Source organism: Vagococcus sp. WN80Y (assembly GCF_059621045.1).
In genome coordinates this window covers 1-57,671 of the sequence record NZ_JCAQHY010000157.1, presented here as the reverse complement: position 1 = coordinate 57,671, position 57,671 = coordinate 1, and the positions used below count along the sequence as shown (strand labels likewise).

Genomic DNA, 57,671 nt, shown 5'->3' with positions numbered 1-57,671 from the left:
TGCATGCATGTGGGCATGATGGTCATACTGCGTATATGTTAATTTTAGCAGAGACGTTAATTGAACTCAAAGAACAGTTACCTGGTCGGATTAGAATTATTCATCAACCCGCGGAGGAAACACCACCAGGAGGAGCTTTAGGAATGGTTAAGGCTGGTTGTTTAGATGGTTATGACCATGTTTTTGGTGCTCATGTAATGACTTCTATGGAGGTTGGAAAAATTGCTTATCGAGAAGGACCTGTTCAAACTGGTCGGACAACATTTAAAGTGAACCTTCAGGGAAAGGGGGGGCATGGCTCAACACCACAAGATGCCAATGATACGATTGTCGCAGCTGCTCAATTTGTGACTGCAGTTCAAACAATTGTTAGTCGGCGAGTTGATCCTTTTGATACGGTAACTGTTACAATTGGTTCGTTTGATGGAAAGGGTTCTGCTAATGTGATAAAAGATAAGGTGGAGCTTGTTGGAGATGTTCGTGTGATGAAAGAAAGTTCTCGTGGTTTAGTTGAGCAAGAATTTAGACGCCTATTGGAAGGCATATGTTTAGCGTTTAACATTAGTTATGAGTTAGACTACATCCACGATTATCCAGTTTTAGTGAATGATGTTGATTTAACGGAAATGTTCGCTCATGTAACCAAAGCGGCAAAAATCGACAAGGTGACAGAAGTTCTTCGATGTGAACAACAAACACCATCGGAAGATTTTGCCTATTATGCAGAAGAAAAGCCAAGTTGTTTTTTCTATGTAGGAGCGACAACATCAGGAGAGAGCTATTATCCTCATCATCATCCCAAATTTATGATTGATGAAGATTGTTTGTTGATTACAGCAGAGGCAATGGGAAATGTTGTTTTGGCTTATTTGGTTGATGGGATATAAGGGAGAGGATTGGTTAAAATGAGATGGAACGAAGTTATATTTGAAGAGGCAGAATTACTGCAAGAAGAACTTGTTAGTATTCGAAGAGAGCTGCATCAGAATCCTGAAACAGGTTTTGATTTGGAGCAGACGGTTTCACTAGTACTTTTAAAATTAAAGGAGATGGGGTATCAACCAAAACGTTGTGGCAAGGCAGGGATAATAGCAACTGTTGGAAATGGTGAAGGGAAAACCTTTTTATTAAGAGGAGACATGGACGCGTTACCTATTTTAGAAGACACTGAACTGGTATTTAAATCAGTAAATGGTAAAATGCACGCGTGTGGTCATGATGTTCATACAACCATGTTGCTTGGTGCGGCAAAGTTATTGAAGAAGCATGAACATGATATTGTAGGAACAGTAAAATTAATGTTTCAACCCGCCGAAGAAATCATGTTAGGAGCTAGTAACATGATAGAGGCGGGGGTTCTTGAAGCGCCAAAAGTTGATGCAGGTATGATGATTCATGTAATGCCAGGTTTACCTCTAGATGATGGGACATTGTGTGTGTCTAACAAGGGCAAGGCTTTATCCTCTTGTGATTGGTTTGAAATAGAAGTATTTGGTAAGAATGGTCATGGATCAATGCCACAAAATGCCATTGATCCAATAATACCAGCTTCTAATATTCATTTAGCATTGATGGAGATCCAAACTCGTGAGCTGCCAGCAGATGCCCTGGTTGCGTTGACAGTAGGAGAATTTCATGCTGGCAACACCTCTAATGTGATTCCAGAGACAGCCATTTTGAAAGGAACATTGAGAACCTATGACGACAACATGCGTATGGACATAAAGCAGAGAATGACAGAAATTGCGGAAGGAATTGCTAAAGCCTATCGTTGTGTAGCGGAGGTTCGATTTTTAGCAGGTGCTCCGACTCTTGTTAATTCTGAAGAATTAGTCGAACAGGCAGAAAAACTGTTACCAGAAGTTGTTGGTGAGGATAAGGTTATAGCTTTTAATGACATTCCTAAGATGGTGGTACAAATGGGATCAGAGGATTTTGCCTATATTAGTCATGAAATCCCCTCTCTTTTATTAGGGATAGCTGCTGCAGATAGTAGAATTTCTCCTCCTTATCCGGTCCATCATCCCAAGTTAATCCTGAATGAAGCTATTTTGCCATATGGTGTTACTGCTCATGTTAGTATGGCTTTGAGTTGGCTTACAGAAAATAATTAATTTCATTAAAATTAAATGAGCTTACGGTGAAAAAACACTTGATTTTCTAATCTTAATCAGTTATGCTGATAATAATCAAAAATAAAAGTAAACGTTGATGAGAATAGTAATTAGTGGATGAGTTTTAAGAGAGCCTCTGTTTTGGTGAAAAGAGGTAATTCAAATGCTAATGAAGATGGCCTCGGAGTATAGTGACTGACTTGATAGTAATATCAACAGGTCCTACAGGTTTCGCCTGTTATAGCGATAGAGTATACTGGTAAGAAAGCGTGCCAAAGTACTTGAAAAGGGGGAAGCTGTGAGGCTTTGCCAAAATAAGGTGGTAACATGACTTCGAATTCATTTTCGCGCTCGTCCTTTAATAAACTTGTAACTAAGTTTGTTAAAGGACGAGCGTTTTTTCTTTTTCATCGAGTACTTTAGGAGGAAATGATAATGACAGAAAAACAAGAAACGTATGGTAAAGGAACGATTGCAGTTCAAGGGACTTATCAACCAGAGCAGGGAGGCACACGGGTTTTACCGTTATACCAAAGTACTACTTATGCTTATGAATGCGCTGAGGATACAGCAGCACTTTTCAATTTGGAGGCTGCTGGACACCTGTATTCACGAATTAGCAACCCGACAGTGGCAAGCTTTGAAGAAAAGATTGCTTTATTAGAAGGCGGGGCTGCAGCTGTTGCCACTGCTTCGGGGATGGCCGCAATTCTAAGTAGTATCCTTAATCTTGCTCAGGCGGGAGATACTATTCTGAGTTCTAATCAGATATACGGTGGCACAACAAATTTATTCATCGCTAATTTACCTAAATTTGGGATAAAAACTATTTTCTTTGATCAAAATGCCACTGCTGAAGAGATCATTAATTTAGCAGAAAATACAACTAAATTGATATTCGCAGAAACTGTCTCGAATCCAAGTATTGAGGTATTAGATTTTGAAAAAATTAGTGGAGTAGCTAAGAAACTGGATTTACCATTAATTATTGATAGCTCTTTAACAGGGCCAGCTCTGATTAACCCGCTTGAATTAGGCGCGGATATTGTTGTTCATTCCACATCAAAATATATTGATGGGCATGCGAGTGCTGTTGGTGGGATTGTCGTAGATGGCGGCAAATTTGATTGGGATAACGGTAAGTATCCAGAATTAGTTGAACCAGATGCTAGCTATCATGGTGTTCGTTACTTAGCTGATTTTGGAAAGGCCGCCTATGCAACTAAATTAAGGGTTCAGTTAGTCCGAGACTTGGGAAATATTCAAACACCGTTTAATGCGTACTTAACTAATTTAGGCTCAGAAACGCTAGAATTACGTTGTCAAAAACACTCGAGTAATGCTTTAGCGGTGGCTGAATGGTTGAATCAACAGGAAAGTGTCACTTTTGTAAAATATCCGGGTTTAAAAAAGGACTCTCAATACACTCTGGCTCAAAAGTATTTACCAAAAGGGGCAAGTGGGATGATTTCTTTTGGTATCAGAGGTGGGGAGATTGCTGCTAAGGAATTTATCAATCAATTGGAGTTAATTAAGCTAGTGACTCATTGTGCGGACATTCGCAGTTCTGTTATCCATCCAGCTAGTACGACGCATCGTCAGTTATCTACTGAACAGCAAATAGCGAGCGGGGTTACCGAAGACTTAATTCGTTTATCAGTTGGAATAGAGGATGTAGTGGATATTATTAGAGATATTGAGCAAAGTCTAGCTAAATTGAGTTAATACTTGCTCAAGATGAGAGAGGAGTGTTAGAGATGAATGAAAAAATACTCAAGATTGCAATTTTGAATTTAATGCCGACTAAAGAGGCTACTGCTAATCAACTAACAGCTTTATTGACTAATAATCCGGAGTATCCAGTTGAAGTTGTCTTATTTTATCCAGAGAGTCATTATCTGACTAAACCAGTGCCTAACTTATTAGTTAATCACTATTTACCTTTTTCTCATCTCAGTAAGCAAGAGTTTGCTGGAGTCATTGTTACTGGGGCTCCTGTAGAGCAACTGGCTTTTGAGGATGTTGACTATTGGTCGGAATTATGCCAAACGTTAACCCAGATTAAACTTAGAGGCATCCCAATTTTATCTATTTGTTGGGGGGCACAGGCAGCTCTTTATCATTATTATCAAATTGAAAAAGTAAGGTTAGTTGATAAAATAGTCGGAGTGTTCGAGCATCAGCTAAGTGTCGAAAACCACCCCGTCTTTGGTCAATTGACAGAACGGTTTAAAGCGCCACATTCTCGTTATACAGCAGCTAAGACTTCTCAGGTATTTGCACATCCAGATTTGGTAGTAGTGGCTGATTCAAAAGAGGCCGGACTCTATTTGGTGACAAATAATAGAGGGAATGAAACATATATTTTTGGTCACGCAGAATATGGACAGGACACCTTAAATCAGGAATATCAACGAGATCAAGCGAGTAATTCTAATGCCCCGTTTCCCAAAAATTATTATCCAAATGATCAAGTTGATCAGCAACCTCAGAAAACATGGGAGAGGCATGCACAACTTTTATTTGGTCAATGGGTGAAGTCACTTGTTTCGTGTGAATTAACTCTGATAAAATGATTATATAGAGAATTCAAGATAATGTTTGAGTAGGGAAATAGTACCATTAATTGTTTGAATGATAAAAATATTAAAATAGTAATTAATAATTAAAAATTCTTTCATAATTGAGTTTACAAGCGGATAGATTTGAGGTATACTTTAAGAGTAATATGTTTGATAAAACTAATAAAGGGTATTTTACATTTCTTGTGTATTGAGACACCTCTTATGTAGCATCGACATTTATTGCAATTAATAAGCGCAATGCGCAAAAGGAGGAAAACAACATGGCTCAAGGAACAGTAAAATGGTTTAACGCAGACAAAGGTTTCGGTTTCATCACTCAAGAGGACGGCTCTGATGTGTTCGCACATTTCTCAGCAATCCAAGGTGAAGGATTCAAAACTTTAGAAGAAGGTCAAGCAGTGACTTTTGATGTTGAAGAAGGTCAACGTGGTCTTCAAGCGACTAACATCACTAAAGACTAATTCTTTTTAGTAAATAGACATATTGGCTTTTAAATCCAATTAACTATTCGAGACTGAGGTTTATCAGAAGTTTTCTTCTGTTAAACCTCAGTCTTTTTTTGTTTTAAATAAGTAAATTTGTTCCGAAAATGGGTATTTTTTTAATGTGGCTAGTGCATGCGCAAAGATTAGTTAGATGAGGGCTTAGAGTAAATCAGGTATGTTTTTTTAACTTTGCAACAGAGGGGCATTTATTGTATAATACTATAAGGTATAGGTTTGGGTGAAGAGTATTTTATTCAAACTTAATAAAAGGAACAGTGACAATAGTAAAATTTAATTGAATGAACGTTTTCTACAATTATTTTATATATTATACGTGACGGAACACAAATAAAAGTCTAACAGGTAGTTTAACTGGTGATAAAACAGACAATTACTTAATATGAAGGAGTTATTTAAGCGTGGCTGGAAAGGAAATTGAAACTAATATGGTTGGTATTAACGATCAACATGAGAAGCAGAATATGGAGTTACAAAAAAACTTCAATGTTTTATTTGAAGAATTCTCCAAAATTAAATTAGAAAATCATAAATTAGCATTGCAGCAGAAACGGTATATTGAAAATAATCAGCTGTTGATGACAGAAGTTAGTAAGTATTTGGACTATTCCAACCAGATTCAATCTGATAAATTAGGTCCAGCAGAAATAGTCGAGGCTCATCGTTATTTTAATGAAACAGGTGATATTTTAGAATTAGTAAAAGATGCCCTAGTTGAGGATAAGAGTATTGATGATGTGATGGCGGTTTATTTGTTGGCGGCTAAGAATAATGCTGAATCAATTATTGAAAATGCTCAAAAAAATGCTCTGCGTCAATCTGAATCAATTATTGCGGAAGTAAAGCGTGAGGCAATATCTGAGGCAATATCTGAGGCAGAAGTCTATGCTCAAAAAATTAAAAGTGAAGCTGATGACTATGCCTCAGAGAAAAAATTGAGCGTTGTTAAAAGTATTGATGAGGTCGATGCTGCGTTTAAAGAGAAATTGCAAGAGGCAGAGAATGAGGCAGAAAAAATTCGCCAGGAAGCTGAGACGTTTGCCAAAGAAATAAGGTTAGAGGCCTCTAGAGAGCAGGCTGGAATTACTGATTTAGTTCAATCGAAAATCAATGAGGCAAATGAGATCGCAGGCAAGATAACCCAAGAGGCTAAGGAATACGCTGAATCACTTACTGCGAAAGCTAATCAAAATAAAGATGAGTTAAAAGAAGCTGAGGCTCGTATTAGTTTTGTCAAAAATGAAGCAATTCAGATTAAATTAGAAGCAAAAAATTATGCTGAAAAAATCAAAAAAGCTGCTGAGCAAACTCAAGTAGAACGCGAAGAAGCTGAACACTCTCGTGAGATTCAAGCTAAACACGCAATAGCTAGTATGAAAACAGAAGCTCAAGAGTATATAGATAAGCAGAAAGCGGAAAGTGATAGTTACTTTAAAACTCATAAAGCAGAAGCGGATAGTTATGCTCTTAAGGTAAAAGAAGAAGCTGATCGCTATGTGTTGACTGTTACTAATAAAATAAAAGAGTCAGAAGCGTCATTTGAAGAAAAACAGAAGCAAAAAATTCTTGAAGCTGAGGCTAATATTGTGAAACTTAAAGCAGAAGCGGATCAATATGCTTCTGAAGTGAGAGAGACTGCTGAATCATTAAAGGCTAAATCTGAATCACAAGAAAGTGAACGCGAAGCCTCATTTAAAGAAAAAAGAACGGAAGTTGAAAAATACGCGAATCAGGTTAAAAGTGACGCCGATGAGTATGTAACTAAACAACAAAATGAAATAGATAAATTGAAATCGGAAGCCGAAAAAATCAGGAAAAAGGCTGATGATTTTGCAGTGGTCATGAAAGCTGAAATAGATGCTCGTCAAGAACAATTAGAAAAAGAGTATCAAGAGAAGCTGATGGCTGCGGAAGAAGAGATGATAGCAGCTAAAAAAGCTACTGATGATTACGTGAAAGAAAAGCAAGCAGAAATAGATGAAAAATTATCTAAAGCAGACACTATTATTGAAGAAAATTCAGTGCAGGCAGAGGCTGAAATTATTGAGAAATATGCAGAAGCTGCGACTACAATCGAAGCTCAACACAGGGCAGCCGAGGAGCAAATCACTCAATTAAGAGTAGAAACCGACGAGTTTGTAACTCGAAGTAACGAAGAGATTGAACACGCAAAAAAAGAGTTAGAAGAATGGTCAATTGCTGAAAAAAATGAGGCTAAGGAATATAGTCAAAAGATTAGGCTCGAGGCTGAAGCTTATGGAGTTGATTATAATCGTCGATTAGAAGAACAAGAAGCCGCACAAAATCAGCGTTTAGAAGAAGAGCGGAAAGTATTTGAAGCGCAATTAAATCTAATGAAAGAAGCAGCCGATAAGTATGTAGCTGAGAAAGATCAGCGAATTGCTAAAAAAGCTGCTGATTCAATTGCGGAGCTAACTGAGAAACAGGAAGCGATTGATACCTATGTAGAAAAAATCAGAAGTGATGCTGATTTATATGTTAATCGTAAGAAAAAAGAAGTTAATCAACATGAAAATGATGTAATCAGTAGTTTAAATGAGAAGCGTGCGAAAGCAAATGCCTACGCGGATAAAGTAAAAAAAGCTGCAAATCAATATGCCGAACGTAAGAATAAAGAAGTAGAGAAAAATGACAGTGAGGCAATGCAACGGATACTTGTTAAACAAGAGGAAGCAGATACTTATGCTGACCGTGTTAGATCTGAGGCTAATAAATACGCTCGAACTAAAAATGAAGAAATTGCTAAGAGCGAAACAGAGTTAAGCAATCAGTTGATTAATTTGATGGCTAAAAAGGAAGAGATTGAGACTCAGATTGAACACGAAAAAGCTCAGATTGTTGCTGAGAAAAAAGAATTAGATAACAGCCAGGTAGAGCTAGTGATTGCAGAACAAACTAGTAAGGCTGAAGTTGATTCATATGCGAGAAAAGTTAAAATTGCGGCTGATCGTTATGCCGAGCGGAAATCTAAAGAAGTAGAGCTCGCCGAACAAGATATCAAAGCGCAATTACAGACCCAAAAATCGGAAGCTGATTTATATGTTAGTCGAGTGAAAAGAGAAGCAGATAGCTATTTAGAAGCCAAACAACGACAGGCGGCCATGACCGAGACTGAATTAAGTGAAGATTTACAAAGAAAAGTAATTGAAGCAGAGGCTCAAATTTCTGAGTTGAAAGCGACTGGGGCTAGCTATGTAGCAGAGCAACGAAAAGAATTAGATATTCGTCTAAAAGAGGCCACCCAAGTATTGAAAAAAGCGCAGACAGATGCAGAAGATTATGCAGAAAAAATCATGCGTGAAGCTGATGACTATGCTGAAACTAAAACTAAAGAGCTCATTAATTTGGAAACACGAACTAATTCTCAAGTAGAGAGTTCGCGAACAGAGGCCGAAGAGTATGCTGAAAAGATTAAGGCAGAGGCTAATCGTTATGTTCAGAGAGTTCAACAAGAAATTGACTTGAGTAAAGAGAGGTTTGAGGAACAACAGGCAAGTCAATTGGATGAAATAGACCGTTATAGTCAAGAAGTGAAATTAGAGGCTGATAACTATGTAGTTTCTAGAAAGAAAGAATTGGATCAAACTGAAAAACAAGCGGATGTTTATTACCAAAGTAAGAAAACAGAAGCTGAGGTTTACGCTGACCAAGTTAAAACGGCAGCAGAAGATTATGCTCGAAATAAAAGATATGAAGTGGATCGTTATCACGCTCAAAAAGAACGTGAAGCAGATGAAGCATTTAGTGAAGCAAACATACAAGCTATCATTATGACAAAAGAGGAAGAAGCTAAGCGAATTGCAAAAGAAATTCGTGAGGAAGCAGAAATAGAAGCGGAAAACGTCAGACAAGACGCTCGTGAGAGTAAAGCTGAAGCTGAGTTATTTGTAAAAACTAAGAATCAGGAGCTCTTAGGCGAGGAACGAGACCTACATGCGCGTGTTGAGAAATTGAAAAGTCGTTTTGATTATCAAGTTAATACGTTACTTTCAACTGTTGAAGGTTACGTTGAGTCGAGAAGTGATAATCAAAAATAATTATTATGAGGCGAGGAGAAAGACATGATGTTTACATTATTTACAGTGGCTTTAATTGTCTTTATAATCGTTTTATCAATTTATCTGATACGTGAGTATCTTATATATATTAATTATTTTACGATTGAGCCTCCGAAAGATCGAAAAGAATTAAAAGCGATGAATCATCGGCGTCAAATTCAAAAACATAAAGTCTCAAATGTGGCGATTATTCTTTTCGTTGTAATTGTGGTAGTTATATCGTTTGTTTTAATTAATCTCTTAGCTATAAAAGATGATATAACAATAGTAACAGATCAGACAGTTCTTGAAAAAAAAAAAATAATGGCACCGATAGTTCAGTTCAACTAAAAAAATATAAAGGTGATTCTTGGGATATTAGTCAATTTTCTTGGGAAGATGTGTTAAAAAAAGAATCTGGATCACAAATTGACAATGAAATCTCACTTTCGAAAAAATTAATTCCATATATTGGTGAAAATAGTGTTACAATAATTAGGGGAACTACCTTGACTCTATCTGTTTTTGTTGTTGGGTTAACGAAAGAGCAGTTTCTACAAACTCAAAAGAATTTACCGGCTTTAGTGACAGATATTAATAAGGTTCCACAGGTTTCAATTGTTGATTTTACTTTTACTTATTATGATGATAAGTTACAGTATCAGAAAGTGAGTCAGTTGTATTATGAAGAAGATGGCATCTTAAAAGAAGCGGTCAAAAAATAAAAATGTTGAAATTTAGAGGAGTAGATTTATTATGGAAAATATTCAAGAGTTGCAATCGGAGTTAGAACAGGTCAAATTAGAGTTAGAGAGCGAAAAATTTAAAAATTCATATTCAGAAGAGTTGTTAAGTAAAACAATTAGTGAAAATGAAGATTGGGAACAAAAATTCTCTAAAAAAGAAAAAGAGTTGAATCAGCTAAAAGCTAGTCAGACAGCCGCCGCTGATAATTCTGAAATGGATCGTCTAGCTTCTCAATTATCAGAAAAAGAAGCAATTGTCTTAGCAAAAGAGGAAGCAATTGCTCAAAAAGAGCGAGAGCTAAGAGAGAAGTCTGCAAAAATTGCTGAATTAGAAGAGATTGTAAGCAACATTCCTGTAGCCGATAACAGTGTTAATTCTGATTTATCTGATGAGCTTACTTTGGCAAAAATGAAAATCAATAGTTTAGAAACTGAGTTGAGTCAATTATCAGTGTCATCTTCTCAAGAAGATTTAGTTCAAAGCAAGAAAAAAATTAATGAGTTAATGCTTGCTAACCAACAATTACGAGAAGAGTCTGCTAGATCTCAACAAGGGATTGGCGAAGTAATGTTAGTCGCTAAAGAACAAGCAGCTCGTATGATTACTGAAGCAGAAGAAAGTATTACGGTTAATATTGAGTCTGCAAGACAAGAATTGTTTGATATTGGTAACAAGGCTAATTCAATTTCTGATGAGATTAAAGCTTCTCAGGAAAGTGTAAATGGATTGTACAAAGAATTAATTGAACGGCTAGCTAAAATGTCTGAAATTGATTTTAAAATATAGACAAACACGTGAGGAGGTTCTACAGTGACTGTTAAACGATCGATCAACTATTGTTTTCTTTCTTTGTTAGTTATGTCCTGTTTTTTAGGCGTTACTGTAGAACCTGTAATTGCTGAGCAAGTTGACGATGACGAGGCTATTATCCTAATTAAAATGATTGGTGATAAGGCCTCTGAAGTTGCTGAGACTAATGATTTGTACGCTTCGGTGATGATTGCTCAAGCATTGTTAGCTTCGGATTTTGGGAGAGGTCAACTTTGTCAGCCTACTATTAACAATTTGTTTTCAATAAAGGGTAGATTTAAAGACGAATTTGTGAAGTGGACGGATGGCGAGATTAATGACAATGCTGATACCTACATTGAGTATCGCAAGTATGCCTCCTATGAAGAATCTCTAAATGATTATGTTGAACTAATTAGAGAAGGGATATCCTCAAATCCTGATTTTTATGGGGGCTCTTGGCGCAGTCAAAATATTAATTATCGTGGAGCAACTTCTTTTTTGACATCACGTTATGCTGAAGATCCTAATTACGCTCAAAATTTGAATATAATTATTGAATTGTATAATTTGACCGATTTTGATAATGGAAAAAGAACTATGGATTCTAATTTCGTTCGAAAGAATATGATATTTGAAGAGTTGATGCTGAGAAAAACGCACATTGTAAAGGAGAATGAAACACTATCTGATATTGCTAAGGAATATAAAGTTAGCGTGAGCCATTTGATTGAAGCAAATAAGCTTTCTCAAAGTGCGCTAATTGTTGGTCAAGCTTTGGTGGTAGATTAAATGATAAAAGTGGGTGATGAGATTGTTTGAATTATTAAAAAAATTGAAAAATAGTAATTATTATTACTACTCAGATACTGATGACGGGTCAATTGATGAAGAGGCAGCTGCTAAAGTTAAAGATGATAAAAAATTAACAAGATCTAATGAGAGTCGCACAGTAAAGCCAAATGCTAGTACTGTGAAAAAAGAGATGCCCTCACCAGTTATCGGCAAGTCTACGGCTACTTCAGTTGGCAAAAAGAAATTGACTGAAGACGAGTTGCTTCAGCGAATAGAAGCCTTAAAAACGCAAGTTGAATTATTAAAAAAGAGTAAAAATAAAGAAAAAGAATTACTTAAATCAGAGTTTTATGAATTGAGACGTGAAAAAGAAGCTATTGAACTGCAACGTGAAATTGATTTAAAGCAGATTCAATACTATAAAAACATTGAATCTGAAAATCAACTGTTACAAAAACAACTTACAGCTGAGGTGGAAAAAGCAAATCAACTTCAAAATCAACTGCAAGATAGTAGTGAAGAAGAGTCAAAAAAAGTAACTGAACTAGAAGCTGAGTTGGAGAGGACAAAGGGGCAGTTACTGAAACGTATTAAAAATAGTCGATCAGAGATAGTAGACCTCCCTATAGAAGATGAGACGAAATCAATTATTAGTCGTTTGGAAGAAGAGCTGGCATTATCAAAAGTGGAGTTAAGTAGGTACATAGAACATAATGAAGAGTTGAAAGAGCAACTTGATGATCAGATGGCACAGAATCAAAATGTTCAATATAAGCCTGATTATTATTCGGCGCAAGATAATTTAGATTTTAGTAGCAATTTAAAAGTGCTTTATCAGGAATTATTAGATACAAAGAAAGAGACTCAATTATTATTTGACGACATTATGATGGTAATTAATCGTCAAGCTGAGTAATTAATTTTAATCTCTTAATTAAATGAGGCAAGGACTTAATACAAGTCTTTGCCTCATTTTGTGTAGTGATATTATAAATCAATTGTCAAAATTTTATCAAAATGGTGACGAAATATTTCGCTTAAATCATCAATATTATTCGCGTATTGGTGGCTTAATTTAATTGCAGTTAAGTCATCTGCTTCTTCAATAGATTTAAAAAAATCGCGTTCTGCTGTTAGGAACCAACGAACTTTAGACCTTAATAATTCATGCTCCGGATTAGCTCCAAAATATAAATTTATTCGTGTTGCTAATTCAATTATTTCAGATTGCTGGTGATCGTAGGCTTCTTTATTCGCTGCATAATTATGACGATCATTTTGATAACGTTGTAAGATCACAGGAGCGTAATCATCAATCAAAACAGTTTCTAGATCATAGCCTCGAGAGATTGCTCGATCTTCTGAATCACTTAAGATTCTATGGGTTGCGTAGAGGCTCGAGAGGGTTTGGGAAAGTTTGGTTGTTGCAGTGATATAAAGAGCTACTAGTTGGCGAACATCTTTCACCCATTCCAATTGAGCATTAGCATTTAATGAGGCAGCTAATTGTTGGTTTGTTACTTCTTTATTTTGTTTTAGTAAGTCCGCTTGTAAATGAGTTTGATTTTCATTTAGAGCTTCTTGATTTGCTAGCTGTGCTTTGTTGAGCTCTGTTTGCGTCTCAATTGCTTTGTCAACTAGCTCATTTAATTGCTCATTATTTTTTGTTGTGATTTTTTTTACAGCAAGATAGCTTACTAGTATTGAAATTACCACTCCGATTAAAGCAATAATAGTTGTAAAAATAATTGAATTCCAAAATGCTGTTTCAGTCATATTAAAATCACCTATGACGTATTTCATTCTTACTCCTCCTAATTGAATAGCAAATGAGTGTAAGTAGGCTAATGTTATAATTAACTACTATCTCGGAAAGCTATATTTTTTTTGAATTGTCAGTTGATGTGACTAAGTTTATTATACCGTTACTAGTGATAAAATGAAACAAGAGTTGCTAGCGGAACAGCGATTATTTTTTGTTTATGAAACTTTAGATAAAAAAATAGAACTCCTGATTGATGTTTAGGTGAGATATCTATAGAATAGAACGTAAGGATGTTTAAATAATTAGCCAAATAAAGAAAGATTAGCGAATAGGTTGCTCAATCTTTTTTTATTGAAAGCTAATATAAATAATTAAATGCAAGACAGGGAGGATAATTGATGGAAACAATCAGTGTAGCCGAGGCTAAAATGAAAATAGATCGTTTGGTGACAGAGATAGAAAAAATTATTGTAGGAAAGCGTGATGTCATTCAGTTGGCAATTACGGCACTTTTGGCAGAAGGGCATGTGTTGTTTGAAGATATTCCTGGTGTAGGTAAAACAATGTTCGCCAAAACTTTAGGAAAAACGATTCAATGCAAGGTAAATAGGGTCCAATTTACGCCAGACTTACTGCCAGCAGATATTGTAGGAGTCTCAATATTTAATAAAGGATCTCAGGAGTTTGAGTTTAGACCAGGTCCAATTTTTACTGATATTTTACTTGCAGATGAAATTAACCGGACCACTCCAAGAAGTCAGGCTGCTTTGCTTGAAGCAATGTCTGAGAAGCAAGTAACGATTGACAATCAAACATATCCATTAAATCCTTTATTTTTCGTCCTAGCAACACAAAATCCAGCTGACTATGAAGGGACCTATCCTTTGCCAGAGGCTCAATTAGATCGATTTTTATTTAGATTAAGTATTGGTTACCCCAGTCATCAGCAAGAGTTAGCACTCGTATCTGGACAAGATCGACAAGTAAAATTAAAACAAACTAAAGGGGTCTTGAGTATTCGGGAAGTTAGTTTATTTCGAGAATTAGTGAAAGAAATTTATGTTGATCCCCGATTATATGACTATGCGGTATCACTTGTTAGACAAAGTCGGACACATGGGAAAGTTAGAGTAGGCGTTAGTCCTCGTGGTTCACTAGCTTTTGTACAAGCGGCTAAAGCTTTCGCTTTAACGGAAGGGCGAGATTACTGCGTGCCAGATGATTTTAAAACGGTTCTTGAGCCTGTCTTTGGTCATCGATTATTATTGAAGCATGGGAGTAACCGTGAGACTAATGCACTTCAGCAAGTACTGACTGACATTCAAGATGCAGTTGCCGTACCCGTAGGTAATTAGTGATGAAAAAAAAGTGGTCAATTATTTCAATTGCCAATAATTTATTTTGGTTAGCTATTATGGTAGTCATTAGCTTATTTGCCATTACCTTTAATATACGAGTTGGTTGGTTTCTTGTTTATTTTTTTATATTTATTTTGATAAGCTCCCTATTGTCCATGAGAGGCCGGATAAGCCACTATCGTGTTGTGATGCCTCCCGTAATTAGTGTTACTCAAGGTAGTCGTGAAAAGTTACCTATTAAGTTGTTAGTGAATGAGAAAAGGCCAGTTGGGATGCCCTCTAATTTGAGTGGCGTACTTGAGTTGCCTGAGGATCAATTTGAGCTAATCGAGAAAGAAAGAGACAGCAAGTATTCACTTAATTTTAAGGCTGAACTTGATGATGTGCTCGGACGTGGTGTCTATCAATCTATTCAGGTTGCATTTGTTAGCAAGGATATGTTCAATGTGTTACGGAAAACAGCTCGTTTTCCAGTTGATACGATACTAATGGTCATGCCCTCCTTGGCGTTTGCTGATAGTCAGGAGATTCTTATTCTCTTGAAAACACTAAAAATGTTAGCATCAACGTCTAATTTTACCAAAAGTCAAGACATCAAGGCATTTCGTGATTACCGTGAAGAGGATCAATTAAATCAAATTGATTGGAAATTATCTGCTAAACGCAATCATTTAATCATAAAAGAAATGGAAGATGAGCGTAAGGAAGAAGTGTCAGTTCTTTTTTATGGCAATGAGGGTCAGTTTTATGAAGAGATGTTGGCCTCTTTTTATTCACTATTTTTAAATAATAGTCAACTAGGGGCGTCAGAATGGTTGATGTATCAGGATGAAAAGCAAGAAATGGCTCATGTGTTGCCTGAGATGATTGCTGGTGGGCAACCTGTGCATAATGAAAAAACATTGGTTCAAGCAGTTAGACGCATCGGGTTAACGAATAGAAAAGTAGTTATTCTTGCTGTGCGCTACTCTAAAGAGCTAATTAAAGCGAGCGAAGAATTACGCCAACAAAATCAAGTGGTTGTCATTTTTTATGGACATCAAGGTAAATTAGATTATCAAACGTTTTAGTTTAATAGAAAGGAGGGGACGATGATTAAATATGAACGTCGGGACATTATAACTGCTATCTGGACCATTAGCTTGATTGGAAGTGGAATTGGATCATTTGTAGAAGCCAACGGTTTAGGAACAATTAGTTGGCTGTATCTTTACTTATTTTTAATCATTGTTATGGCCGTACTTAAAGTTAAGTGGGTGATTGAGTTACCTATCCAGATAATAGCGTTACTTTTTATTTGTCATCGGTATTTTCCTTCGAATCGTGCCTTTACGGTTGGTTGGATTCGTTCTTTCTTTAGTTATATTTTACAATACGCAGATCCAGCTCAGAGAGCTGAGTTCCAATTTTTGCCCTCTCCGATTGCGTTACTCTTTATTGGGGTGTTTATGATTATGTTAGTTAAACTAATCATTACTTATGAACTTTGGATGATGCCGTTTTTAGCGGTTCTAAGTTACCTACTGATATTAACAGTCTTTAATCAAACGGATCATTTTTTTGAGATTATCCAATTGTTGCTGTCTGGCTTTGTTTTAAGTATTTGGTTAGGTCGCAATGAAAGACCAGCGATAGAATTTTGGAAAGATCAGAGGGCTGCTGTGATATCATTAGTATGTTGCTTACTATTGGCGTGGCAACTGCCTAAATGGCTGCCTCGTATACAGGAAGCGATTGAACTACAAACTCAGCCATTAAGGTCTAATTTAAGAACCAGCGCGTTTTACCAGATGATAGAATTTGCTCAAGGAAATGGTGAATCAGCTACTACTGGTTTCAGTGAAAATGATAGTGAACTGGGTGGTCCAGTGCTACCTAATAATGAAGTCGTTTTTTTAGCAAGACAAGCTCAAGCCCATTATTGGAAGGTCGAAAATAAGGAAATATATAATGGGCGTGGATGGGGAAGTAGTCAAACTGACAAGGTAATTCTGGATCAAGAGACGATAACTATTGATGAGAAGCACAGTCGCTACGAAGAAAGTAGCCTCCCAATTGAATTAATTTTACCAAATCCTATTAGGTATCTTCCTAAGCCACAAGGTAAGATTACCTGGCGTCTCCCTTCAACCTATCGCTATAATCGAGCGATTGAATATAGCTCTCAAAACAATCGAGTTTATGTTAAATTGAGTGCGGATTATGCATCGGAAAGTAGCATCAGCTATGATTATTATCCACCCAAGTATACACTAGCTGATTTGCAGGGGAGTCAAGCGCGAGGACCGTCGGGTAGCGAGGAGATATATCGCCAATTACCGAGCGGTTTACCAGAGCGAGTAGGAGAGCTAGCTAGAAAGATAACAGCAGGCAGTACGAGTGATTACGAAAAGATGAAAGCATTGGAGAACTATTTAAAAAATGATGATCAATTTCGTTATTCACTGGAAGAAGCAAAAAGTGTCCCAGCTAAACGGGACTATGTGGATTTTTTTCTATTTGATTCCCCCACCGGCTACTGCGAACACTTTTCGAGCTCGATGGTGATAATGGCACGTACGTTAGGGATTCCAGCACGTTGGGCAAAGGGATTTAGTGAAGGGCGAGTCACTACTATTAATGATGATGGGACAAAGACCTATAGTATATCAAACAAAGATGCCCATGCCTGGCCTGAAATATATTTTGAGGGGATTGGTTGGGTTCCTTTTGAACCAACTAAGAGTTTTAATAGTTCCGAACAAGCCGCTTTAACTGAACAAGATCAGCAAGAAGCAGAGGATGTTCCTGCAAGCTCTCAAGAACTAACTGATTCGACTGAATCTTCTACAAACAGTGTAGTATCACCTACAACATCCAGTAGTGAACAAAAAGAGCTGAAACAAGAAGACGCAAAAGGAACAACGGTTTCTAGTCTATTGAAGAAAATTGGTGGAGTATTAGCAATAGTTTGTTTAATTATCGTGATTGTTGGGAGTATTATTTTTAGAAAAAAACTTAAGTGGATATGGTGGTCGTTTAAGGTGACCTGTTTACCTAATTATTCATTTGTTAAGTCATATGAAGGTTTATTACATTTGATGGAACGAGACATCATACGAACGCCTTCTGAAACCTTAAGACAATATCAGGAACGTTTGATTACTGAGTACCCTAAAATTAAAGGAAAGATTAAGCCACTGACAATAAAGTATGAAACAATAGTTTATGGTAATCAAGATTCTTTTGTATTAGGTGTAACTAAAAAAGAACAGCGAATACTTATGGCAATCAAGAAACTTGTGGTTTGATGAATAAGTAAAGAGAGGCGAGGATGATAAAAATCCTCGCCTCTCATTTTAATTATTAGTTAGAGCTACATTCTTTTTTGCAGAAAATAATGAGTTAACTCAGATACTCCCATGAATATGAGAATACCGCCGAAAATTCTAAAGACAATGAGAACTGTTTTAAATGGATTGAAGATTAGTAGAATCCCAGCCGCTACTAGTAAGCCACAATAAATGTAGATACTGATACGATACCGCGGATTAACTTCCTTAATGCCACTGCTATTAGAGCTTAATTGCATCAAACCATTTAAAACAATTAAAATACCCAGTAGAATAGGTAAGAAGCTAACGATGGCTTTCGCAAAAATAAGAACAATTGCAGCGAAAAGTAGTAACATGACTCCAGTAATGAACTCATAACCAAATAAAGAATTATTATTACTTTCACGAATAGCTTGAAATAGATTGATTAAGCCAAGAATAGCCAGATAACCTGCAATAATATAAATCACACTTTTAAATACGAGCTGCGGATTAAACAGAATTAAAGCTCCGAATGCCAAATAAAAGATAGTGCGTAGAACAGTAAATTTTTCGAGTTGATTCACAACATTTCTCATAAGTAACCCTCCAATATAAATTGATTTCTTCTTAATTTTATAGTAAAAATGGTGGGATAGCCAATAATAAGACTAATAGTAGTGAATTTAGTAGCAATAATGAGTAAACTATCACAATTTTTAGAGACTTCGTTAAGCTTTAGCAAAAGACTTGAAAACTTCACTGAAAAAAGGGAAAATAGAGAAGTAGTGTAAAATAAAGAATTGAGGTTCGTGGAATGAGTAACAGACAAGCGATTGGCTTTATTGATTCAGGCGTGGGTGGATTGACGGTAGTTAAGGAAGCCCTCAAGCAACTGCCTAATGAACAAGTTATCTACCTTGGTGACACAGCCCGCTGTCCCTATGGACCGAGACCAGTGGAGCAGGTTATTGAATTCACTTGGCAGATGACATCTTTTTTATTAAAGAAAAATATAAAAATGTTAGTTATTGCATGTAATACTGCTACTGCAGTAGCTTTAGATGAGATTAAGCAAGCACTAGATATACCAGTAGTTGGGGTTATTTTACCAGGGAGTCGTGCTGCTTTAAAGAAAACGAATGGCAACGATATTGGTGTGATTGGAACGCAAGTGACTGTATCTAGTCAGGCTTATTCCAACGCAATATTAACCAAGTCCCCTCACAGTCACGTGGTGGAGCTAGCTTGTCCAAAATTTGTGCCGATTGTGGAGAGTAAGGAGTACCATTCGCCATTGGCAAAGATGGTAGTGGCTGAAACATTACGGCCTCTTAGACAAAGTGGGATTGATACATTGATTTTGGGGTGCACCCACTATCCATTGTTAAAACCATTAATTCATAATTATTTAGGTAAGCAGGTAAAGCTAATTGATTCTGGCGCAGAAACGGTTGGAGAGGTCAGTATGTTGCTTGATTATTTTGAAATTGCAGCTTTACCAAGTACAGCACCTTTAAAGCATGAGTTTTATGCGACTGGTTCAGTTAGCATGTTCCGTGATATTAGCGAAGATTGGTTGGGGCTTGAAGAATTGCTGATTGAAAAAGTCAGTTTAGAGTAGATTATGGGGTATGAATTAAGGAAATCAAACCAGATAAAGTGAGGGAACTAATAAGTGAGACATGACAAGAGAGAACGCGATGAATTGCGAACTATTCAGATTGAAACCGGAGTGTTAAAACATCCAGAGGGATCAGTATTAGTGAGTTTTGGTGATACGAAAGTAATTTGTGCGGCGACATTTGAAGATAAGGTCCCCCCTTTTTTACGTGGACAGGGAACTGGATGGGTAACGGCGGAATATAGTATGTTGCCCAGAGCGACAAATACTCGTAATATCCGTGAAAGTGCTAAGGGAAAAATATCTGGTCGAACGATGGAAATTCAGCGATTGATCGGTCGTTCATTGCGAGCAGTAGTTGATTTAGAAAAGCTTGGGGAACGCTCACTGATCGTTGATTGTGATGTGATTCAAGCCGATGGAGGGACGCGGACTGCTAGTATAACGGGGGCCTTTGTGGCGTTAAAATTAGCAGTGGCTAAATTACTTGCGGAAAATATCTTAACGGAAGATCCTTTAAAAGAACATTTAGCTGCAGTTAGTGTGGGCATTTTACCAGAAGGCTCAGCTGTTTTAGATTTAGATTATGTTGAAGATTTTGCTGCATTGGTAGATATGAATGTAGTGATGACTGAGTCTGGACGTTTTGTAGAAATTCAAGGAACAGGGGAAGAAGCTACTTTTTCAGCTGACGAATTGACAGAGATGTTACGTTTAGGTGAAAAGGGGATTAAGCAATTGATTAAGCAACAAAAGTTAGCATTGTCAGTTGAAAGCAAGTCGATTCCTGAAATAGAGGCAAGTAAAACTATTTTGATAGCAACTCGCAATGTAGGAAAAGCAAGAGAATTTGAGGCTTTATTTGCTGAAAAAGGCTATCAAATTAAGACCTTATTGGATTTTCCTGAAATTCCTGATGTCGAAGAGACAGGTGCTACTTTTGAAGAGAATGCTCGCCTAAAAGCGGAGACAATCGCTCAGCAGTTTAATTGCTTGGTACTAGCAGATGATTCTGGCTTGCTTGTAGATGCGTTAAACGGTGAACCAGGCGTTTATTCGGCAAGGTATGCAGGTCTAGACAAGAGTGATGGGGCAAATAATGCTAAATTACTTCATGAACTAACAGATGTCCCTACTGAAAAAAGAACGGCTCGTTTTCATTGTACCCTTGTTTTAGCTGGGCCTAATAAAAAAAGTTTAGTCGTGACAGGTGAAGTTGAGGGGCGTATCTTATCCATCCCTCGCGGTAATAATGGATTTGGTTATGATCCATTGTTTTACGTGCCAAGTAAGGAATGTAGTATGGCCGAATTGAGTGATCAAGAAAAAAATAAAATTAGTCATCGAGCTCTTGCTAGTCAAGCCTTAAACCAAGAGTGGGAAAGATGGTTAGAGAGCGAGGGATAGACATGAAATATTTAGTTGTCAGTGACAATCATGGCGATCGTGATAGCTTAGTTGATTTGGTCACGACTTATCAAGGAAAAGTTGATGGGATGTTCCATTGTGGTGATTCAGAGTTAGAACCGACAGATGAGCTGTGGCAAAGTTTTTTAGTTGTAACAGGGAACTGTGATTATTATCCTGAATATAAAAAGGAACAGGTTGTGTCTATTGGGTCAGATACAATTTTGATGATCCATGGTCATTTGGCTAACGTTCGTTATAGTCTCGATCAATTACTATATCGCGGACAGGAAGTTGGGGCCAATATTGCCCTCTTTGGCCATACCCATGAACTTGGAGTGGAATTAATTGAGGGGATATTGGCTTTAAATCCTGGAAGTATTCGTTTACCTCGAGGTCGTTACCAAATTAAGACTTATGCGATTATTGAAAGTAATGACGAGACTTACGTTGTTCAATACTATGATGATCAACATCAGCCTATCACTGACCTGAAGTTTACGTTTAATAAATAGATACGTATACGTGGTGTGGCTTAAATGGGAACGATTTATTAAGTATTGCTAAATTGTCTGAAGAAAGTGTGAATTTGCTGATTTTTAGCAGAAATTTAGGTAAACTAGTGATAGTGTTAAAATGAAGATAGGAGGCACTCCAGATGATTGGGAATGCTGTAAAAACATTACTATTGAAAAATGAAGATAGTTTTTTGATACCAGATGAAAAAGTTGCTCATGTGATGGATACAAATCCGTTAAACCATGCGTTGTTAGTTTTGACTAAAGTAAAGTACACTAGGATTCCAGTATTGAATCGAGAAGGTGAAATAGTTGGCTTGATTGGTTTATCAGATATTGTTAATGCCATGTTCGATTTAACTGAAATAGATCCTGATAATTTGACGGATTTATGTGTGAAGGATGTCATGGATGCTGAAATAGATACTATTACCCAACCCTATGATATTGAATATATTTTACATCTATCCGTAGACAGTCCGTTTATACCTGTAGTTGACAGTGATAATCGTTTTGCAGGTATTGTTACTCGTAAAGAAATTTTAAAGTCAGTCAATCACTTGGCTCATACATTAGAGAATGAGTACACTCTGACTGAGAAGGAACAGTCAGAACGAAAAATAGGGTAATAATCGGAGATTGGGACAAGATGTCTCAGTCTCTTTTTATTAGGAAAATTGGAGGCGTGAGATGGTATATACAACTACTGAGCTGATACAAATCAGACGAGAGCTACATCAATTACCAGAAATTGGATTAGAAGAAATTAAAACTCAAGCTTATTTGCTAGCTAAAATTGCAGAAATGCCCCAAGCTAAAATAACCGTTTCAACATGGCAAACAAGTATTTTGGTAAAAGTCAAAGGGCGAGAGGGGAAACGAACCATCGGCTGGCGAACAGACATTGATGGTTTGCCAATTACTGAAGAAACAGGCCTAGACTTTCAATCGCTTCACAAGGGGCGCATGCATGCCTGTGGCCACGATTTTCATATGACGATTGCTTTAGGTCTATTGGCAAAGGTGATTGAAGCAGATTTTGCAGATGATTACTGTTTCATTTTTCAACCTGCCGAAGAAAATGAAGCAGGTGGGAGGTTGATGGACTTAGCAGGTTGCTTTGCTGAAATTAAATTTGATCAACTTTATGCGTTACATATTCAGCCAAGTTTACCAGTAGGTACCGTTTCAACCAAAGTTGGAACACTGTGCGCAGGAGATTGTGAGTTTCGCGTGCGCTTTAAAGGTAAAGGAGGACATGGCGCTTACCCGCATTTAGCGAATGATATGATTATTGCAGCCACACAATTTATTCAACAGTTGCAAACTATTGTCAGTCGAAATGTTGATCCGACAGCTGGCGCAGTAGTAACCGTCGCTAGTTTCCACGCAGGAGAAGCCACAAATGTGATACCAGAAGTAGCTGAGGTAGCTGGTTCTATTCGATCATTGGACCAATCAGTTAATCAATTGACTCAACAGCGATTGCGAGAAATGGCTAGAGGTATTGGTCAGTCCTTTAACTGTGAGGTGGAGGTTAGCTTGGAACAAAAAGGGTATTTACCAGTCGTTAATGATCGTCAACTTACGAAGCAGTTAATGAGCTTTGCTGAAAATCACTCAGAAGTTTCGTTCAAAGAAGCTCAGACAGTCATGACTGCGGAGGACTTTGGCTATTTATTAAATAAATTCCCTGGTACTCTTTTTTGGTTGGGAGTAGATTCACCGTATGAGCTACACCATAATAAGATGATGCCAAAGGAAGAGGCTATTGCCATTGGTGTAGGGTTTGCCTTTGATTATTTTAAACAATTATAACAATAAAAAAATGAAACTCGACTCTATAACTCAGAGCCGAATTTCATTTTTTATTTTGTTGCTATGGTTAATGGTGATTCTGGTAGGCTAATACCTTCAGCAGTAATGGCTTTAATATAGGCAGCCAAGAAGAGGGATTGCATCCGAGTTTGATCGCCATTTTTTACATACATCACAATTTTAATCGCCAAGTTACCTTGACCCAAATCAGCTACGCCAAGATTGGTTGGGCCGCTTTTGATTTCTGGATGATTAGGGACAAGTTCTTGATTCACTTGATCGATAATTGCATTAATCTGTTCTAAATCGTGATCTGGTTTCACTCGTAACTCAATTAAGGCTCGCATGTTTTCTCTGGATAAGTTACTGACAATTGAGATGTTACGATTAGGGATAAAGTGAAGAGTGCCGTTGAAACTTTTGATCTGGGTGGTGCGTAAGCCTATTACAACAACAGTTCCCTCTATATCATCAATCATGACATGATCACCAACATCTATTTGCCGTTCAAGAATGATAAAGAAACCTGTCAAAAGATCGTTAATAAAGCCCTGAGCACCAAGTCCAATCGCAATTCCGGCAATTCCAGCTCCAGCGATCAATGAGCCAACAGGGACGCCAAGAATTGTTAACAAAGTGTACAGTAAGATGAAATATAACAGATACTGAAATCCGTTACTAGTCAGCTTGTAAAGTGTTTCGACCCGATTTTCACTATAAACATCCTTAATTTTGTAGTTATTAAAGCCTTGGCGAATTAGGGTCATACCAATTTTTTTTATGATCATAATGACAACAAATGTTATGAGTAAGAGGGCTCCCTTTGAAATGAAGTCGGTTAATAAGGCATCCCAATTGATGCTATTCCAATATTTAGTAAAGGCATTAACTTTTTTAGTGGCCTCTTCTATAATTGGACTTTCAGAAGACTCCACAGTGGCAGTCAAATAAAAAAATGTCATGGTACCAGCTACTTTCTTTTTTTCTTTTCCATTCTCATTGTAGCAGAGTTCCTGCAATGAATGAACTATTTTTAGTGTAGCTTAGTTTTTATTTGAGAATTTAAGTATTAGGTGTTATGCTAAACACAGAGGATTTAAGTACATGAAAGAAAGGGTAATGTATATGACAGGTGGAGAAGTTGCAGCAATTATTGCCGCTATTACTTTTGTTATTTTTGTAGTAGTCATTATCATTAGTTGTATGATGATTATTCCGAAAGTGACCAAGACAATCGACAAAACAAATAAAGCAATTGATCAAGCAACAGGAATTTTAGACGAAACGAATATAACCATTCAAGCTGTGACAAAAGATGTTAATGTACTGACTTATCAAGTAGAGGAATTATTGGTTAAAAGTAATGAATTGTTAGCTGATGTCACTCAAAAAGTGGAAACAATTGACCCACTATTTACAGCAGTAGCTGATTTAAGTGAGAGTGTCTCAGATTTGAATACATCAAGTCGTAATGTTGCAAGCAAGGTCGGCGTGATTAGCAGTAATGCAGCCAAAGCAACCGTTGCAACAAAATTAGGAAAATCTGCCTTTAAATTATTTAAAAAATAGAAATATGTAGGAGGATTTATTTATGGGAAAAAAATCAAGTGGTTTCTTGTTAGGTGCTATTATTGGTGGAACAGCTGCAGCTGTGGCTGCACTATTACTGGCGCCGAAATCTGGTAAAGCGTTACGTGAAGAATTGGCAGAGCAAGCAGAAGATCTTAAGAATAAAGCCTTTGATTATGGGGAAATCGTTCAAGAGAAAAGCTATGAGTATGCAGATATAGCTAAAGAAAAAGCAGTTGATTTTGCCGGAACAGTAAAATCTAAGGCAGTCAGAGGATCAGAAGATGCTCTATCTTCTTTAAGACGTCAAACAGATGATTTATCCGATAAATTTAAAAAAACAGCAGACGATTTGGAAGATAAGGCAGCGGATTTAGCTGATGAATCAGCAGATATTATTTTAGATGTAGCAGATGTCACAGAAGAAGCAATTGCAGCGGCTGATGACTACACAGAAGATATTATCGATAAAATGGAAGAGACTGTCGATGAAGTAAAAGAAGACACAATTGATAAATAATTTTATGAAAGAATGATCTGTGACAATCACAGATTCTTCTTTTTTAGCTCGGTTTTGAAAGTTTCTTTATATTTTCATGAAAAAAATAATAAAAACGCTTGCAAATTTTAATTAAATTTGGTAATCTTAAGGTTGAGAAATGTAAACTGGTTTTTCAGAAAATGAGAATTAAGCACATTCATCCAATTTGCTTAGCAAATAAAAAATTCATATAGGTGAGGACTGATCTTTTATTCGATAGCATGGCTGAGGATAAAGAATAAGCTCATACAAAAGGAGAAATTAGTATGGAAAAACAAACAATTACGATTTATGATGTTGCTCGTGAAGCGAATGTATCAATGGCAACTGTTTCACGTGTTGTCAATGGCAACCCAAACGTGAAGCCAGCTACCCGCAAAAAAGTTTTGGAAGTAATCGATCGTTTAGACTATCGTCCAAATGCTGTCGCACGTGGTCTTGCAAGTAAGAAAACAACAACGGTTGGTGTTATTATTCCTGACGTTAGTAATATTTTCTTTGCATCACTAGCTCGTGGAATTGACGATGTTGCGACAATGTACAAATATAACATCATCTTAGCCAATTCAGATGGTAATGATGAAAAAGAAGTCAACGTATTAAATAACTTGTTGGCAAAACAAGTAGATGGTGTTATTTTTATGGGACATCATATTACAGAAGCGATTCGTGGTGAATTTTCTCGCTCAAAAACACCTGTAGTTTTGGCTGGTTCAATTGATCCAGATAACCAAGTTGGTTCTGTTAATATTGATTACCAAGAAGCAACAAAAGAAGCGACTGATTTATTAGCAAAAAATGGCAATAAAAAAATTGCATTTGTTAGTGGTGCTTTAGTTGATCCAATCAATGGCAAAGAACGTTTAAATGGTTATAAAGAGGCTCTTAAAGACAATAGCTTGAAGTATAGTGAAGGCTTAGTGTTTGAGGCTGACTATCAATATAAAGCAGGCGAAGAGTTATATGATCGTTTGATTAATAGTGGGGCAACCGCAGCATATGTGGTTGACGATGAGTTAGCTGCTGGGATTGCTAATGGACTTTTAGATCATGGCGTAAAAATACCTGAGGAATTCGAAATCATCACAAGTAACAATTCGTTATTAACAGATGTTGTTCGTCCTCGCTTAACAAGTGTAACACAACCATTATATGATATTGGTGCTGTTTCAATGCGTTTGTTGACTAAATTAATGAATAAAGAAGAGATTGATGAGAAAACAGTTGTTTTACCTCATTCTATCGCTAAAAAAGGTTCAACTAAATAAGCAACTCTCAAAATTGACCTACTAGCCCTTTTAGCTAGTAGGTTTTTTTTGAAGATTATCCAGATAAATAGAAAAAGAGGATAGGATAAAAGTAGCCACTTTTATCTTATCCTCTAAAATTATTTAGTTATTCTCTCTTTTTTCGCCAACTCTTTCAGCATTAGTCGAACCTGAGTTGCTTCGACCAGCATTAGGAGTGGTTCTGGCAGAAGTTCTTGATTTACTATATGAGCCGTTCCACGTTTGTTGATACTGCTCATCGGTAGCTCCTATACCAAAGCGGAATTGTGTCGGCTTTGGTCCATCTTTGGCCCATAATGAGTCAACCTTATTACCAGGTACTGTCCAGCTGCTACCATTGATAGTAGCTGTCCCCATCTTCTGACCACTAAAGTCAGAAACGTCTGCGTGGATGACACTAGGATCTAACGTAAATCGTTCAGTGATTCCAAAGAGACCTGGATTAGCTTCATAGGCTGCATTAGCGATATAAGCCCAAAGTTGCATATTATTTCTACCATAACCAGCATCCATTGGAATAACCCCTTCAGAATACCCAATCCAATTTGATAAACTGACCTTAGGTGTCGAAGCAATGAACCAATAATCTGCATTGGTTTCTGACGTTCCGGTTTTTCCAACCCAGTCAGCGTTTGTTAGGCCACTGCCCATCTCACTTAACGTTCCTTTAGCTGCTGTACCAGTTCCACTATTAATGACATCACGCATCATATCATTCATGATAGAGGCTGTTGCTGGTGAAAAAGTAGCAACGGGGTTGACTTCATGTTGGTATATAATATTACCACTATTATCAGTAATTTTTTCAATCGCATAGCCTTGTGTGAAGTTCCCTTTATTTGCTAATGTAGCAAAGGCATTAGTTTGTTCAAGGTTGGTTGGACCTGTATTTGTCCCGCCTACTGGAATGGATTCGTGGCTAAATTCTTCAGCAGCCATCTTCATATTCATTTTATCGTAATAGTCTTTAGGGTTTGCTACTTTTAACAATTCTTGATAGAGTTCTACGACAGGGACGTTATCAGAGACTTTTAGCGCTTCTCTGACTGTTTTGAAGCCACTTGAAGGGTTACCACCATAGTTTCTTAAAGGCGTATCTTTTGAATTTCCAGTATAGTTACGAGAAAAGTTGGATAATTTTGATTCACTTCCTACAAGGCCGACATCGATAGCGGGTGCGTAAGCCAAAATTGGTTTAATAGTCGAACCAGGTGAACGTCTGGTATCGAAAGCGTGATTGTTTTTGTTTGAATTGAAATCACGGCCAGCAATAAAAGCAATGATGCGTCCTGTTTGGTTATCTAGTAACACACTACTTGTTTCAATGCCATAATCACCGATAAATATACTTGCGTAATTAGCAGTTGCATTTTGCATGGCATCGTAGACATTTCTATCAATCGTTGATTCAACTGTATAGCCATTACGACGCAACTCACGCGCAGCAATATCATAATACTTTTTCTCTAATTTTTTATTCTCGTCAATGTCAGATTTCTTTAGACCATCAGCTTCATAGTAGATAGGCATAAGAATTTCTACAGCATGGGAATAGACAAAATCGTATAAATAGCCGTTTACATTATCAGCCACATTTTCACTAGGCTTAAAATCCTTAACTAAATCATAATTAATTGCATCGTCGTATTCTTGTTTGTTAATGTATTGTTCTTTGTACATGTTGTATAAAACTTGGTTCTTACGTTCTAATCCCTGTGATTGATCTTCTCTCAATTCACCAGTATTAAGATAAGGACTGTAGCTGATTGGGCTTTGCGGTAAGCCAGCAATAAAAGCGGCTTGTGGCAAGTTTAACTGATCTGCTGTGGTATTAAAAATCCCTTTGGCAGCTTCCTGAACCCCTGCAATGTTTTGCCCTTTATTGTTTCTACCAAATGGTGAGACGTTTAAATAAGAGGTAATAATTTCATCTTTAGAAAAAAATTTCTCAACCCGTAAGGCCATGACAATTTCATTGGCTTTTCGTTTATAAGAGGTTTCACTCGTTAAAACTTGCTGTTTCACTAGTTGTTGAGTAATTGTTGAACCCCCTGAAGAGCCACCAAAGCCAGTCGCATCTGATACAAGAGCACGGATAACTGCTTTTGGAACAACCCCTTTATGAATATCAAAGTACTCGTCCTCAGTTGAAATCAAGGCTTTCTTAACAAGTGGAGAAATTTGATCTGATGCAACATTAGTTCGTATTAAATCAGACCGAATATCTGCAATCTTTTCGCCGCCAGCATACGTAATAGTGGAAAGCTGCTCCACATCGTTGATTTTATTTTGTAGCTCTTGTTTATCAGGAACAGGTGTGTCTGATACTAGATAGGCAAAATAGCCAATCCCAATACCACCACCTAAAGCACCTAAAAATAAAACAAGGACTAAAATAAAATAGACTAAAGATTTCATGACTTCAAAGGTCACATTAAAAGCAAAAAGGAGTTTATCTTTTGTCGTTTTATCACTCTTTGAAAAAGTGTCCTTTGCAGTTCCGACTGATTGTTTTATTTGATTATTAGTATTTCGATTGAACAACAAAAAATTCACCTCAAACTATGGATTATATCGCTTTATTATAACAAATAAATAAGTTCGTGCCTAGCTTTCAAGAAAGTTAATGGAGAAACCTTAAGAATTTGTCATAAAGTAGAGCGGAGTTGTTTAAAAAAAGGGGGGAAAGTTAATTATTTAGATTAAAGATTTTTTTTAGTGAAATTTAGGCAATAATATTGAGACTTATGTTAAAGAGATATACAATTTAGAAGTTGAGGTTTATCAGAAAATAGCTAAACCTATAAGAAAGAGGAGGCATATTTATGTTAATTGGGTCACATGTGAGTATGAGTGGGAAAAAAATGTTATTAGGAGCAGCAGAGGAGGCGGCTAGCTATGAAGCGAGTACCTTTATGATATATACAGGCGCGCCACAGAATACGCGTCGTAAAGCTGTTGAAGAGATGAATATTGACGCCGGTAAAGCGTTCATGGTTGAAAAAGGGTTGAGTGATATGGTTGTACATGCCCCGTATATCATTAATCTAGGAAATACGATTAAGTTGGAAAATTTTGGGTTTGCCACTCAATTTTTACGGGATGAAATTATGCGGTCAGAGGCTCTTGGAGGGACACAAATCACGATGCATCCCGGTGCCCATGTTGGTGCAGGTCCTGAAGCGGCTATTCAACAAATTATTAAAGGGCTGAACGAAGTGTTGACAAGAGAACAAATTCCTCAGATTGCTTTAGAAACTATGGCGGGAAAAGGCACTGAAATTGGTCGGACATTTGAAGAAATCGCGGCGATTATTGAGGGAGTAACCTTTAATGAAAAATTATCTGTTACATTAGATACTTGTCATATTAATGATGCGGGATATGATGTGACGGATTTTGATGCGGTTTTGGCAGAGTTTGATAGAATAATTGGGCTGGATCGTTTAAAAGTAGTTCATATCAATGATTCTAAAAATCCACGAGGCTCTCATAAAGATCGTCATGCTAATATTGGGTTTGGGACAATTGGATTCAATGCATTGAATCGTATTGCTCATCACCCACAATTAGAGAACCTACCTAAAATTTTAGAGACACCGTATGTAGGAGAAGATAAAAAGACGGCGAAAGCGCCATATAAACATGAAATTGCCATGTTCCGTGCAGGTGTTTTTAACGAGAATCTATTGGCCGATATTACAGCTGGATAAATAAGGTTAGTGTAATTTAAAAACTAAATAAAAAAAGATTTGGTTATTTTCAAGTTTTAACTTTTCATTTGTTCTTTTTTTTAGTACAATTGGTTATTGAGAGTACAAGTTGAAAGGAAGGAGAGGAATATAATGAGTACAGGATATGTAATTTTAATTGCAGTTATAGCTTTAGCATTAGGCGCAGTAGGTGGATTTTTTCTTGCGCGTAAATACATGGAAGATTACTTGAAAAAAAATCCTCCCGTTAATGAGGATATGTTACGTATGATGATGATGCAGATGGGGCAAAAGCCATCTGAGAAAAAAATTCGTCAAATGATGCAAAATATGAAAAATCAGGCAGGCAAGCCAGAGAAAAAATAATATTTTATGTCGAATCATATACAAACAAAAAAGACGGGCAGATTTTTTAATCTGCCTGTCTTTTTGCGCTCTATATTTATATTAATGAGCAACTAGTAAAATAACTATCAATTAGATATTTGTGCTCACAAATTAACCCAACAGTTTATTATGGAAGTTGTTTTACAACCATTTAGTCATACATTCTTTATTTGTATAAAAAGGAACATCGCATCATCTCAGAAGATAAAAGACTATCTTCAAGAAAAGGAGAGACATAGCTCTAAGCGCTTAAGCGCTTAGAAGCAAAGGAGTGTGAAAAACGAATGTCTATTTTTAGAAAGTTAGGATGGTTTTTTAAGGAGCAGCGAAAATCTTATGTGATTGGCGTGACGTCTTTAGTAATCGTCTCAATGCTACAAATTGTTTCCCCGCGAATTATCGGTGTGGTCATAGATGAAATTGCTAACAAGACCTTAACAGCTAATCGTTTAATTATGTGGGTGAGTATTATTGTTGGAGTCGCTATTTTACAGTATATATTGCGATATGTTTGGCGGACAAATATTTGGGGAAGTGCGGCTAGATTAGAAAAGTCGCTGAGAAAGCAATTATTTCATCAGTTTACTGCGATGGATAGTATCTTTTTTCAAAAGTATCGTACAGGTGATTTGATGGCTCATGCGACCAATGATTTGTCGGCCATTCAAAATGTGGCTGGGGCGGGAATTTTAACCTTTGCGGATTCCTTAGTCAATGGCGGTGTCACCATTATAGCGATGATTGTTTTTGTAGAGTGGCGTTTGACATTGATTGCTCTATTACCTCTGCCTTTATTAGCTTTTACATCGCGAAAATTGGGTTCTGAGTTACACGGAGCATTTCGTAAATCTCAAGAAGCATTTTCTACAATCAATGATAAAACTCAAGAGAGTATAACCGGGATTAAGGTCATTAAAACCTTTGGACAAGAGAAAGAGGATATGGTTGATTTTCAAGAAAAAGTAGATGATGCCATTATTAAAAATAATCGAGTGAATGTTTTGGACGCCTTGTTTGATCCTATCATTACCTTGATTATTGGACTGTCTTATATTTTAACGATTATTGTTGGTGGAACATTTATTATGAATAGGGTTATTACAATTGGTCAGTTAATCACGTTTATTGATTATATTTCCATGTTGATTTGGCCGATGTTTGCAATTGGCCGTCTATTCAATGTTCTTGAAAGAGGAAGCGCTAGTTACGATCGGGTGCAGGAGCTTTTACGTGAGAAGTCTCATATTATTGAAAAAGATGGGGCTATTCAAGAAGAGGCGAAGGGGAAAGTGTCATTTGAGATGACCAATTTCCGCTATCATGATGCAGAAACTGCTACGCTGACTAATATTTATTTTACCATTGCTCAAGGAAGCACCTTAGGAATAGTAGGGAAAACGGGTGCGGGTAAAACCACTATTATGAAGCTATTGCTACGTGAGTATGATGATTATGAAGGCCAAATTAGATTTGGTCATCATGATAGTCGTGATTATAGTTTAGATGCGTTATTGAAATCGATTGGGTATGTTCCCCAGGATCATTTCTTGTTTTCAATGACAATCCGTGACAATATTCGATTTGCTAATCCTGATGCAAGTCAGAAAGAGGTAGAACGTGCCGCCGAGCTAACAGCTATTCACGCAGATATTATGGAGATGCTTCATGGGTACGATACAATGGTTGGCGAACGTGGTGTGTCTTTATCTGGTGGTCAAAAGCAACGTTTATCAATCGCGAGAGCCTTACTGATTAATCCAGAATTATTAATATTAGATGATGCATTATCAGCGGTGGATGCTAAGACAGAAGAGCGAATCTTGTCGAACTTGAAAGCTATCCGTGGCGATAAAACCACGATCATTGCGGCTCATCGAATTAGTAGCGTGATGCATGCTCAGGAAATAATTGTCGTGGATGAAGGCCGAATTATTGAACGAGGCACTCACGATGAGTTAATTGCTTTAAACGGTTGGTATGCGCGTATGTATGACCAGCAACAATTAGAGGCTAAAATCGAAGGAGGTGGCGAATAATGTCGGAACAAGTTGAATCTGCTTGGGCGAAGTCAATACCTGTCAAAGAGCAGGTCACTATCGTCAAGCGTTTATTGACCTATACTAAGCCTTTTAAAACACAATTTTCTGTCGCCATTCTTTTGGCAGTCGTTTTATCAGTTATTAATATTTTTATGCCAAAAATTATCCAAGTGCTAATTGATAATCATTTGAGACCTGAAACAGCTACTCAGCAAACTATTTTTTTCTTTGCATTGTTATATTTAGTTGGAACATTAATCAAAGCCCTTGTCTGGTTTTTACAATTTTATTTGTATTCTAAAGCCTCTTTAAATACCTATCAACATATAAGAAGTAAGCTATTCGAGAAACTTCACACTATGGGGATGCGTTACTTTGATAAAACACCAGCAGGCTCAATCGTTTCACGAGTTACTAATGATACAGAGTCATTATTTGAGTTCTGGTATGTGTTTCTATATGTTTTAACAGGTGTTTTTGGCATCATTTCATCATTTGCAGCAATGTTTACGATCAATGTTAAATTAACACTAATCTGTATGCTTTTTCTACCGATACTACTGGTGATCATTTGGTATTATCAGCAATTTAGTTCGCGCGTTTATCGCAATATGCGGGAGCGTTTGAGTCAATTGAATACTAAATTGAATGAATCTATTTCTGGGATGAGCATTATTCAACAATTTCGTCAGGAAAAACGCTTGGAACAGGAATTTGAGAAAACTAATGAAGAGTATTTGCAAACTCGTTTTCAAATGATTCGGACTAATTCACTTTTATTAGCTCCAGTTATTAATTTACTAGTAGCGTTGTCAATTGGCTTAGTTCTTGGTTATTTTGGGGTGATTTCTCTTGCTAGTCCACTAGAAGTGGGAATTATCTTCGTTTTTATTTCTTATGTCAGAACTTTTTTCCAACCAATGATTAATATGATGGACTTTTTGAGTGTCTTCCAAGATGGGATGGTTGCTGGAAGCCGTATATTGAAAATCATGGATGATGAAGAAGTGGCTCCGCAACAAAATAGTGGGGCAAAAGAAGAAATAACAATTGGTAAAGTTGAATTTCGAAACGTCAGTTTTTCTTATGACGGCGAACACAATGTGCTTAACAACATTAGTTTTGTGGCGAATGAAGGTGAAACAGTGGCTCTTGTTGGGCATACTGGGAGTGGTAAAAGTTCAATTATAAATGTCATGATGCGCTTTTATGAGTTTTATGAAGGGGAGATCTTGATAGATGATAAAGACATTCGCGACTATCCGATAGAAGAACTGCGTAAAAAAATGGGACTTGTCTTACAAGATGCGTTTATGTTCTATGGTGATATTGCCGGAAATATTAGATTGTTGAATAAAGAGATTACGGATAACCAAATTCGTGATGCGGCAGAGTTTGTGCAGGCGGATAAGTTTATTAATACGCTACCTGACAAGTATCATGCCAAAGTTATCGAACGAGGAGCTAGTTATTCGAGTGGTCAGCGACAATTGATTTCCTTTGCTCGAACCATAGTGACTGATCCAAAAATTCTGGTATTAGATGAGGCAACTGCTAATATAGACACAGAGACAGAGGGATTGATTCAAGAGGGATTGGCTAAAATGCGTCAAGGTCGAACAACGCTAGCGATTGCTCATAGATTGTCGACTATTCGTGATGCTGACTTAATTCTAGTTCTAGATAAAGGACATATTGTTGAACGAGGAACTCACGATCAATTAATCGCTCATGGTGGTTTATATGATGATATGTATCGTCTTCAAAAAAGTAAACAAGCTGATGCTTGAGGTTATCTTTTTTGAAAGGAGTTAATTCTTGACTAATAATTAAAGCGAGGGTGAGACTTTTGTCCCACTCTCGCTTTTGGTATAGTTAAGCTTTTTTAGTAATCAAGGTCTGTTTAGTTAAGCCACCGCGTTCTCTACGGATGATAAAACCAATTAACGCAAAGGCTAGGACAAAGAGTAACAAAATTCCTAAGTTAAAGTAAAACTCTTCTAGAGTTTTAGATGAGTAGGTTTCAAGGTTAGCTACTAGATTGTTATTAGTGATAAACCAATAGGTCGGGAAGAACGAAGAGAGTTTCAAAACGGGCTCACTCATCATCTCTTGGGGAACAAAGGCGCCACTTATAAAGCAAGTACCTAACACAAGGACATTATTTAGACCTGAAATCATTTCAGTTGTGGTGACAAAATAGGAGATTGTCACGGCAAGACTAATCATAGCTAACAAGAAAACAAACGCATTAAGGATTATTAATTGAGTAAACTGACTGCTTAAATCTGATTTAGACAGAACAAGACTCATGCTGACAAATACAAGCCAACTAGCTAAGGAAAAGATAGAAACAGCTGAGTAGAAATAAGTACTGCGTTTACGTTCTGATAATGGTGAACAGTTATTACGGTCTTTTAAGTCCTTTCGATTCAAGGAAATACTGACAAGACCAATTGAAGAGAGAATGGTCATAAAGAGTCCATAGGCCAGTAAATCAAAGATATGTGCGGCATTTTTTTTGCTGCTAGAATTTGTGGCTGCTGATTCAAACGTCACCGTTGTTTCTGTGGCAAGGTTATTAGCGACCATTTTTAAGATATCCTGATCACTTTTCTCAGGAAAGCTTTTATAATAGAAGACGACTTTATTAACAAATTGATTAATCAACGGAGCTGTCTGATAAGCAGCTTCAGAATTAGGTATTGATTTAGTTGGTAGCGTCGGTGCATTACCAGCAGCTAAATCAGCAGAAAAGCCCTTTGGTATTGTCAGGATATAGAGAACATCCTTAAAGAAAAGAGCATCCTGCTGTCCTTTTTCTGAAGTGTCTATTTCTTTCACTTCAGTGCTCTTTTTGAGGTACGTTTCTAATTCTTTTGCAGCAGGGCCGTCGTCCTTATTGATAATAGCAATACTGCTTTTCACAGCTTCAAATTCTGAGTCGGCTTTTGTTTGACTCGTTTGAGAATAAGTAAAGGTGATCGCTAGGTTAATGGCGATTGCCAAAAAAAAGGTCATTTTATTTTTTTTAATGATACTGAAAAATGCTTTAAATACTGGCATAAGCTTGTCTCCTCATAATTAGGTAATTGGCAATATTAATAATGACTGTCATAGCAGCAATCGTGATGAGAGTCATGAAGTAACTCGATAAATCGGTATAGTAAAACAATTTGTATAAGGCATCAGTTACAAGACTAGTAGGATTAATCCAGCCAATGATTGGCGCATGTTGATCGATCCAATATTTAACTTGGGGGAACATCATGCCTGATAAAAATCCGCCAAAGACGGAAACGGCCGTGACTATAGTTGTTTTCAATTGATGATTTCCTTTGATGGCACTGCCAACTAAAGCGCCTAGTGAGAGACTTAATAAGCTTGAAAGTAGACAGGTTAACAAAATGAAGCCCCATCGGTTACCAAAATCAATTCTTAAAACAAGATGGATAAATCCAAGAATAATCATGATTTCCGTAAAAAATATCAGAAAACCTGCAAGTAGATTGACAAGAATCAAGCTTAGTTTGTTGACTGGATTCAGACTCATTCGTAAGCCAGTAGGACTTTGATTGGCTTGAATTTCCTCACTATTTTTAACTCCCCAATTCATGCCGAACATACAAGCCATAGCAATCACGGTAAAGAAATAAAGGGTAGTTTCCTTAGGCTCATTTTCACCATATTTAACTGGTTCAGTGTAGGTTTGATTATTAACTAGATCATCTATCATATTTTCAGAAAAAAGTTCTGGTTTTTCTGTGATAATATCAGCCATTGAGGCACTGATGTAGGTGAATTGTTGTAAAAAATCCTTTAAAAAAGTTTGATTAAAGCCATTATTGTTGATGACTAGTTCAGGCTGTGCTTCACTTAATAGATAATAGCCACTGATCGTATTTTCTTTCATGGCCTTTTCAGCTTCTTTTTCAGTCAATGTAGTAACCTTAAAAATATCTTTGTCATTATTTTCGGCGGTTTTAAGACTTTGAACAAAGCGGTCATTTTCAGGTGACTCAGCCATTTCTACCACAGCGACAGGAATTGTTTTGAATTCAAATGATTCATCTAAGTTACTGAAGGCCATTTTAAAGAAACAAGCCAAGATGATTGGGAAGAATAGACTCCAAAAGAGAATACTTTTATTTTTTATTAATTGTTTTAAACGGTAGCGTAGTAAGTGACTAAACATGTTTTTCCTCCATAGTGATTAGTTTTAATCTCGTAGTTGCTTGCCAGTAATTTCTAGAAAGACATCATTAAGTGTCGGTTGTAAGCTGTAGAAATCACCGAAAAGTAGGTTGTTTGTTTCTAGATAATGCAATAATTTTAATAGAACTTTTTCTTCCTTCAACGTATCCAGACGTAAGAGGCTACCTTCATAGGTGGCGTGAAGAACCCCAGGCCAACTTCTAATTTCTGACAAGGTCTCATCTGAACAAACAGGAAGTTCAATTTGTAGTTTTTCACTTGTTTGAATCATTCGTTTTAACTCATCTTTATTGCCATGAGCTAAGATGGTTCCTTTGTCCATAATGACAATTTCTGTACAAATTTGTTCAATCTCTTCCATATAGTGAGAGGTATAAACAATCGTTGCGCCTTTTTGATTTAGTTCTTGGATACTTTCTAAAATTTTGTTACGGCTTTGGGGATCAACAGCAACGGTTGGCTCATCGAAGAAAATTAATTCTGGATTATGTGCGATACCGCAGGCAATATTGAGACGACGCTTTAACCCACCACTTAATTTATTAGGATAAAATTTACAGAAATCTTCAAGCTGAACAATGCGAATGGCTTCTTTAACGCCAGCTTTTCGTTTGTCTTTATCGCTAATGTAAAGTCCGCAGAAGTAGTCGATGTTTTCATAGACTGTTAATTCATCAAAAACGGCAACATCCTGTGGAACAACTCCAATCTTGCGTTTTAGATCAGATTTGTTAGGGGACATTTTTTCACCAAATAATTGAATATCACCTTGATCATAGGTTAAAAGTGATAGGATACAATTGATTGAAGTTGATTTACCACTTCCGTTTGGTCCGAGTAGACCAAGAACCTCTCCTTTTTTTACCGTTAGATTGAAGTGATCTAACGCTGTTAATTTGTCATATTTTTTTACCAAATCTGTTACGTGAATAATTGCTGAATTGTTTGTCATAAGTAAGCTCCTTTATTTAAAAAAATAACTGTGATTTTGTTGCTCATCAGGTATACTTATACTATAAAGAAAAGTGAGTCATTGTAACAGTGACTATCAGCTAATAAAAAGGTGACAAATGTCACATTAGTTAGTAGAGAGTGAGGCTATCGTGTCAAATGAGGTAAAGTACGGCATCCAAACAAAAAGTCTTCTATTGATTGGATGCTTATTTAACATGTATCAACAAGAGTTTATTGTGAAGGACATCGGCTTTGTTCTATTAATTATTATCAGTAGTTTGTTAATTACCTATCAGCCAACGGTCATACTCAAAATGCTTCTATTAATTGGAACAATTATATTGGCGGTTTTTTTTGCTAAGTACGCGCTCTTTTTTCCCGTCTTGCTTTACGATTTATTAGAAGAAAAAAGATTATATACTTATATCCTCTTTCCTTTTATAGGGGTCGTACTGATTGTAATTAGTTTCTATAACGAGTTGTCAATGATGCTCCTGTATGTCGTTTTAGGAGCGATGGCGATTTTTATGAAACAAAAGGTTGACCGATTGTTAATATTGGAAGCTAACTACAACCGTTTAGAGCAATCGAGTCATGAGCAACAATTTTTATTGGAGAAACAGAATTTTAATTTAATAGAAGAACAAAATTTAAATCTAACCTTGGGAATCTCTGAAGAACGTAACCGGATTGCTCGGGATATTCATGATAACGTCGGTCACTTACTATCTAGTTCTCTCATTCAAATAGGGGCTTTGAGAGTGTTGAATCATGAGCAATTATTAGAGGAGCCCATGAAATTATTGGAAGAGACTGTCCAAGAAGGGATGGAGAATATTCGTCAGAGCGTGCATAATCTTCATGATGATTCTCTTAATCTTAAGCAATCCTTGACTTATATTGTTGATAGTTTTCATGAGTGTCCGATTGAGCTTCATTATGCCATTAAAGGGGAGCTTAGTACGACCTTGAAGATGGATTTTTTGATGATTGTGCGGGAAGCCTTGGCCAACATCATGAAGCATTCCAATTGTACCAAGGTAAGTTTGGAAGTTGTCGAGCAGCCAGTTTTTTATCGTGTATTGGTCAAGGATAATGGGACGAAGCAAGAAACAAAAAGCCCAACCGAGATCGGGATGGGGTTAAATAGTATGAGTGAACGAATTGTAAAGCAGGGAGGACGCTTGACAGCTGAGCAACAGCTTGATGGCTTCCAAGTGTTGGCAATCGTTCCTAAAAATAGAGAGGAAGAGTTTTAGATGCGCGTCTTAATTATTGATGACGATCAGTTGGTTAGTTTATCATTGAAAACGATACTAGGAGCTCAGGAAGATATAGAAGTGGTTGATACAGGTAATTCAGGGAAAGATGCAATTGAGTTGTTTGCTAAAACGGAGCCAGACATTCTGCTAATGGATATCAGAATGGGGGATATGACAGGATTAGAAGCGGCTGTCGAGATTTTGAAGGAGTACCCTCATGCTCTCATCATTTTTCTAACAACTTTTTTAGATAATGAGTACGTGATTCAGTCCTTAAAAATCGGTGCTAAAGGCTATATTCTTAAACAAAATTTTGAGTCGATTGTCCCAGCTCTTAAGGCGGTCAATGCTGGTCAATCTGTCTTTGGTGATCAAATTGTAAGCCTAATGCCTGAGCTGTTGTCAACAAATGGAACTTCAGGTGTGCTGGATGAAAGTTTGAGTGAAAGAGAAGGCATGATTTTAATGGAGATTGCAGAAGGTCTGAACAATAAAGAAATTGCTGAAAAGCTGTTTCTTAGCGAAGGGACAGTTAGAAATTATGTGAGTACCATGTTAGAAAAGTTGAATTTGCGAGATCGGACTCAACTTGCGATTTATTATTATAAAAATAGCTAAATAATAGGCACCCCAAGTCATGATGCGTATGGCTTGGGGTGCTTATTTTAGGTGTAATTAGATTTGTTGCGCCAGATGCCTGAGCGCCATCGATAAATCATCAAAATACTTCGTAGAACTTCGTCAATAGCATAAGCAATCCAAACGCCGACAAGTCCCATTTTTAACCAGATGGCTAAGCCAAAGGAGAAAGGAAGACTAATCACCCAAAGAACGATTAAGCTACAAATAAGAGGGTATTTGACATCGCCAGTTGCATTTAGTCCGCTGACCATGACCATATTGATTGAACGAGCGGCTTCTAAAACAATGTCAACTACAAAGACAATTCTCGCAATGTCGATTACCTCTTGATTGGAAGTGAAGATCCCCATAATTGGTTCAATGAAGATCAAAGTCAAAGTGCTGATAATAAGAGAGCTGAGGGTTGCAATCACGATCGTTCTCATGCCACGAGTGTAGGCTCGATCGTATTCTTTTGCGCCAACATTACGCCCGATCATAATTTGATTTCCTTGGGCGAGAGAAGCAGCTACAAGGTAAACAAATTGTGTTATCGCGGTGACATAAGATTTAGCAATTAATACGCTTTGTCCGAGAGAGGCAACAATCATGGTGACAACTACCTGAGCGGCCTGATAGGACAAAGATTCTCCAGAAGAGGGTAAGCCTAAGGTCAAAATATTTCTTAAATCAGGCAGGGAAAACTGTTGTTTCTTAAGTTTTAGAGGATTAAAGGCTAGATGTTTAGTTAACAGTGTTGCGGCGATGATTAAACCGGCAGTATTTCCGACGACACTGGCCATTGCCAAGCCTTCGACACCAAAACTAGGTAAACCAAATGGGCCGTATAGAGCAATGTAATTGCCAATAACTGCAATTAGACTTGCTGCCATCGGAATCAGTAAGGCTGGCCGAGTTAAACCATGGCTTCTTAAAATTGCCACAATGGTCGCTGAGATAGCAGAGACAACTAGGCTGCCACCAAATAAACGTAAATAATTTTTCCCGATAGTCACTAACATTGTATCAAGTCCTACAAAATGTAGAAGTTGAGACGGGAAAATCAAAAAGATCAAACTAATGAGACTGCCAAGAATAATAGAGCCAATCAGAGCAGTAGTGATAATTGTTGGGATGCGTTCTTTTTTTTGAGCGCCAATTAATTGGGCGATAATGATTTGTGTGCCGACCGTTACAAAGCCATAAATAAAAACAGATAAATTCAATAGTTGATTGGCGGCACCAATTGCAGCAACAGCAGGTTCAGAATAATTGGAAATCATAAAGACATTAATATTTCCGATAATTACTCGGAGAAATAATTCCACAAAAATAGGCCAGCTGAGAAAGAATAATTCTCGGTCAGAAATGGTGACTTTTTTTGATAAGTTCATGATGTGCTCCTTTCTTTAGTTTGTAGGCTAACAGCTAATATTATTTAGTTGTTCATGGTTATTCTAAAGAAGTGTTGACTAAAGTCAAGAGACTATCTGGTTTAATTGATTATTTGGGCTAATTTTGGGCATTCTGCCAAGAATGTTTGACAGACTTATCCTTGGATCAGCTTAGCTAAAATAGTAGAAAACTCATAGGCAAAAGGGTAGACAAAAAGGGACGTTAACGGTAAAGTAAGGATAGAATTTAATGGAAAGAGGATGTACTTATATGCGTGATGTAATAGTTATTGGAGCGGGGCCTGGTGGTATGACAGCAGCTCTTTATGCTTCTAGAGCGGATCTATCAGTCTTGGTTTTAGAAGGTGGTTTACCAGGTGGTCAGTTAAATAATACGGCCGATGTCGAAAATTATCCTGGGGTTGGGTTATTACCTGGTCCAGATTTAGCGATGAAGATGCTAGAGGATTCGAGTAACTTTGGTGCCGAACATGCTTATGGTTTTGTAACAGGAATTGAGGATCATGGCAGCTATAAAACAGTTTTGACTGAGGATGGCAATTATGATGCTAAAGTGGTTATTATTGCTGTCGGGTCTGAGCACCGCAAACTAGGTGTTGTAGGTGAAGAAGAGTTTGGCGGTCGTGGTGTCTCTTATTGTGCGGTTTGTGATGGGCCATTCTTCCGTAACAAGCACTTAGTTGTGATTGGTGGTGGTGATTCTGCTGTTGAAGAGGGCAGTTATTTAACACAGGTTGCAGAGAAGGTTACAATTATTCATCGCCGAGATGAACTGCGTGCACAAAAAATCTTGCAAGATCGTGCTTTTAAAAATGATAAAATTGAGTTTATTTGGGATACAACTGTGAATGAAATTCTTGGAAGCGACATGAAAGTGACTGGCTTAGAGTTACGTAATGTTAAAACCGATGAGGTATCAGAAATCAGCGCTGATGGGGTATTCATTTATGTTGGGCTTGACCCATTGACTAAGCCTTTCGAAAATTTAGGTATTACAAATGCCGAAGGCTGGATTCCTACAAATGAAAAGATGGAAACAAGTATTCCCGGCGTGTATGCTATCGGAGATGTTCGCGAGACGGTCTTGCGTCAAATTGCTACAGCGGTTGGCGATGGAAGTATTGCTGGACAGGAAGCTTATAAATACATTGAGGCAATGACGGACTAAACGTGGTAAACTAATAAAAGACAAGATGGAGCTATCTAACATCAGTGAGGGTGGGACAAATGTCCTACCCTTTACTAATTTCATTGACAGGATAGGACAAGACTAATTAGTTGGAGAGGAGGGAGATTGGATGAAGAGCTGTGGCGTTATAACAGAATATAATCCGTTTCATAATGGACATGCTTATCATTTAGCGAAGGCTCGTCAGGTTAGTAAGGCCGACGTGGTTGTGGCAGTAATGAGTGGGAATTTTTTACAGCGAGGAGAACCAGCTATCTTAGATAAATGGCGTCGCGCGGAAGTTGCGTTGAATTATGGGGCGGATTTGGTAATAGAATTACCGGTTGCTTATGCTGTTCAGTCGGCTGATTATTTTGCTGAGGGAGGAGTAAAGCTGTTGCAGGCTCTTGGGGTTGATAGCCTATGCTTTGGAACGGATTCTGATGAAACCTTGAACTATCAGGCTTTTGCTGAGTTTAATGAGGAACACCAAGAGGCGATATCCCAAGCTTTTCAGCAGATTCGCAATAATGGAATGAGCTATCCTCAACAAATGACAGAGGTCTATCGTGAGCTTTATCCTGAGTGGCAGTTGGATTTTAATTCACCTAATCATATTTTAGGTATGAGTTATGCTAAAGCAAATCAGAGCTATGAGCGACCGATGACGTTACTACCAATTAAACGAGAGGTGACGAGTCACCACCAGACAGACATTAATTCTCAAGAATTTGCTAGTGGCTCTGCAATTCGTAAAGCGACCTTATTAGGAGAGGATCACGGGCTTCAACACGTGATGCCAGAGGAAACTTACGACTTATTAAAAAAGGAAAAGTTGGCATCATGGGAAGTGGCGTGGCCGTTACTCAAATACCAACTTGCGGTCAGCTCTGTTGAGCAACTGAAAGAAGGGTATCAAGTGGTAGAAGGAATTGAATATCGGTTAAAAGAGATGGCATTAAAAGCTAACTCTTTTAAAGAATTTGTTTCTCTGGTCAAGACGAAACGTTTTACTTGGACACGTATTCAACGGCTGTGCACGTATATTTTAATTCAAGTGAATCAAGAAGAGGTTGAATCAGTCAGGTCAGATAGTTATCTTAGAGTGCTGGGATTTAATAATCTAGGTCGCCAATTTTTAAGTGAAAAGCGTAAGGCATTGACTCTGCCACTGATTACAAACTTGTCGAAAAAAAATGAATCACTTCTGAAATTGGACATTAAAGCCGGACAAGTACACCAGTTGCTGATCGAGAGCCCTCCTCAGGATTATTACCGAAAACCATTCTATTTGAGATAATTAAGAAAAACGCTTTCAATTAGATGTTGAGCGTGATATAATGAGTAAATTGCTTAAAATAGTTGGCTAAAGTGTTATTAAATAACAGATCGACTTTCTAATTTTTACCGATGCGTGATGAAATTATGCAATAGATGATTTGTGATTAAAAGTTAATCTGAAGTCAGTGGTAATAGTGAATTTAGATTAATTTTTTGTTATTTTATGCATGATACTATCACGCATGATTTTGGGTTTCTATTTTTGAAGGATAACGCTAGTGGTCAATTTTTCTATAAATTTGAGAGGCTCAAATTGAAATCGTGTTGTGAGTTAACTGGGTATAAATTAATTAAAAAAATGGAGTAGTGTCACGCGGCATGTGACAAAAAAGTGGCTGTATAATTGAGCTATGTGAGTGAGATGTAGGAATTTAATTCGTATAACCGAGTAATAGCGCCTTGAACTTGGGCTTGTGTGGAGTAGATACCTTCCAATCTGAGTAATTAACAAGTAAACAAAAAATTAAGTAGTGTCACGCATCATGTGACACGGTGAGAAAATAATTAGATAAACGTAATGATAGGCTCAGGTAATTCTTTAATGAGTCTTTTTACAATGAAGCCGAAAGCCTAGTGAGTTTTTTTCACTAGGCTTTTTTTGGTGAGAAGGAAAAGTTAAGTGGTGTATGTGGAGTGAACTTACAAATGTTTATAACCTAATAAGTCATTTTATTGTTTAGTAAACTTTTAGTGTTTATTTTAAAATAAACACTAAAAGTTTATTGACTTATAAAAATAATCATGATATATTGTGTGTGCAGTGAGATGCAAACACTTACATTTAGAGTGATTATTTTAAATTATTAGGAGGAATAGTGATGAAGCTTAAAAATGTATTAGGTAGTTTATTAGTGGTAGGTCTGAGCTTGTCGTTAGTTGCATGTGGGAGTGGGGATAAAAAAGATGGTGCAAATGGAAAAAAAGACCTCTCTAAAATGACTGAAAAAGAGTTGGCTAAAGAAGAACGGGTTAAGGAAGCTACCCTAGAGATTTATTTACCAGCAGGAAAAAATACCGATTATTTAGTTAAATCAGCTGAGCTTTACAATAAGACATATGACACTGACATTAAATTAAAACCAGTAGATGTAGCGCCAGCAATTCCAATGGTTCAAAAAGTTACGCCGAAACTAGTAGCAAATGAAAAAATGCCTGATTTAATTTTCTTACAGGACAGCAATGCTGGATCAGTTTTTGAAAAATTTGAAGACTTATTTTATTCATCAGAAGAATTTGGGTTTGTAGACGAATTTGGAAGCGATTTTTATCCAGCTAAAATGAATATGCTGGCAAATATTGCGCCAAGTAAAAAGACCTTTGGTTTTCCAAATGACTGGGGAAATGCTGCCATGTACTATAATGAGGAAGCTTTTGAAGAAGCTGGTGTGAAGATGGCAGAGGTAAAAACGTGGGATCAGTTGATAGAGGCAGGGAAAAAGCTGAAAGAAAAAACAGGCAAGAAGCTTTTGTTTATGCGAGATACTGGCGAGTTGGATTTAGTTAAATATATGACTGAACAACAAGGCGTATCGCTCTTTGATCAAGAGGGGAATTTGAATTTATTAGATCCAGCAGTGATTAACTCTTATGAAATTATTGAAAAATTAATGGATGCTGACTTAGTGGCCTATGGCAATTCGAAAGATTATACTGCGATTGGACAAGAGTCAGGCGCTATTTTTGCTGGTGGCTGGTTAGCTTCTTATCAAGCAGGTGATTACCCTGATGATGAAGGCAAATGGCGGATTAGTGCGATGCCAGCGGTAGAAGCTGATAAAGAAGCACTTGCTCCAATGAGTGGTGGCTCTAGCTATTATGTCCCTAAAAACTCTGATAATGCTTTAGCAGCACTACAGTTCATTACGTTTGCTTTAACCGATTCTGCTGCATTAGATGCTTACATGGAGTTAAGTGGTTTACCAGCGAATACAAAAGCCTATGAAAGTGACGTAGCACAAAAAGAATTTGCTTACTATGGCAATCAAAAGATTCTTCAAACGTTAAATGAGATTAGCCAAAACAGTATTGAAGGATACGCGTTTCCATATTCAGCCGATTTGGACAATTATATCGAAGCAGCGAGCTATGATATTAAGAAAAATAAGACCTCTATAAAGGATGCTTTGCAAAAACAAGCTGATGAATTTGCGTCTAAGTATGGTGTAACAGTTAATAAGTAAGGAAGAAAGACGTGGCCCTTCAGGAATGAAAAAAATCCTGAGGGCTTGCGTCAGCATTTTCTCCAGAAAGAGAGCAACTAGAAAATGAAGAAAAAGAAAAGTGTTTCAACCTATTCTAAAACGGCCTATTTGATGATGTTACCTTTCCTTCTGTTGTTTGCACTGACCATTTTATTGCCGACAATTATGTCATTAGGTTTTAGTTTTTCGCGAATTTCAACATCAATTGATTTTATTGGATTAGATAACTTTAAGAGTATTTTTAAAGATCCGCTATTTTTCAAATCGTATACGAATGTCTTCATTTTTATGATTGGTTCAATACCGATTACGATTTTATTAGCTTTAGTTTTCGCGGTTTTACTTAATATGCCTCATGTAAAGGGGCGTGGCTTTTTTAGAACCGTGTATTATTTACCAGCAGTAACCTCAATTGTGGCTGTCTCATCTGTTTTTTTGACGTTTTATAATCCAACAGGGTTGTTTAATACAGTTTTAACGACAATTGGTCTTCAGCCGATTCCTTGGTTGAGTGATCCTTTTTGGGCGCGGATTGCAATTATTATTATTTCTATTTGGTTAAATATTGGGTATTATACTGTGTTATTTTTGGCAGGTCTACAAAATATTTCGGGTGAAATTTATGAAAGTGCTGAAATTGATGGTGCTAATAAGGCGCAACAATTCTTTCGGATAACTGTTCCAATGCTTAAGCCAGTTATTTTAATGGGCATGATTTTATCCACTATTAATGGGTTAGGTGCGTTTGAAGTACCTAATATTTTGTTTAAAAATGGCTTTGGCCCAGAATCGTCAGCTGTGACAGTTGGTGTCAATTTGTATAAAACTAGTTTTGAAATGGTTGATTTTGGTAAGGCATCGGCGATTTCATGGACAATGGTGATTGTGGCGGCTATTTTATCTATCATTCAGTTTATTGTGGGGGGCAAAGATAATGAATCGTAAGAAATTGTTTGGGCCAACGATGGTCTACGTGGTTTTGATTATTGGCTTGTTTATTTTTGCGCTACCGTATGTTTACATGATTGTTTCTTCGACACAATCTAATGATGTTATTTTAGGTACAAAACTAAACTTCAAATTTGGGCCACATTTTCTAAAAAATATTAAAGAGGTTCAAGAAAAATATAATTACTTGCGAGTGATTGCTAACTCTGCAATTATTACGGTGATTGGGACAGTTATATCAACTTTCATTACTACTTTAGCCGGTTATGTGATGGCTAAGTATAAATTTAAGGGGCAACGATTAATTTTTAACTTAGTGATGATTTCACGAATGGTTCCAGGCTTTGCTATGTTGATTCCGACTTTTTATATTTTAAGTAAATTAGGCTTAACAAATACCTTTACGGGGGTAATTGTTCCTAGCTTGGCTTCGACAACATCGGTATTTATGATGAGACAGTATGCTCAGCAATTTCCAACTGAACTGATGGAAGCGGCACGAATTGACGGGGCATCTGAGTGGCTAATTTTTTGGAAGATTGCCGTTCCTGTATTGGTTCCAAGTATCATAACGACGGCGTTACTGACCTTTATGGGCTATTGGAATTCCTATTTAATGCCTCTTGTGATTCTATCTGATTCAGAAAAATTTACGGTGCCATTAGTGATACAGAACATGACCCAAAATAACTACGATCCATTAAACTATGGGGCTTTAATGGCCTTATTAGCGACGTCAGTTGTACCAGTCGTTGTCGTTTATATGTGGCTGCAGACGAAGTTCAAATCTAATGGACTGGATTCAGCAATTAAATAGCAGGAGGAAGTCAAATGAAACTTAAATATTTTGGTACGGCAGCTGCAGAAGGAGTACCTGCACTTTTTTGTAAATGTGAGGTTTGTCGGGAAGCTCGTAAGAGAGGAGGCCGTGATATTAGAACGCGAACTCAGTCCTTGATTGATGACACTCTATTGATTGACTTTCCGGGTGATACCTATCTTCATACCTTACAGGAGAGCTTTGATTTAGGTAGTATAGAAGAATTGCTGATTACACATGGACATGCCGATCACTTTTATCCTGAGGATTTAATGATGCGTATGTCTGGTTATGCAAATAACCTTGACAAGCGCTTGACTGTTTATGGGAATGAACGTGTGGCAAGGTTTTATAAACGTGCTCAAGAGCTCGAGGGCTTTAGTGATGGAAAACGCTTGTCCTTTGTTGAGGTCCGACCTTTTGAGGTTCTTAAAGTCGGTGATTATACTGTGACGCCACTTTTGGCCGACCATGATAAAAATGAAACGTGTTTATTTTATCAGATCAGCCAGAACCAGAAGCAGCTTTTGTATGCACATGATACTGGGTATTTCTTACAAGAAAACTGGGATTACTGGGCAGAAACAAAACCCTATTTTGATTGCGTCAGCTTGGATTGTACGCATCAAAAGGTTAAAGTCGAGCGTAATCATATGAGTTTTTATGATAATTTGAAGGTGAAAGAAAAAATGTTAGCTATGGGGTTAGCAGATGAGCGGACGACTTTTATTATCAGTCATTTCTCTCATAATGGTGGCATGCTTTATGACGAGATGGCTGAGTGGGCAAGTAAAGAAGGCTTTGTTACAGCATACGATGGGTTGGAAATAATAGTTTAGAAAGGATTTAATTAGGGATGGACTTTCAGATTAGAGAAGCATTTTATATAGACGGTGTTCCGACTAAATTAATCTCAGGGGCGGTACATTACTTTAGGATTATGCCTGATAAGTGGGCTCATACGTTATACAATTTAAAAGCGATGGGATGCAATACAGTTGAGACCTATGTGCCGTGGAATCTTCATGAACCAAAGGAAGGGCAGTTTAATTTTTCAGATCTGGCTGATATTGAAGCATTTATTGAGTTAGCGCAGGAGCTTGATTTATATGTGATTGTTAGGCCATCGCCTTATATTTGTGCTGAGTGGGAGTTTGGTGGCTTGCCGGCTTGGTTATTGAAAGACTCGAGTATGAGAGTCCGTAGTCAGTATTCAGGATTTATCGATGCTGTTGCTAGTTATTATCAAGAGCTGATTCCAAGGCTGGTTCCTTTCCAGTTCACTCGTGGAGGTCGAGTGTTAATGATTCAATTGGAGAACGAATATGGTTCTTTTGGGGAAGACAAAGATTATTTGCGTATTCTTGCTCAGTTGATGAGAGATAATGGGATTGATGTCCCTTTATTTACCTCAGATGGCGGTTGGAAACAGGTCCTTGATGCAGGAACTTTAGTTGAGGATGGGATTTTTGCGACTGCTAATTTTGGTTCGAAAGCTACTGAAAATTTTGAAGCATTGAAAAGTCATCAGGAGACCTACGGAGTCAAAGAACCCTATATGTGCATGGAATTTTGGGACGGCTGGTTTAATAATTGGCAAGAACCGATTATTAAAAGAGCGCCATTTGAAACAGCAGCGGAGGTTCGAGATATTTTAAGGTGGGGAAGTATTAATTTTTACATGTTTCAAGGTGGGACTAACTTTGGTTTTTATAATGGGTGCTCTGATCAAGGGAATCAAAGTGTCGCTCAGATTACCTCTTATGATTATGACGCTCCATTGACTGAGTGGGGCGCACCGACAGAGAAATTTTTTGCTATTCAAGCCGTGATTAAAGAGAGCTGTCCAGATGTGACGATTTTCGAGCCGAAGTATCCGTCATTAAGTGCCCTTGAGTCTACTCGATTAGTAAATAAGGTCTCGTTGTTTTCCGTTTTAGAGGATTTAGCACGTCCACAGAGTAATGATTATACATTGCCTATGGAACAGCTAGATCAAGAATATGGCTATACGCTTTACCACACTGTGCTAAAAGAAAAGCGTGTGATTGATGATTTGCGTGTGGTTGACGCTGGCGATCGGGTTCAGTTTTTTATGAATCTGCAGCATCAGGCGACCCAGTATTTACACTCGATAGGCGAGCCGATTCAAGTTGAGTTGACTGAAGAAATCAATCAACTAGATGTATTAGTTGAAAATATGGGCCGAAATAATTATGGGCCAACGTTAGTTTCGCCTAAACAGCGTAAAGGGATTCGTGGTGGTGTCATGGAGGATATCCACTATCTAGCTAATTGGGAGCATTTTCCTTTACCGCTAGATAATCTTACTGAACTGGATTTCTCTAAAGAATGGCTTCCACAGACACCAGCCTTCTATCAGTTTGAATGCGAGATTGAGACGCCTGTAGACACCTTTTTGGATTGTCGAGGGTTAGGCAAAGGAATTGTTGTGATTAATGGCTTTAATTTAGGGCGATATTGGGAAGAAGGGCCTGCGGTGTATTTATTTATTCCAAGCTCTGTGCAGAAAACTGGGCGAAACGAATTGATTGTGTTTGACACAGAAGGTCGCCAGATTGAGGAGCTTCATTTTTCTGATCAGCCCATCTATATAGAGGGGGAAGATACGTGATGATTGCTTCTCATTTTAAGGACAGTGAGTTGCTTAAATTTCTTACGGAGTCGGCTGATGGCAATTCAGCGGGTTTATTACAGAGCTTTTATCAGACAAATTGGTCTTATGTTGGTTTTTTGACAGAGAGCTTGGTGGAATTAGAACGAACGCTCGTAACTGATAATCCTGAGGAATGGTCACAATTATTAGAACGAGTTGAGGGATTTGTTTCTGGTAGTTATGTCTTTCAAAATGAATGGGATATGGAGCGGACTACTGTTCCAGAACAGTTTGAATTAGCCGATATTAAATGGGATCACAATCCTCATGGCGATCGTGAATGGATGTATATGCTAAATAGGCAGGCTTTTTTAGTGGAGGTCGCATTGGCTTATCAGGTGACGTCTGAGCCTCGTTATTTAGCTTATATAGAAGGGTTTTTATCTAAGTGGCTATTGGAAAATCCATTAATACCAGAGACGAGACAATCGAGTTGGCGTACAATTGATGCTGGCTTAAGAGTGATCAATTGGGTGAAGCTCTTGGAGATTATGTCTGTCACGCAGAGTCTATCAAGTCAACTTTTTCAGGATTTGTTGTTAAGTATCGAGGAGCATCTGGCTTTTTTTACGAGGGAGTTAAATGAGGCGCGTGGTCAAAGTAATTGGTCAATTATAGAAATCTGTGGGATCGTAGTAGGCGCCTTAGCATTTAAAGAGTTAGCTCATAGTGAGGACTACTTGCAGAAAGCCTTGGCTTATTTAGAGCCTGCTCTAAAATTACAAATTGAGCCAGATGGGCTTCAACGGGAGCAGTCATTTATGTATCATCATGAGGTACTTATTTGCTTGTTAAAAATTATCCTACTAGCGGATCGAAATGGCATCGAACTCTCGCCGTCTATCAAGAAAGAAGCAAATAGAATGGCTCAAGCATCAGCTTTGTTGATTAAGCCAGACGGAACTCAGAGCAACTATGGAGATAGTGATGTCGAAAACTTAATTCCGCTCCTAAGTGTTGCCGAAAAAATCCTTAAGCAACCTTTGTTGATTGTGGGAATGGTACCAAGAACTTGTTCGTTGTTTGAAAAATTATTCATGGGGCTGGAAGTACTGCCTTTTACTGAGGGGGAACGGCAAACGGCGTTGCCATCGACGTCTTACGATAATTCCGGGCTTTATTTATTGCGTAGTCCAGATAATAGTGATTATCTAATGTTCAAATGCGGGCCTCTTGGGGGTGGACATGGTCATGATGATCAGCTTCATATAGAGCTGTATACTCAGGGGCGGACTGTTTTAGTGGATTCGGGCCGCTACTCGTATGAGTGCAGTCATCAACGTTTAGCTTATAAAGGCGGACAGGCTCATAATACGATTATTGTTGATGGTCAAAACTTTAATCAGCATTACGGGGCTTGGGAGACGACGAAAGTAGCAACGCCGATTAATCAAAGACGTATCTCTAAGGAGGAAGCGCAATTCACTGAAGGGGGACATCTGGGGTACTTTGATTTAGCTGATCCAGTGCTTGTTAATCGTAAAGTTGTATATTTAAGTGAGGGGTTTTGGTTTATTTCAGATGAAATAAGTTGTCAAAAGGAGCATCAAATAGCGAGTTCGTTTCATTTTTGCGGACCTAATGTAAGAAAAACAAGTCATCAAAAAGTAGTTTATCAGGATAACTTAGGTACTTTTACGATTCAGTCATTAAGTGAAGATGGTGTATTTGAGCTTGAAGAGTGTCAGATATCTCTTCAATATAATCAGCGAGTTAGCAGTCAAAAAGCGATTTATCAGTATCCTGTTACAGGGAATCATACCCAGACCTATCTGCTTAGTAGGCACGGTGAAGTAGAGTGCCAGGCGGTTCCTGTTTGGTTGGATGAAACAACCTTATTGAGTTCGAGTGACGTGTCGGCTTATCGAATTGATTTTCCTTCAGGAGATTCAACGTATGTCTTGATTCAACATCGGGAACCGCTTCAAGGGCGACGTGCGTATCTTCTTGAAGGAAACTTAATTTATGGTAGAATTAGTGTGGTAGAAGGTACGATGATAGACAAAACCTTAAGACAGGTAAGGTTGTATTAAAAATAAATAGAGTGAAGTGTGAGTATGACTAAAGAAAAAATGATCCCACTAGTAAAAATTATTGTTGGCAATCTTTTTATGGGCTTTGCCTACGCCAAATGGATGAAGCCTAATAATATTATTAATGGTGGTGTCACGAGTATTGCGATGATTTTAGAAAAGTTAACAGAGTTGCCTTTGCTTTATTTGTCAAATGGCGTCACTCTTTTGTTATTGCTGTTGTGTTTTGTTTTTTTAGGTAAAGGCAATTTTGTTAGATCGTTCATTAGTAGTTTCTGTTATATGGGAATTTTTAGTTTTTTTTATTCACTGCCTTTTGATGCGACGATTAATTTACCCGTTGATTTTTTGTTGGCTAGCTGTTTTATTGCAGTTGGGTATTATTGCTGTATTTCTTCGGATGCATCGACGGTGGGGATGGATGTAGTGGCGTTAATTTTACATAAACGCAACCCAAAAGTGGAGGTCGCTAAAGCGATTAGATACATTAATTTTGCTGTGTTAGGTGTTGGACTTTTAACCTATGGCTGGCTATCTGTTTTGATTGGGGTTACTTTCAGTTTTGTTAATTCTTATATATTAGGTTGGTTACTAAACGCACATGAGAGAGGGGCTTTGATATAGGCCAAGGCTCATGTTTACAAGGAGAAAGTCTAGATGGGACAAGTAGAAAAGGAATGGCTCGTTCAGGAGCTTGAGTTTGTGTATCAACAGATCGTTGATAATTTGGCGTTATTTGAAACAAAGGTGCCAGCGGCGGTGTCTGAGCAGTATGTTTATCCAGCTGTAGCCAACGAGGATTGGACTGATGCCTTTTGGATTGGAATGCTGCATTTAGCACAAGAGTATCGACCTCAAAAGAAGATTGGGGCAGTAATTGAGAAGCAATTGAGGGTTTTTCAAGAGCGATTGGATCAAGAAATTGTCTTAAACCACCATGATATTGGGTTTTTATATTCGTTATCTGCGGTGGCTGATTACCGAGAAAATGGCCACTTGGCTTCTCGTGAAATGGCGTTACAAGCGGCGGATGTGTTGATGCGACGTTATAATAAGACGGCAAAAATCTTGCAGGCTTGGGGCGATTTAGCAGACAAGGAACAGCAAGGTCGTATGATTATTGATTGTAACATGAATTTACCGCTACTGTATTTTGCTTCTAATGAAACGGGTGATCCTAGCTACCGTGAATCAGCAATCAATCATGTTAGGCGCGCTCAGCGTTATTTAATTCGTGAGGATTATTCTACTTTTCATACGTATTATTTGGATATTGATACAGGGCAGCCACGTTTTGGCAAAACGGCTCAGGGCTATGGAGACGATTCTTGTTGGGCCCGTGGTCAGGCTTGGGGAATTTATGGTTTTCCGATTAGTTTCAATCATATGGGAGAAACAAGTTTGTTAGAGTCTGCTTGTCACTTGGCTGATTATTTTATTGATCATTTACCAGCCGATAAGGTTTGTTATTGGGATTTGGTGTTTACAGATGGTTCAAGTGAGGAGCGAGATACTTCTGCTGCGGCGATTGCCGCTTGTGGGTTATTGGAGCTGAGTAAGCAATTACCGCTTTCTGATCAGCGGAAAGTCTATTATGAGGAGACGAGTATCAGTATCTTAACCTCTTTAAGTCGGTCGTATACGACTAGGGAGATGCCCGAATCAAATGGAATTTTGACTCAAGGAGTCTATACTAAGCCTGGGAATTATGGCGTGGATGAATGCACCTTATGGGGAGATTATTTCTATTTCGAAGCATTAATTCGTTTGTATAAGAGCTGGAATAGTTTTTGGTAAGCATGACTGATTGTAATGTCAAAAATGGAGGAGGATGACGAATGGCAACTATCAAAGATATCGCGGACTTAGCGGGTGTCTCTAAAACCACTGTATCGAGAGTCCTGAACTACGATAAGACTCTTTCTGTGGGAGATGAAACTAAAAAGAAAGTATTTGAAGCCGCAGAACAGTTAGAGTATACCAAGCATAAACGTGTCAAACCTGCCAAAAAAGAGAAATTAGCTGTTGTTCAGTGGATAACAGAAAAAGATGAGCTGGATGATGTTTACTACCTGTCGTTGCGAATGGGGGCAGAAAAGAAAATACTTGAAGAAGGCTATGAAGTCGTCCGCTTTTTTAAAAATGTCGAGTTTGAGCCTGAGGACGATATTGTTGGGATTGTTTCGATAGGTGAGTGTTCACCGAGCGAAAGTAGAAGCTTAACGGATTTTACTGATAATGTGGTTTTCTTAAACATGGAATTAATTTCAAATAAATATGATTCAGTGGTAGTTGATTTTGTTCAGGCTGTGGACTCGGTGCTAGATTTCTTTTTGACAACCCAGCATAAAAAAATTGGTTACATTGGTGGCGTAGACCGTGGGAAGACGGATGAGGATCATAGTCCTCGTAAGGATAAGCGGACGATCGCTTTTGAAAATTATCTCATGTCTCATGGGCTATACGATGAAAACTATATATTTTTAGAAAGCTTCGATGTGGAATCGGGTTATAATCAGATGAAAAAGGCAATTGAGACCTATGGTAAAAATTTACCGACTGCTTTTTTTGCGGGGAATGATCCCATTGCAGTTGGAGCTTTGAGGGCGCTTCAAGAGGCGCAAATTAAGGTGCCAGAAGAGGTTGGATTGATCGGTTTTAATGATAGTAGTGTGGCTAAATATGTGTATCCAACGTTAAGTTCTGTCAAAGTTTATACGGAAATTATGGGGGAATCTGGCGTTGAGTTGTTGATTGATAAGCTTCAAAGTAATCGCCGAATCGCGAAAAAATTGACGATTGCCACAAAACTACATTTGAGAGGCAGTACACTAAATCCAGCCTAAGGAAAAGGGTTAATTCTAGTACGTTAGAGTTAGCTCTTTTTTGCGATTAATAAGGACGGATTGAGCGAAGTCAAAACAAAAGGGAAAAAATACTTAACAAATTGCTGATAAATCAGTATAATGGTAAAGGATAACTATAGAATCAGGAAAGAGATGAAGAACATGGGTCGTAAATGGGAAAATATCAAAGAGAAAAAAGCTGCTAAAGAGGGCAAAACTAGCCGTATTTATGCAAAGTTTGGCATTGAAATTTATGTGGCTGCCAAGCAGGGCGAACCAGATCCTCATTTAAATCAAAAATTGCAATTTGTTATTGACCGTGCTAAAACATACAATGTGCCGAAGCATGTCATTGATCGTGCCATTGAAAAGGCTAAAGGAACTGGCGATGAGACTTATTCTGAGCTACGTTATGAAGGCTTTGGGCCAAATGGATCGATGATTATTGTTGATGCCTTAACGAATAATGTTAACCGGACGGCTTCTGATGTGCGTTCTGCCTATGGTAAAAATGGCGGTAATATGGGTGTTAGTGGCGCAGTTGCTTATATGTTTGACAATACGGCTGTTTTTGGTTTTGAAGGTGAAAATAGTGATGAAATTTTTGAATTATTGATGGAGGCTGACATCGAGGTTCGTGATGTATTGGAAGAGGCTGGTCAAGTCATTATTTATGCTGAGCCTGAGGATTTTAATAATGTCCGCAAGGTTTTAAACGAAAATGGCATTACAGAGTTTACTGTGGCGGAATTAGAGATGATGGCTCAAAATGAGGTCACTCTTGAAGGTGAAGATTTAGCTAATTTTGAAAAATTAATTGATGCTTTAGAAGACTTAGACGATGTTCAGCAGGTTCACCACAATGTGGAATTGAATTAGAACTGATTATGGGAGAGAAGAAGAAGCTGGGACATAAAGTCGTTTTGCTCCGAGCAATCTCGAAAAACCCGAACAATCGAAAAATTCGATTGTTCGGGTTTTAAGAAATTGCCGAGAGAGCAGACTTTTGGAGCGCGTTTATCAAACAACATGCGTGAAATAGTAGAAGGGTGAGATTTTTTGTCCCACCCTCTTTTTTTGTTGCCTCTTTAGAAAGATAAAAAAAATTAGAAGCTCCTCTAGGCAATGACTCATTTAGTACAAATAGCAAGACTTCGTAGTTACGATTTTGAGCTTTTTTGTTTGTAAGTTATAATCATTAGGCACACTATAATGAGTGATACAACAACCAGGGCAATTGAGCTGATAAGCTGTATCGGGTCATTAAATAAAAGCGTGAAAGTTGCTAGGACAAGCCACACAACACCTAATAATTGGATGGCTTTGATAGTTGAACTAGTTTGATTCATGAAATCACTCCTCCATATAATGTCCCTATTATAAAGTATAGAAAATAGGAAAGCTAGTGAAAGGTTTAACTAGTTAGGAATTTATTCAGATTTATCAAAGGTGTCGTCGAGTTGAGTGTTAGATCGTTTTTCTTTTTTGAAGGCGTCAATCTCTGTCGCAATTTTTAAATCAAGTAGGTCCTTATGAGTAGCGTTGGAGTAAGTGTCAGTGGCTTCCTCATCAATGGCCAACATGTCATCTACCGCCTCTTTATCCATAAACTGACCTAAAGCAGTTGCCATATCATTGACTTGTCTCATAATAAAATCTTTTTCAAAGTGTGCCATTCATTTTTCAGCTCCTTCATTCATATAAATCTACTTTATCAGAGAATGGATGGCAGGTATATCGGTCTGAGGGATGAGCTGTTGATAAAGTTACATAATAAATGAATGTGTTTGCTAAAAATAGAAAAGGGTGAGACAAAATCTCGCCCTCTTTCTTTTCCCGTATGTTATGTGACAAACGCGCTCGAAAAGTCTGCTCACTACGTTTTACTACGCTACGCTTCGTTGTCCTAAACTTCTAAGCAACTAAAGTTGCAAGCCATCATTCTAAGGGCTAAAGCATTTAGAAGTTGCCATTATTCTTAGCAGTTTACTGCTTAGAGATAAGGGACACTACACGTTGTTTCGTTATCCTAAACACTAAGCAAGTAAACTTGCAAGCCATCATTCTTGGGGCCTTAGCCCTTAGAAATGAGGGACATCGAAGAGAGTTAAGGCTCTTCGATCTCAACAACTTTTAAATGCTAAAGCATTAAGAGTTGCCATTATTCTTAGTGCTTTAGCACTTAGAAATAATGGATATCCAAGTGAAGGCTCGGCAATTTCTCTAAACTCGAGCAATCGAAATTGCCGATTGTTCGA

At 37.6% G+C, this 57,671-nt stretch carries 49 protein-coding genes (1 of these 49 running past the window's edge); 40 read left to right on the top strand and 9 right to left on the bottom strand.

Features of this window, described 5'->3' with window-relative positions; genetic code table 11:
* From AC5KOD_RS13095 to AC5KOD_RS13045, 11 genes are all read left to right on the top strand, one after another.
* On the top strand, window positions 1-887 hold the 3' portion of the coding sequence (locus tag AC5KOD_RS13095; protein WP_496915016.1) for an amidohydrolase. Its footprint begins 310 nt before the window's first position; 887 of the gene's 1,197 nt are visible here — the last part of the coding sequence; its start codon lies off the left edge, out of view; it ends in the stop codon at window positions 885-887.
* A gap of 18 nt (window positions 888-905) precedes the next feature.
* A complete protein-coding gene (locus tag AC5KOD_RS13090) occupies window positions 906-2,114 on the top strand; it encodes a M20 metallopeptidase family protein (RefSeq protein ID WP_496915015.1) in 1,209 nt (402 codons plus the stop codon).
* Window positions 2,115-2,549: 435 nt separating this feature from the next.
* Entirely contained in the window at window positions 2,550-3,839 is a 1,290-nt protein-coding gene (locus AC5KOD_RS13085) for an O-acetylhomoserine aminocarboxypropyltransferase/cysteine synthase family protein (RefSeq protein ID WP_496915014.1), read from the top strand.
* 32 nt (window positions 3,840-3,871) lie between these two features.
* Window positions 3,872-4,690, top strand: coding sequence for a homoserine O-acetyltransferase/O-succinyltransferase family protein (locus AC5KOD_RS13080; protein WP_496915013.1), 819 nt, complete (start codon window positions 3,872-3,874; stop codon window positions 4,688-4,690).
* Between the two features lie 269 nt (window positions 4,691-4,959).
* Window positions 4,960-5,160, top strand: coding sequence for a cold-shock protein (locus AC5KOD_RS13075; protein WP_209531854.1), 201 nt, complete (start codon window positions 4,960-4,962; stop codon window positions 5,158-5,160).
* Between the two features lie 443 nt (window positions 5,161-5,603).
* On the top strand, window positions 5,604-9,260 hold the full coding sequence (locus AC5KOD_RS13070) for a hypothetical protein (RefSeq protein ID WP_496915012.1): 3,657 nt from the start codon (window positions 5,604-5,606) through the stop codon (window positions 9,258-9,260).
* A gap of 24 nt (window positions 9,261-9,284) precedes the next feature.
* Complete coding sequence (locus tag AC5KOD_RS13065; protein ID WP_496915011.1) at window positions 9,285-9,611, top strand: hypothetical protein; 327 nt, start codon at window positions 9,285-9,287, stop codon at window positions 9,609-9,611.
* Window positions 9,612-9,661: 50 nt separating this feature from the next.
* Window positions 9,662-9,985, top strand: coding sequence for a hypothetical protein (locus AC5KOD_RS13060; RefSeq protein WP_496915010.1), 324 nt, complete (start codon window positions 9,662-9,664; stop codon window positions 9,983-9,985).
* Window positions 9,986-10,016: 31 nt separating this feature from the next.
* Complete coding sequence (locus tag AC5KOD_RS13055) at window positions 10,017-10,793, top strand: hypothetical protein (protein ID WP_496915009.1); 777 nt, start codon at window positions 10,017-10,019, stop codon at window positions 10,791-10,793.
* 24 nt (window positions 10,794-10,817) lie between these two features.
* Window positions 10,818-11,588, top strand: a complete 771-nt coding sequence (locus AC5KOD_RS13050; protein WP_496915008.1) for a LysM peptidoglycan-binding domain-containing protein — start codon at window positions 10,818-10,820, stop codon at window positions 11,586-11,588.
* Window positions 11,589-11,610: 22 nt separating this feature from the next.
* Entirely contained in the window at window positions 11,611-12,507 is an 897-nt protein-coding gene (locus AC5KOD_RS13045) for a hypothetical protein (protein WP_496915007.1), read from the top strand.
* Between the two features lie 71 nt (window positions 12,508-12,578).
* Here AC5KOD_RS13045 and AC5KOD_RS13040 read toward each other — a convergent pair whose 3' ends face one another.
* Entirely contained in the window at window positions 12,579-13,394 is an 816-nt protein-coding gene (locus AC5KOD_RS13040; protein WP_496915006.1) for a hypothetical protein, read from the bottom strand.
* A gap of 360 nt (window positions 13,395-13,754) precedes the next feature.
* Here AC5KOD_RS13040 and AC5KOD_RS13035 point away from each other — a divergent pair, with 360 nt between their 5' ends.
* From AC5KOD_RS13035 to AC5KOD_RS13025, 3 genes are read left to right on the top strand one after another with little or no spacing between them, the layout of a single operon-like run.
* Window positions 13,755-14,711 carry an AAA family ATPase gene (locus AC5KOD_RS13035; RefSeq protein ID WP_496915005.1) on the top strand — a complete coding sequence of 319 codons (957 nt, stop codon included), beginning with the start codon at window positions 13,755-13,757 and terminating at the stop codon, window positions 14,709-14,711.
* 2 nt (window positions 14,712-14,713) lie between these two features.
* Window positions 14,714-15,784: a DUF58 domain-containing protein gene (locus AC5KOD_RS13030; protein ID WP_496915004.1), complete on the top strand. Its 1,071-nt coding sequence runs from the start codon at window positions 14,714-14,716 to the stop codon at window positions 15,782-15,784.
* 21 nt (window positions 15,785-15,805) lie between these two features.
* On the top strand, window positions 15,806-18,004 hold the full coding sequence (locus AC5KOD_RS13025) for a transglutaminase-like domain-containing protein (RefSeq protein ID WP_496915003.1): 2,199 nt from the start codon (window positions 15,806-15,808) through the stop codon (window positions 18,002-18,004).
* 65 nt (window positions 18,005-18,069) lie between these two features.
* Here the strand turns inward: AC5KOD_RS13025 and AC5KOD_RS13020 are convergent, their stop codons facing one another.
* On the bottom strand, window positions 18,070-18,606 hold the full coding sequence (locus AC5KOD_RS13020; RefSeq protein WP_496915002.1) for an HdeD family acid-resistance protein: 537 nt from the start codon (window positions 18,604-18,606) through the stop codon (window positions 18,070-18,072).
* 218 nt (window positions 18,607-18,824) lie between these two features.
* Between AC5KOD_RS13020 and racE the strand changes: the two genes are divergently transcribed.
* From racE to AC5KOD_RS12995, 5 genes are all read left to right on the top strand, one after another.
* Complete coding sequence (racE, locus tag AC5KOD_RS13015; protein ID WP_496915001.1) at window positions 18,825-19,631, top strand: glutamate racemase; 807 nt, start codon at window positions 18,825-18,827, stop codon at window positions 19,629-19,631.
* Between the two features lie 54 nt (window positions 19,632-19,685).
* Complete coding sequence (gene rph / locus AC5KOD_RS13010) at window positions 19,686-21,038, top strand: ribonuclease PH (RefSeq protein ID WP_496915000.1); 1,353 nt, start codon at window positions 19,686-19,688, stop codon at window positions 21,036-21,038.
* 2 nt (window positions 21,039-21,040) lie between these two features.
* Entirely contained in the window at window positions 21,041-21,553 is a 513-nt protein-coding gene (locus tag AC5KOD_RS13005; protein ID WP_496914999.1) for a metallophosphoesterase, read from the top strand.
* A 143-nt stretch (window positions 21,554-21,696) separates the two neighbouring features.
* Window positions 21,697-22,185, top strand: coding sequence for a cyclic-di-AMP-binding protein CbpB (gene cbpB, locus AC5KOD_RS13000; protein WP_496914998.1), 489 nt, complete (start codon window positions 21,697-21,699; stop codon window positions 22,183-22,185).
* 61 nt (window positions 22,186-22,246) lie between these two features.
* Complete coding sequence (locus AC5KOD_RS12995; protein WP_496914997.1) at window positions 22,247-23,374, top strand: N-acetyldiaminopimelate deacetylase; 1,128 nt, start codon at window positions 22,247-22,249, stop codon at window positions 23,372-23,374.
* Window positions 23,375-23,424: 50 nt separating this feature from the next.
* Here AC5KOD_RS12995 and AC5KOD_RS12990 read toward each other — a convergent pair whose 3' ends face one another.
* On the bottom strand, window positions 23,425-24,336 hold the full coding sequence (locus AC5KOD_RS12990) for a mechanosensitive ion channel family protein (RefSeq protein ID WP_496914996.1): 912 nt from the start codon (window positions 24,334-24,336) through the stop codon (window positions 23,425-23,427).
* A gap of 163 nt (window positions 24,337-24,499) precedes the next feature.
* Between AC5KOD_RS12990 and AC5KOD_RS12985 the strand changes: the two genes are divergently transcribed.
* The 3 genes from AC5KOD_RS12985 (at window position 24,500) to ccpA (ending at window position 26,752) form a co-directional block, all read left to right on the top strand.
* Entirely contained in the window at window positions 24,500-24,943 is a 444-nt protein-coding gene (locus AC5KOD_RS12985; RefSeq protein ID WP_496915024.1) for a DUF948 domain-containing protein, read from the top strand.
* A gap of 22 nt (window positions 24,944-24,965) precedes the next feature.
* Window positions 24,966-25,463, top strand: coding sequence for a YtxH domain-containing protein (locus AC5KOD_RS12980; protein ID WP_496914995.1), 498 nt, complete (start codon window positions 24,966-24,968; stop codon window positions 25,461-25,463).
* 287 nt (window positions 25,464-25,750) lie between these two features.
* Window positions 25,751-26,752 carry a catabolite control protein A gene (gene ccpA, locus AC5KOD_RS12975; protein ID WP_496914994.1) on the top strand — a complete coding sequence of 334 codons (1,002 nt, stop codon included), beginning with the start codon at window positions 25,751-25,753 and terminating at the stop codon, window positions 26,750-26,752.
* A 123-nt stretch (window positions 26,753-26,875) separates the two neighbouring features.
* Here the strand turns inward: ccpA and AC5KOD_RS12970 are convergent, their stop codons facing one another.
* Window positions 26,876-29,317, bottom strand: a complete 2,442-nt coding sequence (locus tag AC5KOD_RS12970; protein ID WP_496914993.1) for a transglycosylase domain-containing protein — start codon at window positions 29,315-29,317, stop codon at window positions 26,876-26,878.
* 281 nt (window positions 29,318-29,598) lie between these two features.
* Between AC5KOD_RS12970 and AC5KOD_RS12965 the strand changes: the two genes are divergently transcribed.
* The 4 genes from AC5KOD_RS12965 to AC5KOD_RS12950 all read left to right on the top strand — a co-directional run bounded on the left by AC5KOD_RS12965 (window position 29,599) and on the right by AC5KOD_RS12950 (window position 34,702).
* On the top strand, window positions 29,599-30,486 hold the full coding sequence (locus AC5KOD_RS12965) for a deoxyribonuclease IV (protein ID WP_496914992.1): 888 nt from the start codon (window positions 29,599-29,601) through the stop codon (window positions 30,484-30,486).
* Between the two features lie 129 nt (window positions 30,487-30,615).
* Window positions 30,616-30,852, top strand: coding sequence for a YneF family protein (locus AC5KOD_RS12960; RefSeq protein WP_496915023.1), 237 nt, complete (start codon window positions 30,616-30,618; stop codon window positions 30,850-30,852).
* A gap of 305 nt (window positions 30,853-31,157) precedes the next feature.
* Window positions 31,158-32,909, top strand: a complete 1,752-nt coding sequence (locus AC5KOD_RS12955; protein ID WP_496914991.1) for an ABC transporter ATP-binding protein — start codon at window positions 31,158-31,160, stop codon at window positions 32,907-32,909.
* Complete coding sequence (locus AC5KOD_RS12950; RefSeq protein ID WP_496914990.1) at window positions 32,909-34,702, top strand: ABC transporter ATP-binding protein; 1,794 nt, start codon at window positions 32,909-32,911, stop codon at window positions 34,700-34,702. The genes AC5KOD_RS12955 and AC5KOD_RS12950 overlap by 1 nt, the downstream gene beginning before the upstream one ends.
* An 85-nt stretch (window positions 34,703-34,787) precedes the next feature.
* Here the strand turns inward: AC5KOD_RS12950 and AC5KOD_RS12945 are convergent, their stop codons facing one another.
* The 3 genes from AC5KOD_RS12945 to AC5KOD_RS12935 are packed head-to-tail and all read right to left on the bottom strand — an operon-like array spanning window position 34,788 to window position 38,079.
* The gene (locus AC5KOD_RS12945; RefSeq protein ID WP_496914989.1) at window positions 34,788-35,978 is read right to left on the bottom strand and encodes an ABC transporter permease; all 1,191 of its coding nucleotides are present in this window, start codon (window positions 35,976-35,978) and stop codon (window positions 34,788-34,790) included.
* A complete protein-coding gene (locus AC5KOD_RS12940) occupies window positions 35,965-37,107 on the bottom strand; it encodes an ABC transporter permease (RefSeq protein ID WP_496914988.1) in 1,143 nt (380 codons plus the stop codon). Before AC5KOD_RS12940 ends, AC5KOD_RS12945 begins: the two co-directional genes overlap by 14 nt.
* Before the next feature lie 24 nt (window positions 37,108-37,131).
* Complete coding sequence (locus AC5KOD_RS12935) at window positions 37,132-38,079, bottom strand: ABC transporter ATP-binding protein (RefSeq protein ID WP_496914987.1); 948 nt, start codon at window positions 38,077-38,079, stop codon at window positions 37,132-37,134.
* Window positions 38,080-38,230: 151 nt separating this feature from the next.
* Here AC5KOD_RS12935 and AC5KOD_RS12930 point away from each other — a divergent pair, with 151 nt between their 5' ends.
* Both AC5KOD_RS12930 and AC5KOD_RS12925 read left to right on the top strand, forming a co-directional pair.
* The gene (locus AC5KOD_RS12930) at window positions 38,231-39,340 is read left to right on the top strand and encodes a sensor histidine kinase (protein WP_496914986.1); all 1,110 of its coding nucleotides are present in this window, start codon (window positions 38,231-38,233) and stop codon (window positions 39,338-39,340) included.
* The gene (locus AC5KOD_RS12925; RefSeq protein ID WP_496914985.1) at window positions 39,341-39,961 is read left to right on the top strand and encodes a response regulator transcription factor; all 621 of its coding nucleotides are present in this window, start codon (window positions 39,341-39,343) and stop codon (window positions 39,959-39,961) included.
* A 47-nt stretch (window positions 39,962-40,008) separates the two neighbouring features.
* Here AC5KOD_RS12925 and AC5KOD_RS12920 read toward each other — a convergent pair whose 3' ends face one another.
* Window positions 40,009-41,358, bottom strand: a complete 1,350-nt coding sequence (locus AC5KOD_RS12920) for an MATE family efflux transporter (RefSeq protein ID WP_496914984.1) — start codon at window positions 41,356-41,358, stop codon at window positions 40,009-40,011.
* A 271-nt stretch (window positions 41,359-41,629) separates the two neighbouring features.
* On the opposite strand from AC5KOD_RS12920, the gene trxB reads away from it, so the two are divergent.
* The 12 genes from trxB (at window position 41,630) to AC5KOD_RS12860 (ending at window position 56,292) form a co-directional block, all read left to right on the top strand.
* Window positions 41,630-42,547, top strand: coding sequence for a thioredoxin-disulfide reductase (gene trxB, locus AC5KOD_RS12915; RefSeq protein WP_496914983.1), 918 nt, complete (start codon window positions 41,630-41,632; stop codon window positions 42,545-42,547).
* A gap of 130 nt (window positions 42,548-42,677) precedes the next feature.
* A complete protein-coding gene (locus AC5KOD_RS12910; RefSeq protein WP_496914982.1) occupies window positions 42,678-43,847 on the top strand; it encodes a nucleotidyltransferase in 1,170 nt (389 codons plus the stop codon).
* 859 nt (window positions 43,848-44,706) lie between these two features.
* A complete protein-coding gene (locus AC5KOD_RS12905) occupies window positions 44,707-46,068 on the top strand; it encodes an ABC transporter substrate-binding protein (RefSeq protein ID WP_496914981.1) in 1,362 nt (453 codons plus the stop codon).
* Window positions 46,069-46,152: 84 nt separating this feature from the next.
* Window positions 46,153-47,034, top strand: coding sequence for a carbohydrate ABC transporter permease (locus AC5KOD_RS12900; RefSeq protein ID WP_496914980.1), 882 nt, complete (start codon window positions 46,153-46,155; stop codon window positions 47,032-47,034).
* The gene (locus tag AC5KOD_RS12895; protein ID WP_496914979.1) at window positions 47,024-47,854 is read left to right on the top strand and encodes a carbohydrate ABC transporter permease; all 831 of its coding nucleotides are present in this window, start codon (window positions 47,024-47,026) and stop codon (window positions 47,852-47,854) included. The genes AC5KOD_RS12900 and AC5KOD_RS12895 overlap by 11 nt, the downstream gene beginning before the upstream one ends.
* Window positions 47,855-47,868: 14 nt before the next feature.
* Entirely contained in the window at window positions 47,869-48,696 is an 828-nt protein-coding gene (locus tag AC5KOD_RS12890; protein ID WP_496914978.1) for an MBL fold metallo-hydrolase, read from the top strand.
* A 17-nt stretch (window positions 48,697-48,713) separates the two neighbouring features.
* Complete coding sequence (locus AC5KOD_RS12885) at window positions 48,714-50,492, top strand: glycoside hydrolase family 35 protein (RefSeq protein WP_496914977.1); 1,779 nt, start codon at window positions 48,714-48,716, stop codon at window positions 50,490-50,492.
* A complete protein-coding gene (locus AC5KOD_RS12880; protein WP_496915022.1) occupies window positions 50,492-52,567 on the top strand; it encodes an alginate lyase family protein in 2,076 nt (691 codons plus the stop codon). Before AC5KOD_RS12885 ends, AC5KOD_RS12880 begins: the two co-directional genes overlap by 1 nt.
* 24 nt (window positions 52,568-52,591) lie before the next feature.
* Window positions 52,592-53,191 (top strand): YitT family protein, encoded by a 600-nt coding sequence (locus AC5KOD_RS12875; protein WP_496914976.1) that lies wholly within the window; start codon window positions 52,592-52,594, stop codon window positions 53,189-53,191.
* A gap of 33 nt (window positions 53,192-53,224) precedes the next feature.
* Entirely contained in the window at window positions 53,225-54,364 is a 1,140-nt protein-coding gene (locus tag AC5KOD_RS12870; RefSeq protein ID WP_496914975.1) for a glycoside hydrolase family 88 protein, read from the top strand.
* A gap of 41 nt (window positions 54,365-54,405) precedes the next feature.
* On the top strand, window positions 54,406-55,413 hold the full coding sequence (locus AC5KOD_RS12865) for a LacI family DNA-binding transcriptional regulator (RefSeq protein WP_496914974.1): 1,008 nt from the start codon (window positions 54,406-54,408) through the stop codon (window positions 55,411-55,413).
* A gap of 162 nt (window positions 55,414-55,575) precedes the next feature.
* On the top strand, window positions 55,576-56,292 hold the full coding sequence (locus AC5KOD_RS12860) for a YebC/PmpR family DNA-binding transcriptional regulator (RefSeq protein ID WP_496914973.1): 717 nt from the start codon (window positions 55,576-55,578) through the stop codon (window positions 56,290-56,292).
* Between the two features lie 551 nt (window positions 56,293-56,843).
* Here AC5KOD_RS12860 and AC5KOD_RS12855 read toward each other — a convergent pair.
* Window positions 56,844-57,089 (bottom strand): hypothetical protein, encoded by a 246-nt coding sequence (locus AC5KOD_RS12855; RefSeq protein ID WP_496914972.1) that lies wholly within the window; start codon window positions 57,087-57,089, stop codon window positions 56,844-56,846.
* Window positions 57,090-57,671: the final 582 nt, after the last annotated feature.

Coding starts and splice junctions, on each gene's coding strand:
- AC5KOD_RS13090 (WP_496915015.1), top strand. CDS start 906: ATGAGATGGAACGAAGTTATATTTGAAGAGGCAGAATTACTGCAAGAA.
- AC5KOD_RS13085 (WP_496915014.1), top strand. CDS start 2,550: ATGACAGAAAAACAAGAAACGTATGGTAAAGGAACGATTGCAGTTCAA.
- AC5KOD_RS13080 (WP_496915013.1), top strand. CDS start 3,872: ATGAATGAAAAAATACTCAAGATTGCAATTTTGAATTTAATGCCGACT.
- AC5KOD_RS13075 (WP_209531854.1), top strand. CDS start 4,960: ATGGCTCAAGGAACAGTAAAATGGTTTAACGCAGACAAAGGTTTCGGT.
- AC5KOD_RS13065 (WP_496915011.1), top strand. CDS start 9,285: ATGATGTTTACATTATTTACAGTGGCTTTAATTGTCTTTATAATCGTT.
- AC5KOD_RS13055 (WP_496915009.1), top strand. CDS start 10,017: ATGGAAAATATTCAAGAGTTGCAATCGGAGTTAGAACAGGTCAAATTA.
- AC5KOD_RS13040 (WP_496915006.1), bottom strand. CDS start 13,394: ATGAAATACGTCATAGGTGATTTTAATATGACTGAAACAGCATTTTGG.
- AC5KOD_RS13035 (WP_496915005.1), top strand. CDS start 13,755: ATGGAAACAATCAGTGTAGCCGAGGCTAAAATGAAAATAGATCGTTTG.
- AC5KOD_RS13030 (WP_496915004.1), top strand. CDS start 14,714: ATGAAAAAAAAGTGGTCAATTATTTCAATTGCCAATAATTTATTTTGG.
- AC5KOD_RS13025 (WP_496915003.1), top strand. CDS start 15,806: ATGATTAAATATGAACGTCGGGACATTATAACTGCTATCTGGACCATT.
- AC5KOD_RS13020 (WP_496915002.1), bottom strand. CDS start 18,606: ATGAGAAATGTTGTGAATCAACTCGAAAAATTTACTGTTCTACGCACT.
- racE (WP_496915001.1), top strand. CDS start 18,825: ATGAGTAACAGACAAGCGATTGGCTTTATTGATTCAGGCGTGGGTGGA.
- AC5KOD_RS13005 (WP_496914999.1), top strand. CDS start 21,041: ATGAAATATTTAGTTGTCAGTGACAATCATGGCGATCGTGATAGCTTA.
- cbpB (WP_496914998.1), top strand. CDS start 21,697: ATGATTGGGAATGCTGTAAAAACATTACTATTGAAAAATGAAGATAGT.
- AC5KOD_RS12995 (WP_496914997.1), top strand. CDS start 22,247: ATGGTATATACAACTACTGAGCTGATACAAATCAGACGAGAGCTACAT.
- AC5KOD_RS12990 (WP_496914996.1), bottom strand. CDS start 24,336: ATGACATTTTTTTATTTGACTGCCACTGTGGAGTCTTCTGAAAGTCCA.
- AC5KOD_RS12985 (WP_496915024.1), top strand. CDS start 24,500: ATGACAGGTGGAGAAGTTGCAGCAATTATTGCCGCTATTACTTTTGTT.
- AC5KOD_RS12980 (WP_496914995.1), top strand. CDS start 24,966: ATGGGAAAAAAATCAAGTGGTTTCTTGTTAGGTGCTATTATTGGTGGA.
- ccpA (WP_496914994.1), top strand. CDS start 25,751: ATGGAAAAACAAACAATTACGATTTATGATGTTGCTCGTGAAGCGAAT.
- AC5KOD_RS12965 (WP_496914992.1), top strand. CDS start 29,599: ATGTTAATTGGGTCACATGTGAGTATGAGTGGGAAAAAAATGTTATTA.
- AC5KOD_RS12955 (WP_496914991.1), top strand. CDS start 31,158: ATGTCTATTTTTAGAAAGTTAGGATGGTTTTTTAAGGAGCAGCGAAAA.
- AC5KOD_RS12950 (WP_496914990.1), top strand. CDS start 32,909: ATGTCGGAACAAGTTGAATCTGCTTGGGCGAAGTCAATACCTGTCAAA.
- AC5KOD_RS12945 (WP_496914989.1), bottom strand. CDS start 35,978: ATGCCAGTATTTAAAGCATTTTTCAGTATCATTAAAAAAAATAAAATG.
- AC5KOD_RS12940 (WP_496914988.1), bottom strand. CDS start 37,107: ATGTTTAGTCACTTACTACGCTACCGTTTAAAACAATTAATAAAAAAT.
- AC5KOD_RS12935 (WP_496914987.1), bottom strand. CDS start 38,079: ATGACAAACAATTCAGCAATTATTCACGTAACAGATTTGGTAAAAAAA.
- AC5KOD_RS12925 (WP_496914985.1), top strand. CDS start 39,341: ATGCGCGTCTTAATTATTGATGACGATCAGTTGGTTAGTTTATCATTG.
- AC5KOD_RS12920 (WP_496914984.1), bottom strand. CDS start 41,358: ATGAACTTATCAAAAAAAGTCACCATTTCTGACCGAGAATTATTCTTT.
- trxB (WP_496914983.1), top strand. CDS start 41,630: ATGCGTGATGTAATAGTTATTGGAGCGGGGCCTGGTGGTATGACAGCA.
- AC5KOD_RS12910 (WP_496914982.1), top strand. CDS start 42,678: ATGAAGAGCTGTGGCGTTATAACAGAATATAATCCGTTTCATAATGGA.
- AC5KOD_RS12905 (WP_496914981.1), top strand. CDS start 44,707: ATGAAGCTTAAAAATGTATTAGGTAGTTTATTAGTGGTAGGTCTGAGC.
- AC5KOD_RS12900 (WP_496914980.1), top strand. CDS start 46,153: ATGAAGAAAAAGAAAAGTGTTTCAACCTATTCTAAAACGGCCTATTTG.
- AC5KOD_RS12895 (WP_496914979.1), top strand. CDS start 47,024: ATGAATCGTAAGAAATTGTTTGGGCCAACGATGGTCTACGTGGTTTTG.
- AC5KOD_RS12890 (WP_496914978.1), top strand. CDS start 47,869: ATGAAACTTAAATATTTTGGTACGGCAGCTGCAGAAGGAGTACCTGCA.
- AC5KOD_RS12885 (WP_496914977.1), top strand. CDS start 48,714: ATGGACTTTCAGATTAGAGAAGCATTTTATATAGACGGTGTTCCGACT.
- AC5KOD_RS12880 (WP_496915022.1), top strand. CDS start 50,492: ATGATTGCTTCTCATTTTAAGGACAGTGAGTTGCTTAAATTTCTTACG.
- AC5KOD_RS12875 (WP_496914976.1), top strand. CDS start 52,592: ATGACTAAAGAAAAAATGATCCCACTAGTAAAAATTATTGTTGGCAAT.
- AC5KOD_RS12870 (WP_496914975.1), top strand. CDS start 53,225: ATGGGACAAGTAGAAAAGGAATGGCTCGTTCAGGAGCTTGAGTTTGTG.
- AC5KOD_RS12865 (WP_496914974.1), top strand. CDS start 54,406: ATGGCAACTATCAAAGATATCGCGGACTTAGCGGGTGTCTCTAAAACC.
- AC5KOD_RS12860 (WP_496914973.1), top strand. CDS start 55,576: ATGGGTCGTAAATGGGAAAATATCAAAGAGAAAAAAGCTGCTAAAGAG.
- AC5KOD_RS12855 (WP_496914972.1), bottom strand. CDS start 57,089: ATGGCACACTTTGAAAAAGATTTTATTATGAGACAAGTCAATGATATG.